This is a genomic window from Streptomyces sp. NPDC054794 (assembly GCF_053611585.1).
This window is the reverse complement of sequence record NZ_JBSHAQ010000033.1, coordinates 1-57,671: the sequence shown is the minus strand read 5'-3', so window position 1 is coordinate 57,671 and position 57,671 is coordinate 1. Positions and strand designations below refer to the sequence as shown.

Genomic DNA, 57,671 nt, shown 5'->3' with positions numbered 1-57,671 from the left:
CAGTCCTTCGCCCGGGTGGTCTCGCGCAGGTTGGACACCATCAGGTTGATGTTGTCCTTCAGCTCGGCGACCTCGCCGCGCGCCTCCACCGTGATGGAGCGGGACATGTCGCCCTGGGCCACCGCGGAGGCCACCTCGGCGATGGCGCGGACCTGGGTGGTCAGGTTCAGGGCGAGTTCGTTCACGTTCGTCGTCAGGCGCTTCCAGGTGCCGTACACGCCCTCCACCCGTGCCTGGCCGCCCAGTTGGCCCTCGGTGCCGACCTCGCGGGCCACTCGGGTCACCTCGTCGGCGAAGGAGGACAGCGTGTCCACCATCGTGTTGATGGTGGTCTTCAGCTCCAGGATCTCGCCGCGCGCGTCCACGTCGATCTTCTTCGACAGGTCGCCCTGCGCCACCGCCGTCGCCACCTGGGCGATGTTCCGCACCTGCGAAGTGAGGTTGTCCGCCATGTAGTTGACGTTGTCGGTCAGGTCCCGCCAGACCCCGGAGACCCCCTGCACCTGGGCCCGCCCGCCCAGCCGCCCGTCGGTGCCGACCTCGCGGGCCACGCGGGTCACCTCGTCGGCGAAGGCGCGCAGCTGCTCCACCATCGTGTTGACGGTGTCCTTGAGCTCCAGGATCTCGCCGCGGGCGTCGACCGTGATCTTCTTCGACAGGTCCCCGTTCGCGACGGCGGTCGTCACCTGCGCGATGTTGCGGACCTGGGAGGTCAGGTTCAACGCCATGAAGTTCACGTTGTCGGTGAGGTCCATCCACACCCCCGACACGCCCCGCACCTGCGCCTGCCCCCCCAGGTTGCCCTCGGTGCCGACTTCGCGGGCCACCCGGGTGACCTCGTCGGCGAAGGCGGAGAGCTGGTCGACCATGGTGTTGATGGTCGACTTCAGCTCCAGGATCTCGCCCTTCGCCTCCACCGTGATCTTCTTGCCGAGGTCGCCCTGGGCGACGGCGGTCGACACCAGGGCGATGTTCCGCACCTGTGAAGTCAGGTTGTCCGCCATGAAGTTGACGTTGTCGGTGAGGTCCTTCCAGACGCCCGACACTCCCCGCACCTGGGCGCGTCCGCCGAGGTTGCCCTCGGTGCCGACCTCGCGGGCCACCCGGGTGACCTCGTCGGCGAAGGCGGAGAGCTGGTCGACCATGGTGTTGACGGTCGACTTCAGCTCCAGGATCTCGCCCCGCGCGTCGACCGTGATCTTCTGGCTGAGGTCGCCGTTGGCCACCGCGGTCGTCACCTGGGCGATGTTGCGGACCTGCGAAGTCAGGTTCGACGCCATGAAGTTGACGTTGTCGGTGAGGTCCTTCCAGACGCCCGACACTCCCCGCACCTGGGCGCGACCGCCCAGCTGTCCCTCGGTGCCGACCTCGCGGGCCACCCGGGTCACCTCGTCGGCGAAGGCGGACAGCTGGTCCACCATCGTGTTGACGGTGAGCTTCAGCTCCAGCAGCTCACCGGTCGCCTCGACGGTGACCGTGCGCGTCAGGTCGCCGCGGGCCACCGCCGTGGTCACCAGCGCGATGTCGCGGACCTGCGCGGTCAGCCGGGCGGCCATCGTGTTGACCGCCTCGGTCACGTCCCGCCAGCTGCCCGACAGCCGCTGCACCTTGGCCCGCCCGCCGAGCCGCCCCTCGGTGCCGACCTCCCGGGCCACCCGGGTGACCTCACCGGTGAACAGGGACAACTGGTCGACCATCTTGTTCACGGCCCGGCCCAGCCGCCGCAGATCACCGCGCAACTGGCGGCTGCCGTCGTGCAGATCGACGCGCTGGGTCAGGTCGCCGCCGGCCACCGCGTCCAGTACGCGCGTGGCGTTGGCGGCCGGGGCCACCAGCGCGTCCAGTATCTGGTTGACGTCGCTGACCCGGGACGTCCAGGCGCCCTGCCCCGGGCTGGCCGACAGCCGCTCGTCGAGCCGGCCGTGCCGCACCAGGTCCCGCTTCACGCGCTGCACTTCCGTGTTGAAGTGCGTGCTGCGGTCGATGATCTGGTTGAAGAGCGCGGCGAGTTCGGCGACGATGCCGTGCCCCGACTCCGCCACCTTGGTGAAGTCGCCGTCCCGGGCCGCGGTCATCGCGGCGAGCAGAGGGCGCAGTTCGGATGCTCGTACTTGTTCAAGATTCTGTCCGACTTCGAGCACACGTGTTGCACTGTTCTCACTCATGGCGGCCCACTTCGGTAACTCGGTGCTTATGGGCGCAGCCAGTCTGTCACTCTGTCCGCATCGATCGAGGCGTATTCGTGCGAACTGCTCGGGGAGCTGGCAATGGGGGCCATACCCACGCAACGGGAGACCATTTCCCGGGGCCGTGATGCGCCCGCGCACCGCGGCGCGGGGGAGCGTACTGAGGTGCGCGCGACCCTGCACGGAAGCCCCCTCGCGCCGGGATCCGCCCGCGCGCTGGTCCGCGAGGCGTTCACCGGGTGGACGGACCTCGGCCTCGCGTACGCCCCCCGGCTCGCCGACGACACCATGGTCGCCGTCAGCGAACTCGTCACCAACGCGGTCGTGCACGCGGGCACCGACATCGAGCTGACCTGCCGGCTGGAGGAGGACACCGGGGCGGTCGTCGTCGAGGTCGCCGACCACCACCCCTCACGGCCACCCCGGGACCACGGCGCCGACGCGGCGCACGAGAGCGCGGAGTACGGCCGCGGCCTGCGCCTCGTCGCCACCCTCGCCGAGTCCTGGGGCGTCACCTACCGCAGCGGCGCCAAGACCGTGTGGGCGCGGCTGACCGCCGACGGGGGCGCGAACGGCGTCGCGCCGGGCGCGGACTCGCTGCGGGTCGCCGAACTCCTCGCCCCCGATCCGCAGCGCGCCGAGCGCGACCGGGACTGGCTGGGCCGGGGCGCGCTGTCCTTCCTCGCCGAGGCCTCCGACCTGCTCGCCGGACAGCTCGACGAGAGCCTGGTCGCCGCGCTCACCGGCCAGCTGATCGTGCCGCGGCTCGCCGACTGGTGCGCGGTGTGGCTGGAGGACGAGTCGACCGGGCGCTGGGGCGCACCCCGCTGGAGCGGAGCCGGAACCGGAGGCGGCGGTGGCGGCGGGTGGGGCGACAGTGCCGGCGCGGTCGGGCCGCGGCTGGCCCGGGTCTGGCACGCCAGCGAGAACCGCATCGAGGAACTGCGCCGGACCCTGGAGAAGGACCCGCCCCGGCCCCGGGACGGCGGGTTACGGTCCGGACCCGAGCCCTACCCCTGGCCCGGCGAGGCGCTCGGCCCGCAGGGCAGCGCCGGTACGGCACTCGCGTACCGGCTGATCGCGGGCGGCCGCCCGCTGGGCACACTGGTCATCGGGCGGTGCGGGCTGCTGCGTTTCCCCGACGAGATCACCGGGCTCGTCGAGGACCTCGGCCGCCGGGTGGCGCTGGCCATCGGCGCGGCCCGCCAGTACGCCCGCCAGGCCACCATCAGCGCCGTCCTGCAGCGCGGGCTGCTGCCCGGCGCGGTCGCCGAGATCCCGGGGCTGAGCAGCGCGCTCGTCTACGAGCCCTGCGACAAGGGCGGCCCGAGCGGCGACTTCTACGACCTCTTCCCGGCGGGCGACGGCCGCTGGTGCTTCGCCGTCGGTGACGTGCAGGGCAAGGGCCCCGAGGCCGCCGTGGTGATCGGCCTGGCCCGGCCCTGGCTGCGGCTGCTGGCCCGCGAGGGCTACCGGGTCGCCGACGTCCTCGACCGCCTCAACCAGCTCCTCCTCGACGACGCCACGGAGGCCGCGGACGCGGCGGCCCGCGCGCTGGTGGCCGCCGGCGGCCGTCCCGTGGCCCACGGCGACGGCCCGCAGACCCGTTTCCTCTCCCTCCTCTACGGTGAGCTGGCCCCCTTCGCGGGCGGCGTCCGCTGCACCCTGGCCTCCGCCGGACACCCGCTCCCGCTGCTCCTCGGGCCCGACGGCGAGGTCAGCACGGCCGCGCAGCCGCAGACGCTCCTCGGCGTCGTCGAGGACGCCACGTACACCAGCGAGACGATCGAGCTGCGGCCCGGCGACAGCCTGCTGTGCGTCACCGACGGTGTCACCGAGCGCCGCGACGGCATCCGCCAGTTCGACGACGGCGACGGGCTCGCGCAGGCGCTCGCCGGCTGCGTGGGACTGAGCGCCGAGCTGATCGCGGAGCGGATCCGGCGGCTGGTGCACGAGTTCGGCGGCGGCGCGCCGGAGGACGACCTGGCCCTGCTGGTGCTCCAGGCGGAGCAGTTGTCGCCCTCGACGTAGCTCCGGGCGAGGCGCTCCGGCCGGCGTCACGGGCACGCGCGCGTGGGCCGGTCGAGGAGGCACGCGCGCGTGGGTAGGGAGGACGGGCACGCGCGCGTGGGGCCAGGAAAACGGGCACCTGTGCCGGTGCTGGACAATGGAGGACATGCCCTCCGCACTTCCCGACGGCGAGCCCGTCCCCGCCGACGGCGCGCTGCCCGTATCCGCGCTCGCCGGGGCCGCCGACCGGCCCCTCGGCTTCTACCTGCACGTGCCGTACTGCGCGACCCGCTGCGGCTACTGCGACTTCAACACCTACACCGCCACCGAGCTGCGCGGCACGGGCGGCGTCCTCGCCTCCCGCGACAACTACGCGGACACGCTCATCGACGAGATCCGCCTGGCGCGCAAGGTGCTGGGCGACGATCCGCGCGAGGTCCGCACGGTGTTCGTCGGCGGCGGTACGCCCACGCTGCTGGCCGCCGGCGATCTCGTACGGATGCTGGGGGCGATCCGCGACGAGTTCGGCCTCGCGGCGGACGCGGAGGTCACGACGGAGGCGAACCCGGAGTCGGTGGATCCGGCGTACCTCACGACGTTGCGGGAGGGCGGCTTCAACCGGATCTCCTTCGGCATGCAGAGCGCGAAGCAGCACGTGCTGAGGATCCTCGACCGCACGCACACTCCCGGACGCCCCGAGGCGTGCGTGGCCGAGGCCCGTGCGGCGGGCTTCGAGCACGTGAACCTGGACCTGATCTACGGCACGCCGGGGGAGTCCGACGACGACTGGCGGGCCTCGCTGGACGCGGCGCTCGGCGCGGGCCCGGACCACGTCTCGGCGTACGCCCTGATCGTCGAGGAGGGCACGCAGCTGGCCCGCCGGATCCGCCGGGGCGAGGTCCCGATGACGGACGACGACGTCCACGCGGACCGGTACCTGATCGCCGAGGAGGCCCTCTCGGCGGCGGGCTTCGACTGGTACGAGGTCTCCAACTGGGCCACCTCGGAAGCGGGCCGCTGCCTGCACAACGAGCTGTACTGGCGGGGCGCGGACTGGTGGGGCGCGGGGCCGGGTGCCCACAGCCACGTCGGCGGCGTCCGCTGGTGGAACGTGAAGCACCCCGGGGCGTACGCGGCGGCGCTGGCGTCCGGGCGGACCCCGGGCGCGGGCCGCGAGCTCCTGTCGGACGAGGACCGCCGGGTGGAGCGCATCCTGCTGGAACTGCGGCTCCGCGAGGGCGCACCGCTGGACCTGCTGCGCGCGGAGGGCCTCGCGGCGTCCCGCCGCGCCCTGGCGGACGGCCTCCTCCAGGAGCGACCGTACGAGGAGGGACGCGCCGTGCTCACGCTGCGGGGGCGGCTGCTGGCGGACGCCGTGGTGCGGGACCTGGTGGATTGATCACCCCAGCGGGTGAATCGGTGCGAGGGCTCGGTTCGGTCCCCGCTCCGGTTCGTAGGGTGCCGCCGTGAACGACAGCCAGATGATCAAGTTCCTGGAGGAGTTCGAGCCGCCCGAGGGCGTCAGGGTCGAGCTCCTGCGGGGGGAGATCGTGATGTCGCGCAGTCCGGATCTGATGCACGGTCCTGGTCGAGGTCGTCTCCCCGACCGGCGTCGAGCGAGACTACGGGGTCAGGCGCTCGATCTGCGCCGCAGCGCAGGTACCCGCCTACTCGATCATCGACCCTTTCATGGCGCAGTGCGTACTTCTCACCGAGCCGACAGGCAGCGGCGACGACGCGGACTACCGGTGTCGGCGGATCACCGGGTTCGGCGACCGCACACCCTTGGAGCCCCTGGGGATCGAGGTCGAGACCAGCGAGTTCGGCATCTACGAGAACATCAGGCCGCACCGCTACCCGTGACGAAGTCGATCAGTTCCTCCACCCGCCCCAGCAGCTCGGGCTCCAGGTCCTTGTAGGAGCTCACCCGCGACAGGATCGCCTGCCACGCCGCCCCCGTGTTCTCCGGCCAGCCCAGGGCCCGGCACACGCCCGTCTTCCAGTCCCGGCCGTGCGGGACCCGCGGCCAACCCGGAATCCCCAGGGACGCCGGCTTCACCGCCTCCCAGATGTCGATGTACGGGTGGCCGACCACGAGCGCGTGTTCGCTGGTCACCGACTGGGCGATGCGCCATTCCTTCGTGCCCGGCACCAAGTGGTCCACGAGCACGCCCAGGCGTGCGTCCGGGCCCGGCGCGAAGGAGGACACGATCGACGGCAGGTCGTCGACGCCCTCCAGGTACTCCACCACCACGCCCTCGATGCGCAGGTCGTCGCCCCACACCTTCTCGACCAGCTCGGCGTCGTGCCGGCCCTCCACGTAGATGCGCCCGGCGCGGGCGACCCGCGCGCGTGCGCCGGGGACGGCGACCGAACCGGAAGCGGTGCGGGTGGCACGTACCGGAGCCGACGACGGCCGTACCAGCGTCACCACGCGGCCCTCCAGCAGGAAGCCCCGCGGCTCCAGCGGGAACACCCGGTGCTTGCCGAAGCGGTCCTCCAGGGTGACCGTGCCCGCCTCGCAGCGGATCACCGCGCCGCAGAATCCGGTCCCGGGCTCCTCCACCACCAGGCCGGGGTCCGCCGGGACCTCGGGCACCGGCTCGGGCTTCTTCCAGGGCGGGGTCAGGTCCGGCGAGTACTGGCGCATTCGGATGACGATAGGAGAAAGCGCCGGGCGCCGATCACGACACGCCGAAACGCGCCGCCAGCTCGTCGCGCTGCCGCCGCACGAACGCCGCGCCCACCACCGCTCCGTGACCGGGCACGTACAACGCGTCCTCGCCGCCCAGCGAGAGGAGGCGGTCCAGCGCGTCCGGCCACCGGGACGGCACGGCGTCGGGACCCGCCTGCGGCTCGCCGGACTCCTCGACCAGGTCGCCGCAGAACACCACCTCCGGGTCGCCCGGCACCAGCACCACGAGATCGTGGGCCGTGTGCCCCGGGCCGACGTTCGCCAGCAGCGCCTGACGGCCGCCGCCGAGGTCGAGCGTCCACTCGCCGCTGACGTGGTGGCGGGGCGCGACCAGCGCCTCCAGGGCCTCGTCCGCGAGCCGGGCGTCCAGGCCGTTGCCGACCGCGTCCCGGCGAAGTTCCTCGCGCTCGTGGGCGAACACCGAGTCGATCCCCACCGCCCCGAACACCTCGGCCCCCGCGAACGCCGCCGCCCCGAAGACATGGTCGAAGTGGGGATGCGTGAGCGCGAGATGGGTCACACGGCGGCCGGCCAGCTCCTGCGCCTGCGCACGCAACCGTGCGCCCTCCACAAGGCTCGACCCGGCGTCCACCACCAGCGCCGTGCCCTCCCCGAGGATCAGGCCCGCCGTGCAGTCCCAGCCCGGCAACCGGCACCGGCCGACCCCGCCGGCCACCCGCTCCCACCCCAGCTCTTCCCAAGTCACCGTCATACGGCGACGCTAGCGGTGACCACCCCGCCGGGCACGACGGCACCGCTCCGGCCTTGCCCGGGGCGTACCCCACCGCCGTACACTGGGCGGGGAATGCTGGCACTCGCACGCGCAGAGTGCCAGGCAAGGCGCCAAGGGGACAATTCGCTGGAGGTGTGCGCGGATGCTGAGTGAACGCAGGCTTCAGGTGTTGCGCGCCATCGTCCAGGACTATGTCGGCACCGAGGAGCCGGTCGGGTCGAAGGCGCTCACCGAGCGGCACAGCCTCGGCGTGTCCCCGGCGACCGTCCGCAACGACATGGCGGCCCTGGAGGACGAGGGGTACATCGCCCAGCCGCACACCAGCGCGGGGCGGATTCCCACCGACAAGGGCTACCGGCTGTTCGTCGACAAGCTCGCCGGCGTCAAGCCGATGAGCGCCCCCGAGCGGCGCGCGATCCAGAACTTCCTCGACGGGGCCGTCGACCTCGACGACGTCGTGGCGCGGACGGTGCGGCTGCTCGCGCAGCTCACCCGGCAGGTCGCCGTCGTGCAGTACCCCTCGCTGACCCGGTCCACCGTGCGGCACGTGGAGCTCCTGTCGCTCGCGCCCGCCCGGGTGATGCTCGTACTGATCACGGACACCGGCCGGGTCGAGCAGCGGATGGTCGACTGCCCGGCGCCCTTCGGGGAGGCGTCCCTGGCGGATCTGCGGGCGCGGCTCAACAGCCGGGTCGCGGGCCGCCGCTTCACGGACGTGCCGCGGCTGGTCGAGGACCTGCCGGAAGCCTTCGAGATCGAGGATCGCGGCACGGTCACGACGGTGCTCTCCACCCTCCTGGAGACGCTCGTCGAAGAGAACGAGGAGCGGCTGATGATCGGCGGCACCGCCAATCTCACCCGTTTCGGCCATGATTTTCCCCTCACCATCCGGCCAGTGCTCGAAGCGCTCGAGGAGCAGGTCGTGCTCCTCAAGTTGCTGGGCGAGGCGAAGGATTCGGGCATGACCGTGCGCATCGGTCACGAGATCGCCCACGAGGGACTCAACTCCACGTCCGTGGTGTCGGTCGGCTACGGTTCGGGCGGCGAGGCAGTCGCCAAGCTCGGCGTGGTCGGACCGACCCGCATGGATTACCCGGGAACGATGGGAGCGGTACGCGCAGTGGCACGGTACGTCGGACAGATCCTGGCGGAGTCGTAAGTGGCCACGGACTACTACGCCGTTCTCGGCGTGCGCCGCGACGCGTCGCAGGATGAGATCAAGAAGGCGTTCCGTCGGCTCGCGCGCGAGCTGCACCCGGACGTCAATCCGGATCCGAAGACCCAGGAGCGGTTCAAGGAGATCAACGCCGCTTACGAGGTGCTGTCGGACCCGCAGAAGAAGCAGGTCTACGACCTCGGCGGCGACCCGCTCTCGCAGGCCGGCGGCGCCGGCGCGGGCGGCTTCGGGGCCGGTGGCTTCGGCAACTTCTCCGACATCATGGACGCGTTCTTCGGCACGGCGTCGCAGCGCGGGCCGCGCTCGCGCACCCGCCGGGGCCAGGACGCCATGATCCGGATCGAGGTCGAACTCGACGAGGCGGCCTTCGGCACCACGAAGGACATCCAGGTCGACACGGCGGTCGTCTGCAACACCTGCAACGGTGAGGGCGCGGCGCCGGGCACCTCCGCCCAGACGTGCGACATGTGCCGCGGCCGCGGTGAGGTGTCGCAGGTGACCCGGTCCTTCCTGGGCCAGGTCATGACCTCGCGTCCCTGCCCTCAGTGCCAGGGCTTCGGCACGGTCGTGCCGACGCCGTGTCCTGAGTGCGCCGGCGACGGCCGCGTCCGCTCGCGTCGCACCCTGACGGTGAAGATCCCGGCCGGTGTCGACAACGGCACGCGCATCCAGCTGGCCGGCGAGGGCGAGGTCGGCCCCGGCGGCGGTCCCGCCGGTGACCTGTACGTCGAGATCCACGAGCTGCCGCACGCCATGTTCCAGCGGCGCGGTGACGACCTGCACTGCACGGTCACGATCCCGATGACGGCGGCGGCCCTCGGCACCAAGGTCCCGCTGGAGACCCTGGACGGGCTCGAAGAGGTCGACATCCGCCCGGGCACCCAGTCCGGCCAGTCGATCCCGCTGCACGGGCGGGGCGTCACGCACCTGCGCGGCGGCGGACGCGGTGACCTCATCGTCCACGTCGAGGTCCAGACCCCGAGCAAGCTCGACCCCGAGCAGGAACGCGTGCTCCGCGAGCTGGCCAAGCTGCGCGGCGAGGAGCGCCCGCAGGGCCAGTTCCAGCCGGGCCAGCAGGGTCTGTTCTCCCGGCTGAAGGACGCCTTCAACGGCCGCTGACGCGGGCGAGTACGGCCGCCGGGGGGTCCGGCGGCCGTCCACCGAGCCGACGGCCGCGGGGCGCCCGGAGGCCCGGCTTGCCGGTGGCGTATGCCATCGGACGGCCGGATTCGGACTTGTTCGGGGGACGTGACAACATGCGGTCATGTCCTCCGCACTGACCGATCTCTTCCCCCAGCCGATCGTGCAGGCCCCCATGGCGGGCGGTGTCTCCGTGCCGCAGCTCGCCGCCGCCGTGTCCGAGGCGGGCGGTCTCGGGTTCCTCGCCGCCGGGTACAAGACCGCCGACGGGATGTACCAGGAGATCAAGCAGCTGCGGGGGCTCACGAACCGCCCCTTCGGCGTGAACGTGTTCATGCCGCAGCCGGAGTACGCCGAGTCCGGCGCCGTGGAGCTCTACGCCAACCAGCTGGCCGGCGAGGCCGCCTGGTACGAGACCGAGCTCGGCGACCCGGACAGCGGCCGCGACGACGGCTACGACGCCAAGCTCGCGGTCCTGCTCGACAACCCGGTGCCGGTGGTCTCCTTCCACTTCGGCGTGCCGACCCGCGACGCGCTGGACTCCCTGCGCCGCGTCGGCACCCTCACCCTGGTCACCGCGACCACCGCCGAGGAGGCCCTCGCGGTGCAGCGGGCCGGCGCCGACGTGGTGATCGCGCAGGGCGTGGAGGCCGGCGGTCACCAGGGCACCCACCGGGACATCAAGGAGAGCGACGGCTCCGGCACCGGACTGCTCTCCCTCATCGCCCAGATCCGCGAGACCGTGGACATCCCGGTCGTCGCCGCCGGCGGCATCATGCGCGGCAGCCAGATCGCCGCGGTCCTCGCGGCGGGCGCGAGCGCGGCCCAGCTCGGCACCGCGTTCCTCGCCACCCCCGAGTCCGGCGCGAACGTGCTGCACAAGCAGGCGCTGACCAACCCCCTGTTCGCCCGCACGGAGCTGACCCGCGCGTTCTCCGGCCGCCCGGCCCGCGGCCTGGTCAACCGCTTCCTGCGCGAGCACGGCCCGTACGCCCCCGCCGCCTACCCCGAGGTCCACCACCTGACCTCGCCGCTGCGCAAGGCCGCAGCCAAGGCCGGTGACGCGCAGGGCATGGCCCTGTGGGCGGGCCAGGGCCACCGGATGGCCCGCGAGCTGCCGGCCGGGCAGCTGGTGGAGATCCTGGCGGCCGAACTCGCCGAGGCCCGGACAGCGTTGTCGGCCTCTCCCGTGACCGGTGGTGATCCGCGATGACGGCGCCCGTCTTCGTCGTCGAGCACTTCCGCGCCGGCGGCGGCGGGCAGTACGTCCTCGACGGGCCCGAGGGGCGGCACGCGGTCTCCGTGAAGCGGCTCCAGCCCGGGGAGGAGGTCGTCCTCACCGACGGCGCCGGGCGTTACGCGGTGTGCGACGTGATCGGCACCGAGGGCAAGGACCGGCTGATCGTGCACATGAGCACGGTGGACGAGGAGCCGGAGGGGTCCCCGCGGATCACCGTCGTCCAGGCCCTGCCCAAGGGCGACCGCGGCGAGGTGGCCGTCGAGACCATGACCGAGGTCGGTGTCGACGCGATCGTGCCGTGGCAGGCCGCGCGCTGCATCACCCAGTGGAAGGGCGACCGCGGTCTGAAGGCGCTCGGCAAGTGGCGGGCCACCGCCCGCGAGGCCGGCAAGCAGTCCCGCCGGGTCCGCTTCCCCGAGATCGCGGACGCGGCGACGACCAAGCAGGTTGCCGCACTTCTCGCCAAAGCCGACTTCGCCGCCGTCCTCCACTCCGACTTCGAGTACGGCTCCGCGCCCCTCGCCACCGCCGAACTCCCCACCGATGGCGAGATCGTGTTGGTCGTCGGTCCTGAAGGCGGCGTCTCCCGTGACGAGTTGGCGCTGTTTCACGATGCGGGTGCCAAGGTGTACGTCCTGGGGGCTACCGTGCTGCGTACATCGACCGCCGGGACCGCGGCGGCGGCCCTCCTCCTGGGCCGTACCGGACGCTGGTCCTGACCCCCTGGGGGAAGACACCGTGGAACTCGCACAGGTCCGGCTGCTCGTCACCGACTTCGCCGCCTGCTACCACTTCTACGCCGAAGTCCTCGGCCTCAAGCCCCAGTCCGGGGCGACCGAGGGTCCCTACGAGAAGTTCAGCCCGCACATAGGCTCCGCGGGAATCGCGCTGCAGGACCGCACGGTCATGGCCGAGGTCCTCGGCGAACTGGGCGACACGGCGACCGGCCACCGCTCCCTGGTGGTGCTGCGCGTGGACGACCTCGACACCTACTGCGCGGAGATCACCTCCCGCGGCGCCACCCTGATCCACGGCCCGGCCCCCATGAGCGAGCGCATGCTCGTCGCCCACCTCAAGGACCCCGAGGGCAACCTCGTGGAGCTCCAGGAGTGGCTGCTGCTGCGCACCTGACGGCGACGCGCCCCGGCCGACCTCGCCGCACCTCCGGTCGAGCCACGGTCGGCCGGGGCCGCAGGGCCACTCAAGGGTGAAGTGGTCGAACAGGTGAGTGGCCATATGCCCTCTACCGCCCCGCCGGTCTCGGTGGCAGGCTGCCGTGCATGGGGGCATCGAGGTGGATTTCGCGTCGGCCCCGCGGGACGCGGGCGGCGGCAGTGGCAGGGCTCGTGGTGCTCGCCGTGGGCGGTGTCGTGGCGTGCGAGCCGGGTGATCTGAACACGGCGACGGTGGCGTACACCACCGACCTGACGGCGACGGCCGAGCTCAAACGGCAGCACGTCGACGTGAACTGGCTCAGCTGCACCGGCCATTACGGCAACAAGGGCCACACGCCCGGGAAGACCGCCTCGCCGTCCGAGAGCACGGTCGTCTCGGTCGACTGCCAGGGCCAGACGAAGGACGGCCGCAAGATCACCGTCACCGGCAAGGTCACCAAGGCCGTCGACGGTGCCTGCGTACGCGGCGACCTGGTCGCCAAGGTCGGCGGCAAACAGTGGTTCCACGTCAAGGGCCTCGGCAACTGCAAGGCCAGGCCCGGGCCGACGTACAAGCCACCGGTCACCTACCGGCCCTCGCACGGCCGGCAGCCCGGCCCCACCGTCACGGTCACCCGGACGATCTGGTGCAAGGGCGACCCGACCTGCTGGCCGGTGGAAGGCAAGTGATCCGAAACCGGGTTCACGGACTTCGTACGGTGCTTATGGTGAGCGGGTGACTGAGTCGACAGCGACGGGTTCGGCAGGATCCTCTGCGTATCTCGGGTATCTCCGGTTCCCGCACCCGCACGGCGACCTGGTCGCCTTCACCGCCGAGGACGACGTGTGGCTCGCGCCCCTCGACGGTGGCCGGGCCTGGCGGGTCAGCGCCGACAACGTGCCGGTGAGTCACCCGCGCATCTCGCCCGACGGCAGCACCCTCGCCTGGACCTCCACCCGCGACGGCGCACCCGAGGTCCACATCGCGCCGGTCGCCGGTGGCCCCGCCAAGCGGCTGACCCACTGGGGCAGTTGGAAGACCCACGTGTGCGGCTGGACCCCTGACGGACAGGTCCTCGCGCTCAGCACCCAGGGCCAGCCCAGCCTGCGCCGCACCTGGCTGCGCGCCGTCCCGCTCGACGGCGGACCGGCCACCACCCTGCCGTACGGGCCGGTCGGCGACGTCGCCTTCGGGCCGCACACCGTCCTGCTCTCGGCGCCGATGGGCCGCGAGGCCGCCTGGTGGAAGCGCTACCGGGGCGGTACGGCGGGCAAGTTGTGGATCGACCGTTCCGCCGAAGGCGAAGAAGGCGTCGGCGAGTTCGTACGGCTGCACGAAGGGCTGGACGGGAACATCGAGTGCCCGCTGTGGGTGGCGACGGGGGTCCCCCCTGTTCGAGCGGAGCAGGGAACCTCGGAGAGGATCGCGTTCCTCTCCGACCACGAGGGCACCGGCGCGCTCTACTCCTCCCTCGCCGACGGCTCCGACCTGCGCCGGCACACACCGCTCGACGGCTTCTACGCCCGCTACGCCGCCACCGACGGCAGCCGGGTCGTCTACTCCAGCGCCGGCGAACTGTGGCTCCTCGACGACCTGGAGGGCGCCGAGCCCAGGCGGCTCGACGTGCGGCTCGGCGGGCCGCGCGTGGACCTGCAGCCCTACCCGGTGGACGCCGCCCGCTGGTTCGGGGCCGCGTCCCCCGACCACGGCGCGCGCGGCAGCGCCGTCTCCGTGCGCGGCGCCGTCCACTGGGTCACCCACCGCTCCGGCCCCGCCCGCGCCCTGGCCGCGCGGCCCGGCGTACGCGCCCGGCTGCCGCGCGCCTTCCGTACGGAGGGCGAGGACTGGGTGGCGTGGGTGACCGACGCCGAGGGCGACGACGCCCTGGAGTTCGCCCCCGCCACCGGACCGGCCCCGGGCGCGACCCCGCGCCGGCTCGCCGCGGGGCGGCTCGGCCGGGTCCTCGAACTGGCCATGGCCCCCGACGGCAGCCGGGCCGCCGTCGCCGCGCACGACGGGCGGCTGCTGCTGGTCGAGCGGGAGAGCGGCGAGGTCCGCGAGGTCGACCGCAGCGAGGACGGAGAGGTGTCCGGGCTGGCCTTCTCGCCCGACTCGGCCTGGCTCGCCTGGTCGCACCCCGGCCCGCGCCCCCTCTCCCAGATCCGGCTCGCCCACACCACCGATCTGTCGGTCACCGAGGCGACCCCGCTGCGCTTCCAGGACTACGCGCCCGCGTTCACCCTCGACGGCAAGCACCTCGTCTTCCTGTCGACCCGCTCCTTCGACCCGGTCTACGACGAGCACGTCTTCGACCTGGCGTTCGTGGTCGGCGACCGGCCGCACCTGATCACGCTGGCGGCGACCACGCCGTCCCCGTTCGGCCCGCAGCGGCACGGCCGGCCCTTCGAGGCACCGGACAAGGACGAGACCCCGGACAGCGAGGGCACCCCCACCACCCGCGTCGACCTCGAAGGGCTCGCCGACCGCATCGTCCCCTTCCCGGTCGAGGCCGCCCGCTACTCCAACCTGCGCGCGGCCAAGGACGGCGTGCTGTGGCTGCGCCACCCGGTGCAGGGGGTCCTCGGCGCCTCCCGGGCCACCCCCGAGGACCCCGACCCCAAGACCGAGCTGGAGCGCTACGACCTCGCCCAGCGGCGGGTCGAGCACCTCGCCGCCGACGCCGACCACTTCGAGGTCAGCGGCGACGGCAAACGCGTCCTGCTGTGGACCGACGGCCGGCTCCGGGTGGTCCCCAGCGACCGGCGGGCCGGCCACGAGGACGACGGCGACACCTGCGTCACCGTCGACCTCGCCCGGGTCCGGCAGACCGTCGACCCGGCCGCCGAGTGGCGGCAGATGTACGACGAGGCCGGGCGCATCATGCGCGACCACTTCTGGCGGCCCGACCTGAGCGGGGTCGACTGGGACGGCGTCCTCGACCGCTACCGCCCGCTGCTCGCGCGCATCGCCACCCACGACGACCTCGTCGACCTGCTGTGGGAGGTGCAGGGCGAACTCGGCACCTCGCACGCCTACGTCCAGCCGTCGGGCGGCTCCGGCGGCCTGCGCCAGGGTCTGCTCGGCGCCGACATCTCCCGGCACCCGGACGGCAGTTGGCGCATCGACCGGATCCTGCCCTCGGAGACCTCCGACCCGCAGGCCCGCGCCCCGCTGGCCGCGCCCGGAGTCGCCGTGCGCGCCGGGGACGCGATCGTCGCCGTCGGCGGCCACCCCGTCGACCCGGTGACCGGCCCCGGACCGCTGCTCGTCGGTACGGCGGGACAGCCGGTCGAGCTCACCATCTCGCCGTCGGGCGGCGGCGATCCGCGGCACGCGGTCGTGGTCCCCATCGCCGACGAGGAGCCGCTGCGCTACCACGACTGGGTCGCCGGCCGGCGTGCCTACGTCCACGAGCGCTCCGGGGGCCGGCTCGGCTATCTGCACGTGCCCGACATGCAGGCCCCCGGCTGGGCCCAGATCCACCGCGACCTGCGCGTCGAGGTGGCCCGCGAGGGACTGGTCGTCGACGTCCGGGAGAACCGGGGCGGCAACACCTCCCAGCTGATCGTGGAGAAGCTGGCCCGGCGCATCGTCGGCTGGGTCCTGCCGCGCGGCATGCGGCCCCGCAGCTACCCGCAGGACGCGCCCCGGGGCCCCGTCGTCGCCGTCGCCAACGAGTTCTCCGGCTCCGACGGCGACATCGTCAACGCGGCGATCAAGGCCCTCGGTATCGGCCCGGTGGTCGGCACCCGCACCTGGGGCGGCGTCATCGGCATCGACAGCCGCTACCACCTGGTCGACGGCACCCTGATCACCCAGCCCAAGTACGCCTTCTGGCTGGAGGGTTACGGCTGGGACGTGGAAAACCGCGGCGTGGACCCGGACGTGGAGGTGGTCCACCGCCCCCAGGACTGGGCAGCGAACAGGGACCCCCAACTGGACGAGGCGATCAGAATCGCACTGGAGTCACTGGAGGAGCGCCCACCAAAAACCCCGCCGGCTTTGCCAACTTAAGGGGCGCGGGGCCGTATCGATGCGCGGCTCCGCCGCGTGGGCGCGACCAGCCACAACGCACCCGCATCCGGCAACGCTACGATGCCCCCCGGTACCAAGACCGCCCAACCCCCGGAGGGACCATGGCAGGGGAGCCGCAGGACGACTGTCTGTTCTGCAAGATCGTCACGGGTGAGGTTCCGGCGACGATCGTCCGTGAGACGGAGACGACCGTCGCCTTCCGGGACATCAACCCCCAGGCGCCCACCCACGTCCTGGTGATCCCCCGGGTGCACTACAAGGACGCGGCCGCACTCGCCGCCGCCGAACCGGGCATCGCCGCCGACATACTGCGCGAGGCCAAGGCGGTCGCCGACGAGGACAAGCTGGAGAGCTACCGCATCGTCTTCAACACCGGCACCGGCGCAGGCCAGACCGTCTGGCACACCCACGCGCACATCCTCGGCGGCCGCGGCCTGCAGTGGCCCCCCGGATAAGTCGCCGTGTCCGTCCGTGAACTCGTGGTGCTCGGCACCGCCAGCCAGGTCCCGACCCGGCACCGCAACCACAACGGCTACCTGCTGAGGTGGGACGGCGAGGGCATCCTCTTCGACCCCGGCGAGGGCACACAGCGCCAGATGCTGCGCGCCGGGGTCGCCGCGCACGACCTGAACCGGATCTGCGTCACGCACTTCCACGGCGACCACTCCCTCGGCCTGGCCGGGGTGATCCAGCGCATCAACCTCGACCAGGTGCCGCACGAGGTCACCGCGCACTACCCGCGCTCCGGGCAGCGCTTCTTCGACCGGCTGCGGCATGCGACCGCCTACCGCGAGACGGTCGAGCTCACCCAGGTGCCGGTGGACGCCGACGGCGACCTGGCGGTGACCCCGTCGTACACCCTGCAGGCGCGCAAGCTGTCCCACCCGGTCGAGTCGTACGGCTACCGGCTCGTCGAGCCCGACGGGCGCCGCATGCTGCCCGAGCGGCTCGCCGCGTACGGGATCAAGGGGCCGGACGTCGGACGGATCCAGCGCGAGGGCGTCCTCGGGGACGTGCGCCTCGACGACGTCAGCGAGACGCGGCGCGGACAGCGGTTCGCGTTCGTGATGGACACACGGCTGTGCGACGGGGTGTACGCGCTCGCCGAGGGCTGCGACCTGCTCGTCATCGAGTCCACCTTCCTCGACGAGGACCTGGAACTGGCCGTGGACCACGGACACCTGACGGCGGGCCAGGCGGCCGGCGTGGCCCGGGACGCGGGCGTGCGCCACCTCGTGCTCACCCACTTCAGCCAGCGCTACTCCGAGCCGGAGGAGTTCGAACGGCAGGCGCGCGCGGCCGGCTTCGAGGGGGAGCTGACCGTGGCGCACGATCTTCTGCGAGTGCCGGTTCCGAAGCGCGAATAAATCCCGTTTACGATGCTTTGATGCCTCTCCCCAAAGCAGAACTGCACCTCCACATCGAGGGCACCCTGGAACCCGAGCTGGCGTTCCGGCTCGCCGAGCGCCACGGCGTCAGGCTCCCGTACGCGGACACCGACGAGCTGCGCAAGGCGTACGACTTCGAGGACCTCCAGTCCTTCCTGAACCTGTACTACGAGCTCATGGCCGTGCTGCGCACCGAGGAGGACTTCGCCGACCTGGCCGACGCCTACCTGGCCCGGGCCGCCGCACAGGGCGTGCGGCACGCGGAGATCTTCTTCGACCCGCAGGCGCACATCGCCCGGGGCGTGCCGATGGGCACGGTCGTCGACGGGCTGTGGCGGGCGCTCGGCCGCAGCGAGGAGAACCACGGTGTCTCCACCCGGCTGATCATGTGCTTCCTGCGGGACGAGTCCGCCGACTCGGCGCTGGAGACCCTGGAGGCGGCCCGGCCGTACCTCGACCGGATCACCGGCGTCGGTCTCGACTCGGCCGAGGTCGGCCATCCGCCGGCGAAGTTCCGCGAGGTGTACGAGGCCGCCGCCGCGCTCGGTCTGCGGCGCGTGGCGCACGCGGGCGAGGAGGGGCCGCCGGCCTACATCACCGAGGCCCTGGACCTGCTCGGCGTCGAGCGCGTGGACCACGGCCTGCGCTGCATGGAGGACCCGGCGCTGGTCGAGCGGCTGGTGCGGGAGCGGATCCCGCTGACCCTGTGCCCGCTCTCCAACGTCCGGCTGCGCGCCGTCGACGTGCTGGCCGAGCACCCGCTGCGCGCCATGGTCGAGGCCGGGCTGCTGTGCACGGTCAACTCCGACGACCCGGCCTACTTCGGCGGCTACGTCGCCGACAACTACCACGCCGTGCGCGACGCCCTCGGGCTGACCAAGGAGCAGATGCGCGAGCTGGCCCGCAACTCCTTCCTCGCCTCCTTCCTGGAGGACGACGAGGAGCGGCGGGCCCGCTATCTGGCCGAGGTCGAGGCGTACGAGTTCTCGTAGGCCGTGTCGTAGGCGTGCCGGGCGGGTGCGGCCCGCGTCTCCAGCGGGATCTCCACGACCGGGTGCGGCCGCCGTCCCGCGCGCAGGGCGACGGCGGTCAACGGCACCGAGATCGCCAGCAGCCCCGCGGCGAGGACCGCGCCCATGACCGGGAAGCCCGCCTGCGCGGACAGCACGCTCCCGGTCAACGGGCCGGCCGCCGTGCCCAGCGACGCGGCGGAGCCGACCAGTACCGCCCAGCGGCCGCGCGGGTCCAGGGAGGCGGCGAGGCCGATCACGTACGACAGCACGATCGGGTAGAGCAGGTTCCAGGCGATCTCGCCCAGGGCGAAGCCCCTCAGGTCGGTGGCGCAGGCGCTGACCGCGATACAGACCGCGATGAGCGTCGTACCCGCGCCGATGGGCAGCGCCCGGCCGATGCGCGGCCCGAGGGCGCCCGCCCCGACGGTCCCGAGCAGCCCGGCGCCGAGCGCGACCGCGAAGACCGCGCCGACGGCCGCCTCGGTGAGGTGTGCCTGGACGAGTCCGATGCGGCCGCTGACGCCCCACAGGGCGTTCTGGGCCAGGGACCAGCAGGGCATCGCGGCGGCGAGGACGAGGCCCAGGCGCCGGTGGGGGAGGCCGTTCGCCGTGGGCCGGTCCGCAGGGGTGCGGACGGGGGCGGTACGGGCGGAGAGTCGGCCGGTGAGCGGCCAGACGGCGAGCGCGGTGAGCGCGAGCGCGGCCAGGGGCTGTCCGTGGCCCGCGCCGAGGTGCGGGATCGTCAGATAGATGGCGCCCGCGAGCGCGGAGACGCCGAGCAGGCCGAGGGTGGAGGCGCGGTGCGGGTCGGGCCGGCCGGCGATGCCGGTGGCGGCGACCGCGGTGACCGTGCCCGAGCCGAACCCGCCGAGGACCGCGCCCGCGACGACAGCCGGTACGAGGCTGGTGAGGGCGGCGCCGCCGTAGCCGAGGACGGCCAGTGCGAGACCGGCGCGGGCGAGTGTGCGGGCCCCGACGCGGTCGACCCTCGATGCCAGCAGGAAGCCCGCCGCGGCCGAACTCAGCAGCAGCGCGCTGCCGATGGCGCCCGCCTGGGTGGCGGAGAGGGGGAGTCCCGCGTCGAGTCTGCCGACGGTGGTGGGGAGCAGGTAGGGGGCGAGGTACCCGGCCGTGAAAAGGGCGAGGAGCGGCCAGGGAGGAGTGGTGCGGGGGGCGGACACGGGCGTTCCTGGGGCATGCGAAAGGAGCGGCTCAGAAAGGGGGGAGGGGCGACGACCGTCGATGGACAGGAACGCGCGAGCAAGTTGTATCAAGCAGGTGGTTTACGGAAGAAGCGGGAGAGGTGTGATCTGGAGCACCTTTTGTTTGGGGTGGGAGAGGTCGGGTAACTGGTCGCGCCTTGGCCGGTGCACCGTTGACGCCGACCGTTCCCCTACCTAACCTCTGTTCTCATACGTGGATGACGTCTACATGGGGAGATGGCGCCGGTGGCCGGTGACGCGCGGACGGAGACCGTGGTGCGCGGACTGCGGGAGGGGATGGCGCGCGGCGTGCTCTCCTTCCCGCTGACCGCCTTCCACGACGACGGCACCCTCGACCCCGACGGCTCGCGCGCCCATGTCGCCGACCGGCTCGCCACCGCCCCCGGCGCCGTCTTCCCGGCCTGCGGCACCGGAGAGTTCTTCTCGCTGGACGAGGACGAGTACCGGCGGGTCGTCGGGATCGCCGTCGAGGAGGCGGCCGGCCGGGTGCCCGTGGTGGCCGGCACCGGATACGGCTGGGCGCAGGCCGCCCGGTTCGCCCGGATCGCCGAGGAGGCCGGCGCCGACGCCCTGCTCGTCCTGCCGCACTACCTCGTCGCCGCCCCGCAAGGCGGCCTGGTCGCCCAGCTGGAGCAACTGGCCGCCCGCACCCGGCTGCCGCTCGTCGCCTACCAGCGCGGCCAAGTGGCCTACGGCGTGGAGGCGTTCCGGCGGATCACCGAGATCCCCGGGGTCGTCGGCCTCAAGGACGGCCACAGCGACCTCGACCGCCTCCAGCGGCTCACCCTCGCCGCACCCGATGACTTCCTTTTCTTCAACGGCGCCGCCACCGCCGAGATCCAGGCCCGCGCCTACGCCGCCGTCGGCGTCCCCGCCTACTCCTCGGCCGTCCACGCCTTCGCCCCCGAGATCGCGGACGCCTTCTTCGCCGCCCTGCGGGACGGCGACCACGGCACGGCCGACACGCTGCTGCGCGAGTTCTACGTGCCCTTCGTCGAACTCCGCGACCGCGCCCCCGGATACGCGGTGTCCCTGGTGAAGGCGGCGGCCCGGCTGCGCGGCTGCCGGGTCGGCCCCGTCCGCGCCCCGCTCGCCGACCCGTCCGCCGCCGACCTCGCCGACCTCAAGTCCCTGCTCGCCGCCGGGCTCGACCTCGTAGGAGCCGCCCTGTGACCCGCGACCTGACCATCGCCGAGGTACGGCTGACGCCCATCCTGGTCGCCGACCCGCCGCTGCTGAACACGCAGGGCGTGCACCAGCCGTACACCCCCCGGCTGATCGTGGAGGTGGTGACGGCCGACGGGATCACCGGGGTCGGCGAGACGTACGGCGACACCAAGTACCTGGAACTGGCCCGCCCGCTGGCCGACCGGCTGATCGGCCGTCGGGTCACGGACATGAACGGCTTGTTCACTCTTGACCTCGCCGTGGACGAGTCCCGGGTCGAGGACGCCGTCGACGTCGGCGGACTGCGCGGGGTGCAGACCGCCGACAAACTGCGGCTGTCCGTCCTGTCCGCCGTCGAGGTCGCCTGCCTGGACGCCCAGGGCAAGGCGCTCGGCCTGCCCGTGCACGCGCTGCTCGGCGGCAAGGTGCGCGACGCGGTCGAGTACAGCGCCTACCTCTTCTACAAGTGGGCGGCCCACCCCGAGGGAGTGCCGGCCGAGGCGGACGACTGGGGCGCCGCCCTCGACCCGGCCGGAGTGGTCGCCCAGGCACGCCGCTTCAAGGAGCTCTACGGCTTCGCCTCCTTCAAGCTCAAGGGCGGTGTCTTCCCGCCCGACGAGGAGATCGCCGCCGTACGCGCCCTGGCGGAGGCGTTCCCGGGTCACCCCCTGCGTCTGGACCCCAACGGCGCCTGGTCCGTGGCGACCTCGCTGAGGGTGGCGAAGGAGCTGGCGGACGTCCTCGAATACCTGGAGGACCCGGCGCTCGGTACCCCGGCGATGGCCGAGGTGTCCGCGGGCACCGACGTCCCGCTCGCCACCAACATGTGCGTGACGACGTTCGCCGAGATCGAGGAGGCGTTCGCCCGCGACGCCGTTCAGGTGGTTCTCTCCGACCACCACTACTGGGGCGGGCTGCGCAACACCCAGCACCTGGCCGCTCTCTGCGCCACCTTCGGCGTCGGGATCTCCATGCACTCCAACACCCACCTGGGGATCAGCCTCGCCGCGATGACCCACGTCGCCTCGACCGTCCCGGGCCTGCGGCACGCCTGCGACTCCCACTACCCCTGGCAGTCGGAGGACGTCCTGACCGAGCGGCTCGCCTTCTCCGGCGGGCGGATCGCCGTGTCCGACGCGCCGGGACTGGGCGTGGAGCTGGACCGCGAGAAGCTGGCCGCGCTGCACCGCCGTTGGGCCGAGGACGACGGAACACTGCGCGACCGGGACGACGCCGCCGCGATGCGGGTGGCCGAGCCCGGCTGGGTCACCCCGGCCGTGCCCCGCTGGTAGGAGGCCGCCGCCACGACCGCCGCCGCTCCCCGCGATCTGGTGCACACTGGCCAGATCCGCACCACCGCAGGGAGCGCACCGTGACCGCGTCCAACGCGTTTGCCGGAGAGGAACCGGAGTACCGGGAATTCACTGTCGAGGCCCCGCACTGCCCGGCCCATGTCGACCCCCTCGCCGCCCTGCGCGTGCCCGACGACCCGCCCTGGGACGTCTACCTCACGGGAACCGTCTTCCTGGACATCATCTTCACCGGGCTCGACTCGGCCCCCGTGCGCGGAACGGAGTCCTGGGCCCGGGGGATGGGCTCCAGCCCCGGCGGGGTCGCCAACATGGCCACGGCACTGGCCCGCCTCGGCCTGAAGACGTCCCTTGCCGCCGCCTTCGGCGACGACCACTACGGCGAGTACTGCTGGGACGCGCTCGCCCAGGGCGAGGGCATCGACCTCGCCCTGTCGCGCACGGTCCCGGGCTGGCACTCCCCGGTCACCGTCTCCATGGCCTACGAGGGCGAGCGCACGATGGTCTCGCACGGCCACGAGCCGCCCCCGGAGGAGCCCGCGCCGGACTGCCCGCCCCGCGCGCGTGCCGCCGTCGCCTCCCTCACGCCCGGCAGCAGCGCCCCGTGGGTCGCCCAGGCCGCGAGGAAGGGCACCCGCGTCTTCGCCGACGTGGGCTGGGACGAGACCGGCGCCTGGGACCTGGCCGGGCTGCCCGACCTCAAGCACTGCGAGGCCTTCCTGCCCAACGCCGAGGAGGCCAGGCGCTACACCGGCGCCGACTGCCCCCGCGAGGCGGCCCATGCCCTGACCGCACACGTACCGGTGGCGGTGGTGACGCTCGGCTCCGAGGGCGCGTACGCGGTCGACCGCCGCACCGGGGAGGCCGCCGAGGTGCCCGCGATCGCCGTGGAGGCCCTCGACCCGACCGGCGCCGGCGACGTCTTCGTGGCCGGCTTCGTCACCGGCACCCTGGCCGGCTGGCCGCTCGCCGACCGCCTCGCCTTCGCGGGCCTGACGGCGGCCCTGTCCGTCCAGGAGTTCGGCGGGTCGCTGTCGGCGCCCGGCTGGTCGGAGATCGGCGCCTGGTGGCGCAAGGTGCGCTCGGTGCCGGGGCAGGATCCGGCGGCACTGGAGCGGTACGCGTTCCTGGCCGACCTGGTGCCGCCGAAGGAGCAGGTGCGGCCGTGGCCGCTGCGGCGGGCGGTCCCGACGATCGGATTCCGGCGCTCGGCGTGAGGGCCTCTTCCAGGGCATGGAAAAGTCCTACGGCGTTGTCAGTCCCCCGTCGTACCCTTGGAATCGCGAGGCCGCCCTCAGCTATGCGGCCGTGACGAGGAGGAACCGCAGGCCTTAAGCGCCGGCCCATGACTCAGACACCCACAGCTCAGACCCCCGCGCAGGGGCAGGCGAGAGCACAGTTCACGGTCCCCGCCCAGCATCCGATGGTCACCGTGCTGGGATCCGGCGACTCCCTCCTGCGCGTGATCGAGAAGGCCTTCCCCGGGGCCGACATACATGTCCGGGGCAATGAGATCAGCGCGGTCGGCGACGCCGGCGAAGTCGCCCTCATCCAGCGCCTGTTCGACGAGATGATGCTGGTGCTCCGCACCGGGCAGCCGATGACGGAGGACGCAGTGGAACGCTCGATCGCGATGCTGCGGGCGAGCGAGAACGGGGAGGGCCCGGAGGAGACCCCGGCCCAGGTGCTCACGCAGAACATCCTGTCCTCGCGCGGCCGCACGATCCGCCCCAAGACGCTCAACCAGAAGCGGTACGTCGACGCGATCGACAAGCACACGATCGTCTTCGGCATCGGCCCCGCCGGGACCGGCAAGACCTACCTCGCCATGGCCAAGGCGGTGCAGGCCCTGCAGTCCAAGCAGGTCAACCGCATCATCCTGACCCGCCCCGCGGTCGAGGCCGGCGAGCGGCTGGGCTTCCTGCCCGGCACGCTCTACGAGAAGATCGACCCCTACCTGCGCCCGCTGTACGACGCGCTGCACGACATGCTCGACCCGGACTCGATCCCGCGCCTGATGGCGGCCGGGACGATCGAGGTCGCGCCGCTCGCCTACATGCGCGGACGCACCCTCAACGACGCCTTCATCATCCTTGACGAGGCCCAGAACACGAGCCCCGAGCAGATGAAGATGTTCCTCACCCGACTCGGCTTCGACTCGAAGATCGTGATCACCGGTGACGTGACGCAGGTCGACCTGCCGAACGGCACCAAGAGCGGTCTGCGGCAGGTGCAGGACATCCTGGAGGGCCTGGAGGACGTCCACTTCTCCCGGCTGTCCTCCCACGATGTCGTACGGCACAAGCTGGTGGGCCGTATCGTCGACGCGTACGAGTTGTACGACAGCGAGCACGGCACCGAGAACGGCACCCACAAGGGCGGCCGGGGCAGGTCCGGGCACAAGGGGAAGTAGAGACACGGCAGCACCATGTCGATCGACGTCAACAACGAGTCCGGAACCGAGGTCGATGAGCAGGCGATCCTCGACATCGCCCGCTACGCGCTCGCGCGGATGCGCATCCACCCGCTCTCCGAGCTCTCGGTGATCGTCGTGGACGCCGACGCCATGGAGCAGCTGCACATCCAGTGGATGGACCTGCCCGGCCCGACCGATGTCATGTCCTTCCCGATGGACGAGCTGCGGCCGCCGTCCAAGGACGAGGAGGAGCCCCCGCAGGGCCTCCTCGGCGACATCGTGCTCTGCCCGGAGGTCGCCGCCAAGCAGGGCACCGAGGCACCCACGCAGCACTCCATGGACGAGGAGCTCCAGCTGCTCACCGTCCATGGCGTGCTGCACCTGCTCGGCTACGACCACGAGGAGCCGGACGAGAAGGCCGAGATGTTCGGCCTCCAGGCGGCCATCGTGGACGGCTGGCGTGCGGAGAAGGGCCTGACCGGCCCGTCCCCGGCGCCCACGGTCTCGTAAGCGGGTCGTATGAGTCCGCAGATCGTCCTCGGCGCGATCGCGCTGGTCGTCGTCGCCTGGCTGGCCGCCTGCGCGGAGGCCGGCATCGCGCGCGTCTCCAGCTTCCGCGCCGAGGAGGCGGTGAAGTCCGGGCGGCGCGGCAGCGCCCGGCTCGCCCAGGTCGCCGCCGACCCGACCCGCTATCTCAACGTGGCGCTGCTGGTCCGCGTCACCTGCGAGATGGCGGCCGCGGCCCTGGTGACCTACGCCTGTCTCCAGGCGATCGCCGTGACCTGGCAGGCCCTGCTCGCCGCGATCGGCGTCATGGTCCTCGTGTCGTACGTCGCCGTCGGCGTCTCCCCGCGCACCATCGGCCGCCAGCACCCGCTGAACACGGCGACGGCCGCCGCCTATGTGCTGCTGCCGCTGGCCCGGATCATGGGCCCGATCCCGTCGCTGCTGATCCTCATCGGCAACGCGCTCACCCCGGGCAAGGGCTTCCGCCGCGGCCCCTTCGCCTCCGAGGCGGAGCTGCGCGCGCTGGTCGACCTGGCCGAGCAGGAGTCGCTGATCGAGGACGAGGAGCGCCGCATGGTGCACTCGGTCTTCGAGCTCGGCGACACCCTGGTCCGTGAGGTCATGGTCCCGCGCACCGACCTGGTCGTCATCGAGCGGTACAAGACCATCCGCCAGGCCCTCACCCTCGCCCTGCGCTCCGGCTTCTCGCGCATCCCGGTCACCGGCGAGAGCGAGGACGACATCGTCGGGATCGTGTATCTGAAGGACCTGGTCCGCAAGACCCACATCAGCCGCGACGCCGAGAACGACCTGGTGTCCACGGCCATGCGACCCGCCTTCTTCGTACCCGACACCAAGAACGCCGGCGATCTGCTGCGCGAGATGCAGAAGGAACGCAACCACGTCGCCGTCGTGATCGACGAGTACGGCGGCACCGCCGGCATCGTCACCATCGAGGACATCCTCGAAGAGATCGTCGGCGAGATCACCGACGAGTACGACCGCGAACTCCCGCCCGTCGAGGAGCTCGGCGACGACTGCTACCGGGTCACCGCTCGCCTCGACATCACCGACCTCGGCGAGCTGTACGGCCTGGAGGAGTACGACGACGAGGACGTGGAGACCGTCGGCGGACTGCTCGCCAAGGCACTGGGCCGGGTGCCCATCGCCGGCGCGTCCGCCGAGGTCGAACTGCCCGACGGCCGCAGGCTGCGGCTGACGGCGGAGGCCGCCGCCGGCCGCCGGAACAAGATCGTGACCGTGCTGGTGGAGCCGGTGGGCAAGGCGGAGCCCCCCGAGGAGGCGGATCCGCAGTGACCCCGGAGCAACTGCGTTCCTGCTGCCTGTCCTTCAACGCGGTGGTGGAGGACTTCCCGTTCCGCCCCGAGACGTCCGTCTTCAAGGTGCTGGGCAAGCTCTTCGCCCTGACCACCCTGGACGCCCGCCCGCTGACGGTGAACCTCAAGTGCGACCCGGAGGACGCGATCCGGCTGCGCACCGAGTACGAGGGTCTGATCATCCCCGGCTACCACATGAACAAGCGGCACTGGAACACCGTCACGGTCGACGGCGAACTCCCGGACCGCCTGGTCCGGGAGCTCATCGAGGACTCGTACGACCTGGTCGTCGCCGGGCTACCGCGCGCCGACCGGCTCCGCCTCGACCGCCCCTGACCGGGAGCGCAGCCCGAGACCGACGAACACCGCCGCGGCCAGCACGATCGCCGCGTCCAGGGCCAGCACGACGTGCACGCCGGACAGCAGGTCGCCGGAGGTGGTGGCGAGGACGCCGAGCAGCGGGATGCCGACCGTGATGCCGACCTGCTGCGTCGAGGTGACCAGACCGGTCGCCAGACCCTGCTCCTCGTCCGGGACGCCGGAGGTGACCGTCAGGCCGTACGAGATGATCGCGCCCAGGTGGCACATGCTGGCCAGCGAGATGGCGGCCGTCGCGAGCCACACCGACCAGGGGTGCGCGTTCAGGCCGAGCAGTGCGGCGACCAGGACTCCCTGACCGGCCAGCGAGCCGACCAGCGTGCGGCGGGCGCCGAAGCGGCCGATGACCTTCGGGGCCCGGACCCCCGCGACCGCCGACAGCGCGCCCTGCACACCGAAGACCAGGCCGGTCCGGAAGGCCGACAGACCGAGGGTCTCCTGGAGGTACAGGGTCAGGACGAAGACCACCGTCGACATCATCGAGAAGGTGACCAGACCGCCCAGGTTGCCCCAGGCCACCGTGCGGCGGCGCAGCATCGGGAGCGAGACCAGCGGGGACGGCGAGCGGGACTCGACGGCGACGAAGGCGGCGAGCAGCAGGACGCCCACGACCAGCGCGGTCAGGACGTCCGCACGGCCGAAGCCCTGCTCGGCGGCGGTGGACAGGGCGTAGATCAGCGACAGCAGACCGCCGGTGACGGTGACCGCGCCGGGCACGTCCAGCCGCGGACGCTCCGGGGTGCGCGACTCGGGCAGCAGCCCCGGCGCCAGCGGGAGCACGACCAGCGCGCAGACGGTCAGCAGCCCCATCGTGGAGCGCCAGCCCAGGCCGTCGGTGAGCAGACCGCCCGCGACCATGCCGACCGTGAAGCCCAGCGACAGCACCGTGCCCGAGACGCCCAGGGCGCGGTCACGGGCCGGTCCCTCCGGGAAGGTCGTGGTGAGCAGCGACATGCCCGTCGGCACGATCGCCGCCGCGCCCAGGCCCTGCAACGCCCGTCCGGCCAGGAAGGACGCCGGGTCCCAGGCGAACGTGGCGAGCAGCGAGGCCGCGCCGAACAGGGCCAGCCCGGACAGGAACAGCCGCCGGCGGCCGTACAGGTCGCCGACGCGGCCGAACAGGAGCAGGAAGCCGCCCGAGGGCAGCGCGAAGGAGGTGACCGCCCACTGGAGGGCGGACCGGCTCATGCCGAGGTCCTCGCCGAGGTCGGGCAGGGCCACGTTCAGGACGGAGAAGTCCAGGGCGACCATGAACTGGGCCGCGCACAGGACGAAGAGGACGAGCCGGTCGCGCGTCGACAGCCGGGGGGTGTCGAGCGGTTCGCGCAGGTCTCGATGCGGAGTTGTGGGTGAGGAGGTGGTGTCGATCGCCATGCCACGAGCTTGTGGCCGCCGGAACAATCGTGGGGAGTCGGAACTTATGGTGGTGGTGGCACCACCAGACAGTACGAGGGGGATCCGTACGTGCCCGAGGACGCGTTCAAGAGCGCCGCGCTGAAGAGTCATCGGCGGCGCGAGCTACGGGAGTTCCTGATGAGCCGGCGGGCCCGGGTGAGCCCGGCCGAGGCGGGGCTGCCGGTCGGCGGCGCCCGGCGGCGCACGCCCGGACTGCGCCGCGAGGAGGTCGCCGTGCTCGCCGGGGTGGGCGCCTCCTGGTACCAGTGGCTGGAGCAGGGGCGGGACATCTCCGTCTCCCCGCAGGTCCTGGACGCCGTCGCGCGCGTGCTGCGGCTCAGCGACGCCGAGCGCCGGCACCTGTACGCGCTGGCCGGGCTGAACCCGCCCGCGCCCGAAGTCGCCGCGGAGAAGCGGGACATGTGCGACGGGCTGCGGCGGGTGATCGACACCTGGATGCCGTATCCGGCGCACATCATGGACCTGTACTACAACTGCGTGATGTACAACGACGCCGCGGCGATGGTGCTCGGCATGCGGCCCGACATCACGCAGAACTGTCTGGTCGACTTCTTCACCGACCCGTTGTACCGGTCCCGCAGCAAGAGCTGGGAGGGCAACGCCCGGACCGTCGTGGCGCAGTTCCGGGCGGCCTGTGCCGCCCGCCCCGACGACGAGGGGTTCCAGGCGGTGCTCGCCGAAGTGCGGGCGGCCAGCGAGGAGTTCGGCGCGCTGTGGGAGGAGCGGGACATCGAGGACGCGGGCCAGATCCGCAAGGAGCTCGACCATCCCGTGGTCGGCCTGCTGGTCGTCGAGTCGACGCTGATGAAGGTGCCGGCCCGGCCCGACCTGGCGATCGTGCTGCACACCCCGCTGGACGAGGCGAACACCGCCGCGAAGCTGGAGTGGCTGGCCTCTCCGGAGGGCAGGCGCGGGGCGTTGTACCCCGTGGCGGGGTGAGCGGCGCTCGCCTTCGTATGCTCGCCTCATGACCGACAGCAACGCGCTTGACCCCGAGGACCGCAAGATCGTCACCCTGGCCCGTTCGGCCCGGGCCCGCAACGCCGTGCCCGAGGGCGCGGCCGTACGGGACGAGACCGGCCGGACGTATGTCGCCGGGACCGTCGCCCTCGACTCCCTGAAGCTCTCCGCCCTGCAGACGGCGGTGGCGATGGCGGTGGCGTCCGGGGCGAAGTCGCTGGAGGCGGCGGCCCTCGTCACCGAAGCGGAGGGCGCTTCCGCGGCTGACCTGGCCGCCGTCCGGGACCTCGGCGGCGCCGGGACCCCGGTGCTGGTGGCGGGGCCGGACGGCACGGTGAGGACCACGGTCCAGGCCGGCTGACTCCCTTACCGGAGCGGGCCGTCCGACGCCGCAGCGGAGTAGTCCGGAATTCATCCTTGCCGTCGCTTGCCTCTCGCGCATCAATGGGAACGTAAGTTCCGACGGGCCGTCAGGTCCGAGCCTCTCAGTGTGCCCGCACCCACCTGAGACAGGCATCCCGTCCATCCCCACATGGCATTCCCCCACGGGAAGGGAGCCGGATTCCCCATGAGAGGCAAGCGCTTAGGAACCGGTGCGGCAGTGACGGTCGGGGCCCTCGCGGTCACCGGCCTCGCGTTCGCACCCACCGCGGTCGCCGTCACCCCCCAGTCGGCGACCATCACCGCGGACTGCGGTGTCTTCGGCGGCGGTGCGGCCACGCTCACCGCCACCCAGAGCGGCACCTCGGCCACCATCACCCTCACGTCCAGCGCGGTCACCGCACCGCTCGCCGTGTCGGCCGACTCGATCACGTCCAAACTCACCCTGGTGAAGGCCGGCGGCGGCACCACCGTCTTCAGCGGGAAGAAGAACCCGGCCATGGCGGCCGGGAGCCCGGTCAGCGTCGGCCCGCTCAGCGGCACCGTGGCCTCCGGTGACAGCCTGGAGGCGCACGGCGGTTCGCTGCAGATGACCGTCTTCGGCATCACGATCACCTGCACGGCCACGGCGAACCAGTCGCCGGGTCCGTTCGTCTTCGACTGAGCGATCCGTTCCGGATGCCGCAGAAACTGATGAACCGTCAGCTTTCTGCGGCATCTCCATTGACTTCTCACGGGACCTGCACATCAATGGCCCCCTGTCGGCGCAGACGAGCCGCTGCGCCCACATCCCTCAGGAGGGGGCCCATGGGTGAGACACCCCGAAGAGACCGTCGGTGGCGCTGGGCAGCACTGCTCGGCGCGACCGCGCTCGCGGTCACCGCGGGCGGCGCGCTGGCCTGCCCGGCCGGCGCCGCGGGCGCGAACGCCGCAGGCACGAACGTCGACTTCGGCACACATTGCATCCCGCCCGCCGTCGCGGGCATTCCGCCGATCGACGGCACCACCACCGCGAGCGTCTCGGTGGACAACACCAGCCCCAAGGTCGGCGACACCGTCACCGTGACCTACACGGTGGTCACGCCCGCCGCCAGCAACCCCACCGACATCGCCCTGCCGGCCGATATCATGACCCCGACCGGCAAGGTCGCCCTCGGCGGGGCGCAGACCGGTTCCGTCACGGTCGCCGGTCCGAAGAAGAACACCCCGGTGCCGGGCAAGGGCACCTTCCCGTCCTTCTCCATGACCGGGACGTTCACCGTCACCACGCCCGGCGCGATCACCCTCTCGCCCGGCGACTACAACATCCACACCAGCTACATCCTGGAACTGGACACCCCCTGCACGGTCATCACACCGCCCGCCCCGGTGTCGGAGACCGTCACGGCGACCTCCGGCACGCCCACCAACACCCGTGCCATCTCGCTGAGTTCGGCCTCCGGGAACCCCGGTGCCGGCGTCACCGTCAGCGGCAGCAACTTCACGCCGGGCGCCACGGTCACCCTGGCCGGCCGCTCCGGTGACACCCTGACGGCGGACAAGGCGACCGCGACCGCGAACGCCCAGGGCTCCTTCAGCGGCACGATCACCGTCAACGACAAGACGACGACCGGGATCGTGGCGTACGAGGGCAGCTCATGGAACCCGGACAAGGGGGCCGGCCCGGCCGCCTACGTCGTGAACGACACCACGCCCGTGCCCGACGGCAGTCAGAAGCTGACCACCACCGTCAAGGCGGGGACGCTGTCCATGTCCCAGGTCGGGGACGCCGTCGCGCTGTCGGCGGTCGACTTCGGCAAGGGCGGCGCCTCCACGGGCACCCTGAAGACGGTGACGGTGAAGGACTTCCGCGGCGGGCCCGCGGGCTGGTCCCTGACCGGCAAGGTCACCGACTTCACCGGCCCCGGCGCCAAGATCGACGCCGGCAGGCTGAGCTGGACCCCCGCCTGCGTCACCAAGGCGGGCAGCCCGAGCACCTGCAAGGCCGGTTCCGCTGGAGCGGTGGGCGGTTCGGGAGCGACCCTGGCGTCGACCCCCGACTCCACGCTCACCGGCGGTGAGTTCACCGTGGACGCCGGACTGTCGCTGGACGTACCGGCGTTCACGCCTCCGGGCTCGTACTCCGGCGTCCTCACCCTGACGCTCACCTGATCCACCCTCGCTCGGTGGCCGGGCGCCCGACCGCACCGGGGCCGCACCCGCCCGTCCCGCCGTCCCGACTCCGCCCGTGGGGGGTCCGCACCCATGCGCAAGCCGTACGTCCTCCTCCTGTGCCTCGTCAGCCTGTCTCTCGGGGCCTTCGGATTCCTCGGGGCCACAGCCCTTCCCGCACAAGCCGCCGACAACGGCAGCTGGTCCGTCTACCCCGTCTCCTCCCAGGTCGCGGCCCGGCCCTACTTCTACCTCTCCGCCGACCCCGGGCAGACGATCACCGACAAGGTGGTCGTCGCCAACAAGACCGCGAAGCCGCTGTCCTTTCGCCTCTACGCGGCCGACGCCTACAACACCGCGCGCGACGGAGGCTTCGCCGTGCGGACGGTCAAGGAGCGGATGCGGGGCGTCGGGGCGTGGGCGAAGCCCGCGAAGTCCAAGGTCACCGTGCCGGGCCACAGGACGGTCACCGTGCCCTTCACCCTGCACGTCCCGCGGGATGCCGAACCGGGCGACCATCCGGGTGCGATCGTGGCGCTCGACGAGCGGGTCGATCCCGGCACCGGTTCCCTCGCGCTCGGGGTGCGGCGGGCCGTCGGCGCCCGGGTGTACCTCCGGGTGAGCGGGCCCACGCTGCCCGCGATCTCCGTCGAGAACGTGCACCTCAGCCACCACCAGCCGCTCGTCCCCGGCCTCGGCGACAGCACGGCCACGATCTCCTACACGCTGCACAACACGGGCAACGTCACCCTCGACCCGAAGGTGGAGCTCCGCGCGCGGGGCCTGTTCGGCCGTACGCTCCTGGCCCGCGAGCTGACCCGGATCCCCTCCGAGCTGCTGCCCGGGCAGCGGGTACGGCTCACCGAGCCCTGGCGGGGCTCGCCCCAGTTCGACTGGGGGGACGTCACGCTGACCGCGAGCGCCACCGGGACCCACGAGTCGGCGAGCGCCTCGTTCTTCGCGCTGCCGTGGCTGGTGGTGGCGCTGGTCTTCGCCGCCGGGGTGGTGGGCGGGGTGCTCCTGGTCAGAGCGCGTCGGGGCCGCGCTCGCCCGTCCGTACCCGTACGACCGTCTCGACGGGCACGGCCCACACTTTCCCGTCCCCGATCTTCCCCGTCTGCGCGGCCTTGACGATCGCGTCGATGACGTCCTCCGCGGCGGCGTCCTCGACGACGACCTCGATCCGGACCTTGGGCACCAGGTCGACCCGGTACTCCGCGCCCCGGTACACCTCGGTGTGGCCGCGCTGGCGCCCGTACCCGCTGGCCTCGGTGACGGTCAGGCCGTGCACGCCGAGCTCCTGGAGGGCGGTCTTGACCTCGTCGAGCCGGTACGGCTTGACGATCGCGGTGATGAGCTTCATGCCTGGGTGTCGACCTTCTGGGCGGTGGGGACGAGGGAGTGGGCGACCGGGGCGCCGTGGCCCAGGACCCCGTGATCGTAGGCCGTCTCCGCGTGCACCGTAAGGTCCAGTCCGGTGTGCTCCTGCTCCTCGCCGGCGCGCAGGCCCAGGGTCTTGTCGAGCAGCTTGCCGATGCCGTACGTGACACCGAAGGCGTACGCCGCCACGGCCACGATCGCGACCAGCTGCTTGCCGAGCTGGGTGACGCCACCGCCGTAGAGGAGGCCCTCCGCGCCGCCGGTCATCGCCTTCTCGGCGAACAGGCCGATCAGAAGGGTGCCGATGATGCCGCCGACCAGGTGAACGCCGACGACGTCCAGGGAGTCGTCGTAGTTCAGCCGGAACTTCCAGCTCACGGCGTACGAGCAGACGACGCCGGCGGCGAGGCCGACGACCAGGGCGCCGAGCAGGGAGACGGAGCCGCAGGAGGGCGTGATGGCCACCAGACCGGCCACCGCGCCGGAGGCCGCGCCCAGGGTGGTGGGGTGCCCGTCGCGCTTCTGCTCGACGAAGAGCCAGCCGAGCAGACCGGTGCAGCCGGCGGCGAGGGTGTTGAGGAACGCGGCGGCCGCGAGGCCATTGGCGCCGAGGGCCGAGCCGGCGTTGAAACCGAACCAGCCGAACCAGAGCAGACCCGCGCCCAGCATCACCATCGGCAGGTTGTGCGGGCGCATGGCGTCCTTCTTGAACCCCAGCCGTGGCCCGATGACCAGGCACAACGCCAGTCCGGAGGCGCCGGAGGCGATCTCCACGGGCAGGCCGCCGGCGAAGTCCAGGGCGCCGAGCCGGTCGAGGATCCAACCACCCGGGCCCCAGACCCAGTGGGCGACCGGAACGTATACCAGCAGGGCCCACACGGGTACGAACACCAGCCACGCCCCGAATTTCACCCGGTCCGCGACCGCGCCACTGATCAGCGCGGCCGTGATGATCGCGAAGGTGAGCTGGAAGGTGGCGAAGAGGAGGGTGGGGACGGTGCCCTGGACGCTGTCCGGGCCGAGGCCGCTCATCCCGGCCTGGTCGAGTCCGCCGATCAGCCCCGCCGCGCTGTCGTGCCCGAAGGCGAGGGAGTAGCCCACCGCCAGCCAGACCACCGTGACCAGGGCGATCGACACGAAGCTCATCATCAGCATGTTCAGGACGCTCTTCGTGCGGACCATGCCGCCGTAGAACAGGGCCAGGCCCGGGGTCATCAGCAGGACGAGGGCGGTGGCGGCGAGCATCCAGGCGGTGTCGCCGGTGTCTGCGTGAGCTGCGGCGAAGGTCACGGGCGTCTCCAACGGTGTGGGGGCTCGTCAGAGATTCCTGGGCGCGCGTTTCCGGTCGCGTACAGGTGTGTTTCCGTGACGTTTCGTTGCGTGCGGGTTACCGGAACCTCACGGTGCGGCGGGGCTTCGTGGATCAGGGAGAATGGGCGCCATGAGCGTTCGTACCCAGTCATCCGAGCAGTCGGCCGAGGCCGTCCACCGCGCCGGCTTCGCCTGCTTCGTGGGCCGTCCCAACGCGGGCAAGTCCACCCTCACGAACGCACTGGTCGGTCAGAAGGTGGCGATCACCGCGAACCAGCCGCAGACGACGCGGCACACGGTGCGCGGCATCGTGCACCGGCCCGACGCCCAGCTGATCCTGGTGGACACCCCCGGTCTGCACAAGCCGCGCACCCTGCTCGGCGAGCGCCTCAACGACGTGGTCCGCACCACGTGGGCCGAGGTCGACGTGATCGGCTTCTGCCTTCCGGCGAACGAGAAGATCGGCCCCGGTGACCGCTTCATCGCCAAGGAGCTGGCCGGGATCCGGAAGACCCCGAAGATCGCCATCGTCACCAAGACCGACCTGGTGGACTCCAAGGCCCTCGCCGAGCAGCTGATCGCGATCGACCAGCTCGGCAAGGAGCTGGGCTTCGAGTGGGCGGAGATCGTGCCGGTGTCGGCGGTCGGCGACAAGCAGGTGGGCCTGCTGGCCGACCTGCTCGTCCCGCTGCTGCCGGAGGGCCCGGCGCTCTACCCCGAGGGCGACCTCACGGACGAGCCCGAGCAGGTCATGATCGCGGAACTGATCCGCGAGGCGGCGCTGGAGGGCGTCCGCGACGAGCTCCCGCACTCCATCGCGGTGGTCGTCGAGGAGATGCTCCCCCGCGAGGACCGCCCCGCCGACAAGCCCCTCCTCGACATCCACGCCAACCTCTACATCGAGCGCCCCAGCCAGAAGGGCATCATCATCGGCCCCAAGGGCAAGCGCCTGAAGGAGGTCGGCATCAAGTCCCGCAAGCACATCGAGGCCCTCCTCGGCACGCCCGTCTTCCTGGACCTCCATGTGAAGGTCGCCAAGGACTGGCAGCGGGACCCGAAGCAGCTGCGGCGGCTCGGGTTCTAGTCCGGCCGCCGGACGGGCCCCGCCGCCTCATATCGGGTACGCCGTGTGGATGTTGCCGTCGCGGATGATGACTTCCACGACGCTGGTCTCCTTCCCGCTGCCGTTGATGCCGACGGGGCTGCCGTAGTCGAAGCGGTGGATGTGTGTGTCCTGGCCGGCCCGGGCGCGGGGGTTGGGCTGGGCGGGCGTGCCGTCGATGCCCTCCCTGAGGCGCTTGCCCAGAACGAAGTTGTCGCCGTCCCAGAAGAAGTCCTCGTGGAACTCGCCGGGCAGACTCGGTTCGGGACCGGTGGGGTCGGCCATCTCCCGGACCCGGTCCTGCGCGCCGGGTCCGTGCTGGCCCTCGATGTGGGCCTCCCGCTCCGATGTGATCCCGTGACTGCCCGAGCCCGAGCAGCTCACCAGCCCCCATGGGTCGGTCCAGCGCAGCGGGTCGCGGACATAGGCGTGGTGGTTCGGCGCGGGGGCCAGACCCAGCGGGTCGGGGCTGATGTATCGGGCGTTGTCGGGGTCGTAGTAGCGGCGGAAGTTGTAGCGCAGGCCGGTCTCGTCGTCGTGATACTGGCCCGGGAAGCGCAGCGGGCAATCGGCCGGGCCGGCCGCGCCCCCGACGGGTGTGCCCCACAGGGTGGTGCGGGACCGCCAGGCGATCCGGCCCTCCTCGTCGACCAGCTCGGTCGGGGTGCCCACCAGGTCGGTCACGATGGCGTAGAAACGGCGGTCGACCTCGTCCTGGTCGACCTGGAGCAGTGCCCGGTCGGTGCCGGGTGCCCACTCCCAGGTCCTGGTGGGGCTACCCGAGCCGGACTGCTCCGCCAGATGCGAGCCGTCCCAGACGAAGACGGTCTCCTCGGCCGGCAGACCGTCCTCGCCGGGTGACCGCTTGGCGACCCGCCGCCCGAGACCGTCGTAGACGTACGTCCAGTGGCGCCCGTCCGGGGTGGTCACGTGGGTGAGCCGGTCGTCGGCGTCCCAGGTGTACGTCCACTCGCGCCTGCCGCCGGACAGGAGTTTGCGCGACTGGCGCACCAGACGCCCCTGGGCGTCGTGGACGTACGTGATGTGGCCGGCCCGGCGCACGAGCGTGCCGTCGTGGATGCGTTCGCCCTGGGGGCCCTCGGGAGTGTCGGCCCGGCTGACGTTCCCGGCAGCGTCGTACGCGTAGCGCTCCGACCATCCGGTTGCCGAGACCGTCTCCACCCGGCCGAGGCGGTCGTGCGTGAACCGGCGGGTGCCGTAGGTCTGGTCGTCGACCGCGCTCAGGCCGCCGTCCGGCCCGTAGGCGTACGAGCGGCGCAGCAGCGGTTCGGCGGCGGGGGCCGCCTCCGCGGGGGCGAGCTGGGCGACCGTCTGGCCGGTCAGCCGGTGACCGGCGTCCCACTCCTGGGAGAGCACCGCCGTCTCGCCGAACCGCCGCTCGGTCTCGTGCCCGGACGATCCGTAGCCGAAGGCCAGCGTGTTGCCGTCGAGCCGGACCTCGGTGGGACGGTTGTTCGCGTCCCACCGCCACCCGCTCACGGCGCCCGACGGGGTGCGCCGCTCCACCCGCCGGCCCAGTACGTCGTACGTCGAGTGCAGGGCGCTGCCGTTGCACTCCTCGGTGACGACACGGCCCGCCGCGTCGCGGGTGAACGTCACAACCGTGTCCGGGGTGACGGCCGCCGTCAGCTGGCCGACGGGGTCGTAGGCGAAGCCGGCGACCACGTCCCCGGAACGTCGCTCCACGATCCGGCCGCACGCGTCCCGCACGTAGACGGTGGTCTCGCCCGCGCCGTTGGTCCGTGCGGTCAGCCGCCCTGCCGCGTCGTAGGTGTAGCCGACGGTACGGCCGTTGAAGTCGGTCTCGCTCACCAGTCGCCCCGCCGGGTCGTACGCGTACGACCAGGTCGCCCCCGACGCGCTCGTCACCGAGGCCAGCCGCAGCTCGGTGTCGTACACGAACCGCATGGTCGAGCCGTCCGCCTCGGTGCGGGCGCTGAGGAGGTCGAAGTGGGTGAAGGCGTGGGTGACGGAGCGGCCGTCCGGCCCGCTGTAGTGGACCGTGTTCCCCTCGCCGTCGTAGGTCCAGCGTTCGGTGGCCCCGCCGGGCATCGTCCGCTCGGCGGGGCGGTTCTCCACGGTCCAGCTGGTCCGGGTGGTCGCGCCGGTGGCGTCGACGGAGGCGACGATGCGCCCCAGCGAGTCGCGGACGACACGGGTGGTACCACCCAGCGGTGCGGTGATCGCGTCGGGCAGGCCCAGGGGGCCGGACTCCACGTGGTGCACCGCCCCCAGCGCGTTGGTGACACTGCGCAGCTCGCCGCGGGAGTCGTACGCGTACCTGGTCACCGCGCCCGCCGGATCCACGGTCGCGGTCGGCCGGCCCTGCTCGTCGTAGGCGTAGCCGCGTCTGGCACCGGTCGGCAGAGTGATCCACAGGGGCCGGTCGGAGGAGTCGTACTCCGCGGTGGTGACCGAGCCGTCGGGCCGGATCACGGCCGTGAGGTTGCCACGCTCGTCGTAGTGGAAGCGGGAGGTGTTGCCGAGCGGGTCCGTGCGGGACAGCATCCGGTCGTGGGCGTCCCACTCGGCACGGGAGGTGTTGCCCAGCGGGTCGGTCTGGGCGACGAGCTGCAGGCGCTCGTTGTACCGGTAGACGGTCGTGTGGCCCAGCGAGTCCGTGTAGCGCGTCTCACGGGCTTCGGGGTTGTAGGCGACGGTGCAGGAGAGGAAGCCGTCGGCACCCTCGCCGCGTATGCACCGGTCCTGGTCGTCGTAGGTGAAGCGGTACCAGGATCCGTTGCGGTCGGTCCAGGAGGTGACGCGCCCCTGGGGGTCGTACGTGAGGCGCAGCGGAAGGCCGCTGGAGTTGTGGACCTCGGTGAGATGGCCGTCCTCGCCGTACCCGTAGCGCAGCAGCGTCGTCCCCTCGGACCCGCCCTCGGCGTCGGGCAGCCGCAGCCCGACGACGCGGCCGTCGGAGGTGTCGACGTGCAGATGGCGGCCGGCCGAGTCGCGGACGGCGACCGGAGCGCCGGTCTCGTCGCGGTCGAAGTCGACGCGCCGTCCCTCCCTGTCGGTGATCGCGGCCAGGGGCAGGGTGAACGACTCGTGCGTGGGTGCCGGGCGGAGTGGTGGTGCGAAGTGACGGGTGCGGCCGGTGGCCGGGTCGCTGATGCGCAGCGGCGCTCCGGGCGCGCCGTCCCAGTCCAGCGGCCAGCGCGGGCCCGCCAGAGGCATGACGGAGGTGCCCGGAGTGGGTACGGGGTAGACGAGGATCATGCCGTCCTCGGCCGCGAAGACGGCGCCGTCGGCGTCGAGTTCGAGACGCTCGTCCAGTGTGGCGGCCCAGGTGGGTCCGTACCAGCGGCCCCAGTGGTAGGACGACACGTGCGTGCGCCGCAGCACGAACGGGATGAGACCGGGCAACTCGACGTCCGTCTCCTCCATGAGCATCTCGCCCGTGACCATGTCGATCGGGTCGCCGTTCTTGCAGCGACCCTTGGTCGGCTTGCACTTCTCCAGAAGGTTGTCGGCGCCCTTGCGCAGCCCCTTGCCGAGCCCCTTGGCCATGCCCTTGAGGCCCATCTTGCCCAGGCCCTTCATGCCCTTGGCGAGCTTGCCGAGGCTGGTGATGCCCTTGCCGCCGGGTATGCAGTCCATGGCAGCGAAGGCCACGTCCAGCAGACCGGCCTGGCCTTTTGAGTATTTGTAGAGCGTGTCGGCGAGCACGACGAGGGCCGCGATCAGCACGATCGCGCCGAGGATCGGCCCGCCGATGATCATCGCGATGATGCCGACGACCGCGACGACGACCTTGCAGACGGCGACGATCGTGTCCCAGTTGTCCTCGAACCAGTCGCCGATGTCCTCCCACCACGACCGGTTCTGGATCCCCGCGTCCGACGCCTCGTCGATCTTCGTCTTCGCCTCGCGCGCCGCCTCGTCGCGCATCTTGCGCGCGTCCTCGGCCATCTTCTTGGCCGCGTCGAGCGCGTTCTGCGCGGTGGTGACGTCCGTCTGCGCCTTGGTGTGGGCCGACTTGGCGTTCTGCGCGTCCCGGGTCGCGGCCCGGACCTTCGCCTCGTCGGGCTTGTCGGCGTCGCTCTTGCTGCCGGTCGGGTCGTCCTTGTACTTGTCGGCTTCCTTGTTGGCCCGCGTCACCCACGAATCGGCCGACGAGAGCCGGGACTTGGCCGAGGTGAGGTCGTCCTTGGCCTCCTTCGCCTTGGCCAACGCCTTGTCCGCAAGCGACTGCGCCCGCTCCAGCTTCGGCCAGTAGTCGGTGAGCGCGTCGCCGCACATCTCGTACGACGTCTTCAGCTTCTTCAGGTTCTTCGGGACATCACCGAACTGGTCCTTGAAGACCTCCGCGGACTTGCCCGCCCACTCCAGCAGCGTGTCCTCGCCCGCCATGCCCTTGACCAGACGCAACGCCTCGGACACGTCGTGGGCGAAGTCGTGCAACTGCTTCGCCAGCGAACGCACGCGCTGCGGATCACCCGGAGTCGGGTCCTTGTCCAGGTCCAGCGGATCCCAGTTCGCCGGCCGATGCCCCACCATGTCCCTGCAACCCCCGTCGCCTTGGCTCACACATTGCCCGTATGCCTCGGCAAAGTTACTTGATCCTGTGTTCGTAGACTTCGGGTGTGAGCGACTACCACATGACGCCCGGCGGCGGAGATTCCCCGCGGCCGCTCTGGGAACGGCCGGAGCCGGAGCTGGTGCAACTGGCCGAGCACCGCCCCTCCGAGTTGTACGAAGCGGCGGAGCGGCTGTGCCGCGGGACGGCCGGTGCCGCGCTCCGGGGCGCCTGGGTGGTGCGCGCCGTCGGGCGGATCGCCGAGGTGCTCGCCGCGACGCCGTCGCGGGAGTGCGCCCGGTTCGCCGCGGACATCGTGGGCCGGTTGCTGCCCCTGACGGGCGAGCGGGACGGGGCGAGCGTCCGGCTGCTGCGCGCGGTGGCCGAGAAGCTGGCCACGTCGCAGCAACCGCGGGATCTGGAGCCCCTGTTCGGTGTGCTGCCCGACAGTCCGGTCGACCCGGAGGTCGAGGTACGGGCCTGTCTGCTCGGTGAGTTGTCGCTGCTGGGCGCGGGACGTGTCCGGCCCGCGCCGGACGCGTACGCGGAGCGGCTGCGGGAGCTGGGACACCCGTTGGCCCGGTTGCCCAGGACCAGGTTGGACATCGAGCACCGGTTCGGCGTCCGCGTTCGCGGGCTGGGGCCGGTCAAGACGACGGCCCAGCTCCGCACGCGCTTCCCGGAGGTGCCGTCCTCGGAGTCCGGCGCGGCGGCCGGGCGGACAGCGGCTCAGGCACCCGACGACGACCGTGCCCGGGCCGCCGCGCGACCCTTCACCGCCGGTGGCTGGTCCCGGACCCCCGAGGCACGCTTCTTCCTCCTGCCGCACCCGCTCGACCCGGACGACTTCGGCTTCTCCTTCCTCCGGGAACTGCCCCTGGCCAGTCTGGCGGGCGAGGGCACGCGCACCGGGGGCTCCGTGGCCTGCCGGACGACCCCCGACGATGTGCTGGGCGAGCTGTTCTCGGCCGCCCGCAACGGCGGGGTGAACGGCGGCGCGCAGGGCGGCGCCTACGCGCGGCTGTACGCGTGGGAGAGCTTCTACGCCCTGCTGAGGCTGCCCGCCGACGTTCCGTTCCTGGATGCCGTGCGGTACGGCATCGACCACCGGTGGCTGCGCTTCATGGCGTTCACGCCCTGGTTCCACCACGACACCGCGGACCTGGCCTTCGCGGTCCTCGACCCCTCCGGCACCAGGGTCGCGGTCCTGACGGCGACCGACACCGACGCGGCCTGAGACGGCGTCAAGGGGTCGGCATCCGGTGCTCCGGGCCCGCCCCTAGGCTGGCCGCATGGGCTTCTTCGACAGACTGACCGGCACCAAGTACCCGCAAAGCGGGGTGCCTTCGCTGCCGTCCACGGAGCTCCGGGCCGCGCTGCTCGCGCTCAATGGCCCGGATGTGCCGTGGGTCGTGCGGCACGCCACCGCCGAGGAGGGCGGTGACCTGGTGGCGGAGTGGCGGGTGCCGGAACTGCGCCTTAGGCTCCGCACCAGGATGCTCCTCGTCCCGGCCGACCGCGAGGTGCGCACCCTCCAGGAGCAGTGGGAGGCGCGGTCGGGCGAGCGCAGCTACGGGCGCGGTCCGGCCACCACGGTCTCCCGCGGGTGGAGGTACGAGCGGGGTGAAGACGGCCGTCGGCACAGGGTCGAGACGTTCCGCTTCGACTCGCGACAGATGCGGGATCCCCTGCGGGACACGGTCCTCGGAGCGGGGTGGACCTGGCGGGGAAGGCTGTTCCGGATGTGAGGGCCTCTCAGTCGACCCCCCGTATCCGGCCCACCAGCCCCGCCCCCACCAGCCCGATCACCGCCGCCACCAGGTACAGCACCCGGTATCCGCCGAGATACGTGACGATCGGCGCGGCGAGCGCGGGCGCCGCCACCTGCGGCAGGGCGTTGGCCACGTTGATGACGCCCAGGTCCTTGCCCCGGTCCGTCGCCTTGGGCAGCACGTCCGTCATCAACGCGAAGTCGACCGAGGTGAACACGCCGAAACCGATCCCCAGCACCGCCGCCGCGACGATCGCCCCCGGCCAGGTCTGCCAGGCCGACAGGAGCGCCGTGGCGACCGCCATCAGCGCCCCGGACCAGAGCACGAACGGCTTGCGCCGCCCCGTACGGTCCGACCAGACCCCGCCCACCACGACCGTCGCCAGCAGGGTCAGACCGTTGACCGCCGTCAAGATCAGCACGCCCTCGTCGGGGTCGTGGTAGTACAGCCGGTCCCGCAGGTAGTACAGGAGGTACAGCAGCACCAGGGAATTGCTCAGGTTGATCAGGAACCGGGTCAGCCAGGCCCAGCCGAGGTCGGGGTACCGGCGCGGGCTCAGCCAGAAGCCCGCGAGGAAGGTCCGCCAGGACCACGGCGGCCTCTCCCGCGGCGCGAGGCGCGGGTCCCCGTACCGCAGTACGTACGGCAGCACGCCCACCACCGTGAACACGGCGCACGCCGCATACCCGGCCGCGATGCCGCCCGCCGCCGTCGCCAGCCCGGTCCCGCCGACCACGCCGAGGATCTGGGCCGCGCCCAACCAGCCGCCCACCGCCCCGCGTTGGAGCCGCGGCACCTGGTCGGGCACCGCCGCCGTCACCGCCGCGAAGGCCGCGTTGAGCGTCAGCTGGACCAGGCACCAGCCCAGCGTCATCGTGCCCATGCCGCCCGCGCCGGCGAGCAGCAACAGCGCCAGCGCGCCGCCCGCCGACCCGGCCACGATCCACGGCGTGCGGCGGCCCCACCGGGCCGTCGTCCGGTCGGACAGCGCGCCGAAGAGCGGGTTGGCGACCAGCGAGACGACCGCGCCGACGCCGGTCACCCACGCCAGCAGCGTCTCCTTGGACATGCCGGAGCCGGGAGCGAAGTCCTTCGCCTGGGAGGCGAGCAGGATCTGCAGCGGGCCGAACCAGCCCACCCAGATCGCCCCGTTGGCGAGCGAGAGCGCCGCCGTCCAGCCCCGGCCGACCCGCTCGACCGGCTCGGCCAGCGCGCTCGACGGACCCACCGTCGTCATCTCTGGGCCCGCAGCAGCTCCTGGAGCCAGCCGTACGACGCCTTCGGGGTCCGCTCCAGCGTCCCGTAGTCCACGTGCACGAGACCGAACCGCCGTGCGTACCCCTCCGCCCACTCGAAGTTGTCGAGCAGCGACCAGACGAAGTAGCCGCGGACGTCCACCCCGGACTCCAACGCCTCGTGCAGCGCCCGCACATGCCCGTCCAGGTAGGCGATCCGGTCCTGGTCGTCGATGCCCTCGTACGAGCAGCCGTTCTCGGTGATGACGACCGGCGGCAGCCGTTCGCCGTAGCGGTCCTTGAAGCCGGTCAGCAGCTCCGTGAGCCCTTCGGGGACGACCGGCCAGCCGAAGTCGGTGACCGGGCGGTCCTCGATCTCCTGGACGGAGAAGGGGAGTTCGGCCGGGATGGTCAGTCCGCCGAACTCGCTGTCCGCGCCCTGCGGCGCGCCGACCTTGGTCGGGGCGTAGTAGTTGATGCCGTACCAGTCGACGGGCTCGGCGATGACCAACAGGTCGGACTCGACGTCGCCCGGCATCAACTCGCCGAGCCCGTCCGGGTATTCACCCAGGATGACCGGCTCGGCGAACAGGCGGTTCAGCAGCAGGTCGTAGAAGCCGGCCGCCTCCAGGTCGGCCTGCTCCCGCGAGGCGGGCCAGGTCGGGCCGTGGGAGTTGGCGATGCCGATGTCCCTCGCCCCGGCCGCGCGCAGGGCGCGGACCGCCAGACCGTGGGCCAGCAGCTGGTGGTGGGCCACCGGCAGGGCGTCGAAGAGGAGCCGCTTGCCCGGGGCGTGCGCGCCGAGGGCATGGCCCAGCAGGGTGTGCTCGGCGGGCTCGTTGAGGGTGATCCACTTGGTGACGCGGTCGCCGAGGCGCTCCGCGACCAGCGACACGTAGTCGGCGAACCGTGTCGCCGTGTCCCGCTCCAGCCAGTCCAGCTCCACCGGCAGGTCCCAGTGGAAGAGGGTCGGGACGGGGCGGACGCCGGCCGCGCACAGCTCGTCCACCAGCCGGTCGTAGAAGTCGAGGCCGCCTGGGGAGTTCACGCGCGGCCAGGAGATGGAGAAGCGGTACGCGTCCACGCCCAGGCCGGCCAGGAGCGCCACGTCCTCGCGGTAGCGGTGGTAGTGGTCGCAGGCCACCGCCGCCGTCGAGCCGTCCTTCACCCGCCCTGGCTCGGCCGTGAACGCGTCCCACACGGACGGCTCGCGCTCGTCCACCGCCCCCTCGATCTGATGGGCCGAGGTCGAGACGCCCCACAGGAAGCCGGCCGGGAACTGAGGTATCGGGTTCGTCGCCATGGCCCGGATCATCCGTACCGGCGGTAACAGAAGTCAACGCCCGGGCGCGAACTGCTGGTTGCTTGCCCCTTGCTCCGCTGGGGCTAAGGCCTGTCGCCACATTCCCGTCTGCCCCGCGACGCCTGGCACGCTCCCCCAAGCTCTTCGAGCAGGGGGGACCCCCACTCGCCGCACCGGGCGAAAGCCCAAGTACGTCCAGTACGAGGACTTCCGCCCGGCACGCCAAGAGCATGCTCCCCCGAGCTCTCGGCTGCGCTCGAGCAGGGGGGACCCCCATGACGCCGCAGGGCCGCCCTTCGGGCGACGACGGGAATGTGACGACAGGCCCTAGGCCCCCTCCTTCAGGACCCGCGAGATCAGCTGCCGCTGCTCCTCGGTCAGCCGGGGGTCCGCCGCGTACACGGTCCTCCCGTCCACCGTGATCTCGTAGCCGAAGCCGTCCGGTACTCCGACGGGCCGTGTGCTGCGGCCGGCGGCGACCGCCTTCTCGGCCAGGGCCTGCCACTCGTGGGCATCGGGCCGCCCCGAGGTGTCCACCTCGGCGTACCGCTCGATGCCCGCGAATCCACCCGTGCGCCTCACCTGAATACGCATGGGTCTCTGTCTAGTACGGAACTAGAGCGTGCGCACCCCGACCTGCTCCCAGGCCTTGAGGACGGCCTGGAGCTCCTCGCCCTCGCCGTAGCGGGCCCGCGCCGCCTTGACGGTCAGCGTGGCGAAGTCCGCGAAGACGGCCCGCTGCTGCAGTTCGCCGCCGGTCAGCACGTCGTACCAGACCTGCCCGGCCCGCTCCCAGGCGTTGCCGCCGAGGGCGGTGGCGGCCAGGTAGAAGGCGTGGTTGGGGATGCCGGAGTTGATGTGCACGCCGCCGTTGTCCCGGCCGGTGTGGACGAAGTCGTCCATCGTCGCGGGCTGCGGGTCCTTGCCGAGGACGTCGTCGTCGTAGGCCGTGCCCGGGGCCTTCATGGAGCGCAGCGCGGTGCCGGTGACGCGCGGGGCGAGCAGGCCCGCGCCGATCAGCCAGTCGGCCTCGGCGGCGGTCTGGCCCAGCGAGTACTGCTTGATCAGCGAGCCGAAGACGTCGGAGAGCGACTCGTTGAGCGCGCCCGACTGCCCGAAGTAGGTGAGGTTCGCCGTGTACTGGGTGACGCCGTGGGTCAGCTCGTGGCCGATGACGTCGATCGGGATGGTGAAGTCGAGGAAGATCTCGTTGTCCCCGTCGCCGAACACCATCTGCTCGCCGTTCCAGAAGGCGTTGTTGTACTCCTTGTCGTAGTGGACGCTGGCGTCCAGGGGCAGGCCGCTGCCGTCGATCGAGTCCCGCTGGTAGGCGTTCAGATAGAGCTCGAAGGTGGCGCCGAGACCGTCGTGGGCGCGGTTGACGGTGACGTCCTTGACCGGGTCCTCGCCCTCGGCGCGGACCTTCTTGCCGGGCAGCTCCGTGTGGTGCCGGCAGTCGTAGATGGTGCGGTGCGGCTGGTTGGGCGCCGCGGCGGCGGGCGGGGCGACGCTGGGCGCGCCGATGACGGTGGTCAGCCGGCGGTGGGTGCGCTCGTAGGCGTCGCGCTCCAGGGTGCGGCGGGCGGGTCCGGCGAGCGCGGGGTCCTCGTGCTGGGCGAGCTTGTCGAGAACGTGCGGCGGAACGATGGTGCAGAAGACGGGCTCAAAGCCCCCGTTGGTCGTCATGCCCGGCACCCTTGCACTGCGTTACGTCGATGTCACTACCCGCAACCATGATTGGTGAAATACGCGGACATGTATCCCCTGACTTCACCCCCGAGTGGTATGGCGCACCTTTTATCCTATTTGCCCGGCGGGTCCCGCATACTGATACGGACCCGCGTGTCCGGCGCGGCTCGGCTAGGCTGCGGAGCATCATGCGTTTCGGGCTGCTTCTCCTTAGCTGCCGCGGCGAGGGCCTGTAGTCAAGGCCGACTCCCTCCCCGCGGAGCTTGGTGTTGCGTCGTCGGCCGTCCTTCCGGACACCGGACACACCGGACTTCTAGAGGAGCCCACGCAATCATGGCGAACCGCCAGCAGCCCAGTTCCATGCCGATCCACAAGTACGGCCGGTACGAGCAGGTCGACATCCCGGACCGCTCCTGGCCCCAGAAGCGGATCACCGCCGCCCCGCGTTGGCTCTCCACCGATCTGCGCGACGGCAACCAGGCCCTGATCGACCCCATGTCGCCCGAGCGCAAGCGCCGGATGTTCGACCAGCTGGTCAAGATGGGCTACAAGGAGATCGAGGTCGGCTTCCCGGCCTCCGGTCAGACCGACTTCGACTTCGTGCGCTCGATCATCGAGGAAGAGGGCGCGATCCCGGACGACGTCACGATCTCCGTACTGACCCAGGCCCGCGAGGACCTGATCGAGCGCACGGTGGAGTCGCTGAAGGGTGCCAGGCGCGCCACCGTCCACCTGTACAACGCCACCGCCCCGGTCTTCCGCCGGGTCGTCTTCCGCGGCTCCAAGGACGACATCAAGCAGATCGCCGTCGACGGCACCCGCCTGGTGATGGAGTACGCCGAGAAGCTGCTGGGCCCCGAAACCGAGTTCGGCTACCAGTACTCGCCGGAGATCTTCACCGACACCGAGCTGGACTTCGCGCTGGAGGTCTGCGAGGCGGTCATGGACGTCTGGCAGCCCGGCCCGGGCCGCGAGATCATCCTGAACCTGCCCGCCACGGTCGAGCGCTCCACCCCCTCCACCCACGCCGACCGCTTCGAGTGGATGGGCCGCAACCTGTCCCGCCGCGAGCACGTCTGCCTGTCCATCCACCCGCACAACGACCGCGGCACGGCCGTCGCCGCCGCCGAGCTGGCCCTGATGGCCGGCGCCGACCGCGTCGAGGGCTGCCTGTTCGGCCAGGGCGAGCGCACCGGCAACGTCGACCTGGTCACCCTGGGCATGAACCTGTTCTCCCAGGGCGTCGACCCGCAGATCGACTTCTCCGACATCGACGAGATCCGTCGTACGTGGGAGTACTGCAACCAGATGGAGGTCCACCCGCGCCACCCGTACGTGGGCGACCTGGTCTACACGTCCTTCTCCGGCTCCCACCAGGACGCCATCAAGAAGGGCTTCGACGCCATGGAGGCCGACGCCGTGGCCAAGGGCGTCACCGTCGACGACATCGAGTGGGCCGTCCCGTACCTGCCGATCGACCCGAAGGACGTCGGCCGCTCCTACGAGGCCGTCATCCGGGTCAACTCGCAGTCCGGCAAGGGCGGTATCGCCTATGTCCTGAAGAACGACCACAAGCTGGAACTGCCGCGCCGGATGCAGATCGAGTTCGCGAAGCTCATCCAGGCCAAGACGGACGCCGAGGGCGGCGAGGTCACGGCGGGCGACATCTGGTCGGTCTTCCAGGACGAGTACCTGCCGAACCCGGACAACGCGTGGGGCCGCATCCAGGTCCGCACCGGCCAGTCGACCACCGACACGGACGGCGTCGACACGCTGACCGTCGAGGCCACCGTCGACGGCGAGGACACCGTCCTGTCCGGCACCGGCAACGGCCCGATCTCCGCCTTCTTCGACGCTCTGCAGTCCATCGGCATCGACGTACGCCTGCTTGACTACCAGGAGCACACGATGAGCGAGGGCGCCTCCGCGCAGGCCGCCTCGTACATCGAGTGCGCGATCGACGGCAAGGTTCTGTGGGGAATCGGCATCGACGCGAACACGACGCGTGCGTCGCTCAAGGCGGTCGTGTCCGCCGTCAACCGCGCGACCCGCTGATACCTCTGACCGGCACTTTCGGAACTCCGGCCGCCCTGTACGGCGGCCGGAGTTCCGTCGGTTATCGGCCATCCTGACGGGCAGGTCACGGAAAGGTCTCCTCCGGGGTACTGACTCCACCTCAACAATGTGGCTAACATCACGCCAGCGCGGCGATGTTGCCGCGGCCTTAGGAGGTGCGACGTGCTGCCAGTACGGGGACGAGACGGCCGTGCCACCAGGCCTGTGCGCATCATGGGCACCCGCACCGCGTGGACGCCCGTCGGCGACGGCGAGTTCTTCTGCCCGGGTTGCGGGGGCGACCGCAACTACCAGCGGCTCACCGGGCGCCGCCGCTTCACCCTGCTGGGCGTGCCCGTGCTGCCGCGCGGCGCGACCGGACCCGTCGTGGAGTGTGCGGCCTGCCGCCACCACTTCGGCACCGACGTCCTCGACCATCCGACCACCTCCCGCTTCTCCGCGATGCTCCGCGACGCCGTGCACACCGTCGCCCTGGCCGTGCTGGCGGCCGGCGGCACCTGCTCGCGCACGTCGCTGGAGGCCGCCGCGGGCGCGGTCCGCGGGGCCGGCTTCCCGGACTGCACCGAGGACCAGCTCGCCGCACTGGTGGACGCGTTGGCCGCGGACACCGGCCGGGTCTTCGACCAGCCCTGCGGCGCGAGCCTGGCCATAGAGCTGCACGAGTCCCTCGACCCGCTGGCCCCGCACCTGGCCGGACCCGGCCGTGAGTCGATCCTCCTCCAGGCCGCCCGCATCGCCCTCGCCGACGGCCCCTACACCCCCGCCGAACGCGAGGTCCTCATCACCATCGGCGCCGCCCTCACCATCTGCTCGGACGACGTGACCCGGCTGCTGGCGGCCGCGCGTACGCCGTCCTGATACTCCCCGGGGAGTAGTCGGGCCGCCCGGCCACCCGGCGGAGTACCCCCGAACTCGCCCTCCCGCGCGACGATTCGCGCCCGCCGCGGCGGAAGTCTGGAGACCGTACCCAGACATCCGCTCCGGAGGGAGGGCCCGTTTCCATGGGGGCCGCAGAAACGAGACGTACCCGACGGCGGGCCATTCCGTGGCTGCTGCTCGCGCTGTGGATCGGCGTGCTCGCACTCGCCTCGCCGTACGCCTCGAAACTCGCCGACGCGCAGCGCAATCAGGTCACCGACTACCTGCCGGCGAGCGCCGACTCCACTCAGGTCGCGAAGATCCAGCACGAGCTGCCGGGCGGTGAGAGCACCGAACTGGTCGTCGTCTACCACCGCGACGGCGGGCTCACCGCCGCCGACCGGGCCGCGGCGGGGGAGCGGCTCGCGACGATCGCCCGGCAGCACCGGCTGACGGGCACACCGCGCGGCGTCCCGTCCCGGGACGGCACCACCCTCATGTACCCGGTCGCCAGCAATGAGCCCGGGACCGACGAGAAGAAGCGCGACGCCCTCGTCGACGACGTCCGCCGGATCGCCCGGGACCCCGGGGACTCCGCGGACGCCAAGGGCACAGCCGGGCTGACGGTCGAGGTCGGCGGCCCCGCCGCGCTGTCCACCGACGCCTCCGAGGTCTACGCCGGACTCGACGGACCGCTGCTCTACACGACCGTGGCCGTCGTCGCCGTACTGCTCGTCCTCATCTACCGCAGCCCGCTGCTGTGGCTGGTCCCGCTGGTCGTCGCCGGCAGCGCCGACTTCCTGTCCATGGGCGTGGCCTACGGCCTCAACCAGGCCTTCGGCACGACCATCTCGGGCCAGAGCCAGGGCGTGATGACCATCCTCGTCTTCGGCGCCGGCACCGACTACGCCCTGCTGCTCGTCTCCCGGTACCGGGAGGAGCTGCGGCGCCACGAGCGGCCGTACGACGCGATGCGCGCCGCGCTGCGCGGCTGCGGGCCCGCCGTGCTCGCCTCCTCCGGCACGGTGGCCGCCGGACTGCTGTGCCTGCTCGCCGCCGACCTCAACTCCAGCCGCGGGATGGGCCCGCTGGGCACCGTCGGCGTGCTGTGCGCCCTCGCCACCATGCTGACCCTCCTGCCGGCCGTCCTCGTCCTGCTCGGCCGCCGGGTGTTCTGGCCGCTGGTGCCCGCGTACGGCAGCACGCCCAAGGCCCGCCGGTCACTGTTCGCCGCGATGGGCACCTCCGCCGGGCGCCGCCCGCGCACCGTGCTCGCCGCCGGTGCCGTCCTGCTCGGCGCGCTCGCGCTCGGCGCCCTGAACCTGCCCGGCGCGCTCAAGCAGCAGGACACCTTCGTCGACCGGCCCGAGTCCGTGGCCGCCATCGAGACCCTCGCGCGGGCCTACCCCGAGCGGTCCGCCCAGCCCATCGACGTCATCACCCCGGCGGACCGGGCCGACGCCACCCTGGCCACGGTCCGCGGCACCCACGGCGTCGTGAGCGCGCAGCGGGGCCGCACCGGCGGGGGCTGGACCGAGGTCTCCGTGATCACCGCAGCGCCACCCCAGTCCGCGGCCGAGACCGCCACCATCAAGGAGCTCCGGCACACGCTCAAGGGCTCCTACGTCGGCGGCCCCAGCGCCCAGCAGCTCGACCTGAAGGACACCGACGCCCGCGACCGGCTGGTCGTCGTGCCGATCGTCCTCCTCTCCGTCCTGCTGATCCTGGTCGCCCTGCTGCGCTCCCTGGTCGCGCCGCTGATCCTGGTGGCCGCGGTGGTCGCGGTGTGGGGCGCGGCGCTCGGCATCGGCGGGCTGGTGTTCGGACCGCTGCTCGGCCTGCACGGCACGGATCCCGGCCTCGGGCTGCTGTCCTTCGTCTTCCTGGTCGCCCTCGGCGTCGACTACGGCATCTTCCTCATGCACCGCATGCGGGAGGAGTCCCTGCGCCTTGCGGAGCCGGAGGCTCAGGCGCCCCGGAGGCGGAGCATCAAAGAGCACGGCGCCGAACCGGCCGCCGCCGCGCTCACCGCGCTGCGCACCACCGGCGGGGTGATCGCCTCCGCGGGACTCGTCCTCGCGGCCACCTTCGCGGTCCTCGTCACCATGGGTCTGGTCCCGCTCGTCGAGCTCGGCTTCGTCATCGCGGTCGGTGTGCTGCTGGACACCTTCCTCGTCCGGACCTATCTGGTGACCAGCGCGAGCGTGGCGCTGGGCCGGGCGGTGTGGTGGCCGGGCCGGCTGTCGCGGGCACCGGAGCCGGTGGCGCCGCGACCCGCGCCGGAGCCGGTGAGCTGACGTACCGGGCGCCCCTGCCCGACGCGGGGGCGCCCGCCTACCGGAAGATGAACCTCGTGCAGGCAATCCTCATCGACAGTCGGCCCGGCCCCGGCACCCGGATCCGCGCGGCCCTCGGGTTCGCGCCCCGCGACACCCTGCGGCAGGACGCGGCCCTCGCGGCCGGCCTCGCCGTCGTCGCGTCCGTCCTCGCGGCCGCCGGCCTCGGCAGCGGGCGGGATCCGGACGCGCTCGGCTGGACCCTGCTGCTCACGGCCCATGTGCCGCTGGTGTGGCGGCGGCGGGCGCCGATGGCGGTGCTGTGCGTCGCGCTCGCGCCGATCGTCACGTACCACGAACTCGACTTCAACCACTCCGCGCCCACCGCCGCCTCGATGGCCGCGCTCTACACCGTGGCGGAGACCCGGAACCTGCGGCGCACCCTGCTGATCGGGGCCGGCGTCATCGGGCTCATGGTGATCCTGAAGATCGACGACGGCATGGCCGGGGTCGCTCAGAGCATGCGTATCACCGGCTGGGTCATCGCCATGCTCGTCATCGGCGGCTACATCCGCGTCCACCGGGAGAACGTGGCCGCCGCCGTGGAGCGGGCCGAGCGCGCCGAGCGCACCCGCGAGGAGGAGGCCCGCCGCCGGGTGGCCGAGGAGCGCCTGCGCATCGCCCGCGACCTGCACGACCTCCTCGCCCACAGCATCACCCTGATCGGCGTCCGGACCTCGGTCGCCGCGCACGTCCTCGCCGCCGACCCCGCACGACTGGACCGCGAGGCCGTCGCCCAGGCCCTCGACGACATCGCCGAGACCTGCCGCACGGCCCGCGGTGAGATCCGTACGACCCTGGAGGTCCTGCGCGACGAGGAGCACGGCTCGCCGGACAACCGGGGCCCCCTGCCCGGCCTGCACGGTCTGCCCGACCTCGCGGCGGCCGCGCGGGCGGCGGGGCCGGCCGTGGAGCTGACGGTACGGGCCGAGGAGGTGCCGCCCGCCGTCGGCGCGGCCGCCTACCGCATCGTGCAGGAGGCGCTCACCAACGCGGTCCGGCACGGCGGGCGGGCCGACCTGTCCGTACGGGTCAGCGTCGCCGAGCGGGACGGCGCGCTGCGCGTCGAGGTCACCGACGACGGCGCGGGCGCCGCGGACGGCACCCCCGGCTTCGGACTGGTCGGCATGCGGGAGCGGGCCCGCAGCGTGGGCGGCACGCTGGAGGCCGGGCCCTCGGCGCGGGGCGTGGGCTTCGAGGTGACGGCGGAACTGCCGCTGGAGGGAGCGCGGTGAGCCCCGTCCGTGTGCTGCTCGCCGACGACCAGACCCTCGTACGGGCCGCCTTCGCCATGCTCGTCGAATCGGCGCCGGACATGGAGGTCGTCGGTCAGGCCGGCACCGGCCGCGAGGCCCTGCGGCTGGCCCGCCAGGAGCGCCCCGACCTCGTCGTCATGGACATCCGCATGCCCGACCTCGACGGCATCGAGGCCACCCGGCTCATCGCCGCCGACGAGGAGCTGGCCGGGGTGCGGGTGCTGGTCCTCACCACCTACGACACCGACGAGAACATCGTCGAGGCGCTGCGCGCGGGCGCGTCGGGCTTCCTGGTCAAGGACACCCGTCCGGTGGAACTTCTCGACGCGATCCGGACGGTGGCGGCGGGCGACTCCCTGCTCTCCCCGGGCCCGACGGCCCGCCTCATCACCCGCTTCCTGCGCAGCCCCTCCGCGCCGACGGCGGGCGGCCCCGAATGTCTCTCCGACCGGGAGCGCGAGGTCCTCACCCTGGTCGCACGGGGTCTGAACAACACGGAGATCGCCGACGCCCTGGGCCTGAGCCCGCTGACGGCCAAGACCCACGTCAGCCGGATCATGGGCAAGCTGGGGGCCCGGGACCGGGCGCAGTTGGTCATCGTGGCGTATGAGTCGGGGATGGTGACGCCGGGAAGCATGTAACGGTGACCCAATTGAGCCGCACTCTCATCGCCGTCACCGCGCTCCTCACCCCGCTCACCGTCACCCAGGCCGCCGCCACCGAGGCCGCCACCCCCGGTTGCGCGTCCTCCGTGCCGTACGTCTCCGGTGAGGGCGGCTACGACACGTACCGCATCCCCGCCACCGTCACCACCCCGGGCGGAGTCGTCCTCGCCTTCGCCGAGGGCCGGCACAACGGCGCGGGGGACACCGGCGACATAGACGTGGTGCTCAGGCGGTCCGCCGACGGCGGCTGCACCTGGGGGCCGATGGGCGTGGTCGCCGCCGGGGACGGGGACACCCGGGGCAACCCGGCGCCGGTGGTCGATCCGCGCAGCGGCGACGTCGTGCTGCTCACCTCGTACAACAGCGGGGCCGTGACGGAGGCGCAGATCATGCGCGGCGAGGTCACGCCCGAGCAGAGTCGCCGGGTGTTCGTGCAGCGCAGCCGGGACGGCGGCCGCCACTTCACGCCCCCGCGGGACATCACGGCCGAGGTGAAGCCGGCCCGCTGGCGCTGGTACGCCACCGGTCCCGGGCACGCCCTCGCCCTGACCCGGGGCCCGCACCGGGGCCGCCTGGTCGTGCCCGCCAACCACTCGGCCGCCCCGCCCCCGGGCTCCCCGGACACCGGCCAGGAGTCCCGGTACTACGGCGCCCACGCCCTCTACAGCGACGACGGGGGCCGCACCTGGCGGCTGGGCTTCGTCGACGACTCGTACGACGGCGTGAACAACTCCAACGAGAGCACCGCCGCCCAGCTCCCGGACGGCAGGCTCTACTTCAACTCCCGCGACCAGAACGGCAGCAGCCCGGGCAACCGCCTCGACAGCTACTCCTTCGACGGCGCGCGGACCCTCGACCGCCCCTACACCGTCCAGCCCACCCTGAACGACGTCCCGGTGGTCGAGGGCTCCGTCCTGCAACTGCGCGGCGGCACGGCCCCGCTGCTGTTCTCCGGGCCGTCCGTGCCCAGCGCCCGCCAGTCGATGGCGATCTGGCGCAGCACGGACGGCGGGGCGACCTTCACCAAGGAGCTGACCCTGTCCCAGCAGCGGGCCGCCTACTCCGACCTCGTGCAGCTGGGCCACGACACCGTCGGGATCCTGTACGAGACGGGAGTGTCGGGTACGTACGAGACGATCGAGTTCCGGCGGCTGCGGGGACTGGGTGCCCCGCGTCAGAGCAGTCCCGCGCCCGCCAGGAACTTCTCGACCTTCTCCAGCTCGGCTCCCGACAGCGGCACCTGAGGCTCCGCCGTCACCGGGCAGTCGATGATGCCGCGCAGGTGCAGCGCCGCCTTGAAGGCGCCGAGGGCCGAGGAGCTGCCGCCCATCCGGGCGGGGTCGCCGGCGGTCACCATGCCGAACAGCGCGCACAGCCGCTCCTGCTCGGCCCGGGCGCCGTCCCAGTCGCCCGCCCGGCACAGGCGGTAGAGGCGGACGTAGCCGTGCGGGTCGACGTTGGCCAGGCCCGGCACGGCCCCGTCCGCGCCCAGCGCGAGGGCCGCGTCGACGACGAGCTCCGAGCCGGTGAGCACGCTGAAACCGGTCGTGTCCGGGCGGGCCGCGGCCTGGGTGACGACCTCCCGGAACCCGGCCAGGTCGCCGCTGGAGTCCTTCAGGCCCGCCAGCACACCGTCGGCGGCCAGCTCCAGGACGAGGTCGGCGGGGAGCTTGCTGTGCACGGCGACCGGGATGTCGTACGCGATGGCCGGGACAGGGCTGCCCGCCGCGACCAGCCGGAAGTGGCGGGCGATCTCGGCGGGGTGGGTGCGGGTGTAGAAGGGGGCGGTGACGACGACCGCGTCCGCGCCGGCCGCCGTGACCTGCGCGACGTGGTCCAGCACCCGGGGGGTCGTCATGTCGATGACCCCGGCCAGGATCGGCAGCCGGCCGTCCAGGTGGGCGGCCACCGACTCGACCACCAGCCTGCGCTGCCGGTCCGTCAGATACGCGGCCTCCGAGGTCGAGCCGAGCAGGAACAGCCCCTGCACCCCGGCCTCCGCCAGGTGGTCGACCAGCCTGAGCAGCGAGGGGACGTCCACCTCGCGGTCCGGTGTCAGGGGCGTGCAGACGGGCGGTACGACACCGGTCAGCGGGGTGGGAAGAGTCATCAAGGCTCCCTGGGAAGACTCTGGCGCACGAGGTCGCGGGTCGACTGGTCCTCCCCCACAGGATGATGACAACGGTAGCGATGTCCCGGGCGCGACGCGGCCGAAAAGTCCGGCATGACCGAAACGCAGTGGTCGTCCGCCTTCCAACAGCGGGTCCGGAAGGGGCAGCCGCTCGGCGGACGGGTCGCCGACGGCACCGGGCCGGTCAGCGGGATCGGGTCGATCGGGTCGAGCAGACCGGGAGTGGCGGAGAACAGGGCCCGGGTGTACGGGTGCCGGGCCTGGTCGGTGACGCGGCCGGCCGGGGTCTCCTCGACGATCCGGCCGAGGTACATGGTGATCACGCGGTCGCTCATCCGCCGTACCGTCTGGATGTCGTGCGAGACGAAGACCAGGGCCAGGCCGAGACGTTCCTTCAGGTCCAGGAGGAGGTTGAGGATCTGGGCCCGCACCGAGACGTCGAGCGCGCTCGTGGGCTCGTCCGCGACCACCAGGTCGGGGTCCAGGGCCAGCGCGCGGGCGATGGCGACGCGCTGGCGCTGGCCGCCGGAGAGCTGGCCGGGCAGGGCGTCGGCGAGCGCCCGGGGCAGACCCACCAGGCCCATCAGCTCACGGACGCGTTCCTCGCGTCCCGTCCTCGTGCCCCGGTCGTGGACGTCCAGCGGGTCCCGCAGGATCCGCCGCACGGGCAGCCGGCGGTTCAGGGCCGTCGACGGGTCCTGGAAGATCATGCCGGCGCCGGCCCCGACGGCCGTCCGGCGCTCGGCGGGGGACATCGACCACAGGTCCCGGCCCTGGAAGGCGACCGCCCCGGAAGTCGGACGCTGGATGCCCACCAGCACCTTGGCCAGCGTCGACTTCCCGCAGCCCGACTCGCCCACCACACCCACCGTCTCACCGGGCGCGACGGCGAGGTCGGCGCCGGTCAGGGCGTACACCCGGTCCCGGGTGAACACCCCGCCGCTACGGGCCTTGTGGACGACATGGGCGTCCGACACCTGCACGACCGCGTTCACGTCACGGCCTCGCTCTCCGTCGTCACCGGATCGACCGCCGGATGGTGGCAGGCCGCCGTGTGCGTGGGCGTGCCCGTCAGGTCCGGCGCGGTGGTGTGGCACACCTCGCTCGCCAGCGGGCAGCGGTCCGCGAACCGGCAGCCCGCCGGGAAGTCGGCGGGCGACGGGACGACGCCCTTGATCTGCGTCATCCGCTCGGCCGCCGACTCCAGGGACAGCACGCTGCCGAGCAGCCCGCGCGTGTAGTGGTGGGCCGGTGCCGCCACCAGGTCGGCGGTCACACCCGTCTCCACGATCTGCCCGCCGTACATCACGACCACCCGGTCGGTGACGTCCGCGACCAGCGCCAGATCGTGCGAGACCAGGATCAGCGCGAAGCCCAGTTCCTCCCGCAGCCGCAGCAGCAGCTCTATGACCTGCGCCTGCACGGTCACGTCCAGCGCGGTCGTCGGCTCGTCGGCGACGATCAGCTTCGGGTCGCGGGACAGCGCCATGGCGATCAGCACGCGCTGGCGCTGGCCGCCGGAGAGCTCGTGCGGGTAGCTGCGCAGGGTGCGCTCGGGGTCGAGGCCGACCATCGTCAGCAGCTCCCGGGCGGAGCGCCTGCCGCCGCGCCGCACCAGCTGCCCCAGCTGGGCGCGGATGGTCATCGCCGGGTTCAGCGAGGACAGCGCGTCCTGGTACACCATCGCCATCTCGTGGCCGAGGAGCCGGCGCCGTACCCGCATCGGCTCGGCGAGCAGATCCCGCTGGTGGAACCGGATCTGGCCGCCGACCCGCGCGCCCTTGGGCTCCAGCCCCATGATCGTGAGGGCGGTCAGCGACTTGCCGCAGCCCGACTCGCCCACCAGGCCCAGCACCTCGCCGGGCCGCACCTCGAAGCTGATGCCGTCGACGATGTCCACGCCCCGGTGGCGCCCGGCGAAGCCGATGGCGAGGTTCTCCACCGCCAGTACCGGCTTGGCGCCCCGGGGGGCCAGCGGGCCGGGCCGGGGGACCAG

49 protein-coding genes (1 of these 49 running past the window's edge) are annotated in these 57,671 nt (G+C 72.2%); 34 read left to right on the top strand and 15 right to left on the bottom strand.

The genetic code is table 11. The features are described 5' to 3' along the window. Window positions 1-2,165: the 5' portion of a HAMP domain-containing protein gene (locus ACWGKT_RS30295; RefSeq protein WP_453276189.1), read on the bottom strand. Its footprint begins 1,951 nt before the window's first position; 2,165 of the gene's 4,116 nt are visible here — the first part of the coding sequence; the start codon lies at window positions 2,163-2,165; its stop codon lies off the left edge, out of view. Between the two features lie 102 nt (window positions 2,166-2,267). Between ACWGKT_RS30295 and ACWGKT_RS30290 the strand changes: the two genes are divergently transcribed. The 3 genes from ACWGKT_RS30290 (at window position 2,268) to ACWGKT_RS30280 (ending at window position 6,059) form a co-directional block, all read left to right on the top strand. After that, on the top strand, window positions 2,268-4,217 hold the full coding sequence (locus ACWGKT_RS30290) for a SpoIIE family protein phosphatase (RefSeq protein WP_453276188.1): 1,950 nt from the start codon (window positions 2,268-2,270) through the stop codon (window positions 4,215-4,217). Between the two features lie 145 nt (window positions 4,218-4,362). Continuing rightward, window positions 4,363-5,595 carry a radical SAM family heme chaperone HemW gene (gene hemW, locus ACWGKT_RS30285; protein ID WP_453276187.1) on the top strand — a complete coding sequence of 411 codons (1,233 nt, stop codon included), beginning with the start codon at window positions 4,363-4,365 and terminating at the stop codon, window positions 5,593-5,595. Between the two features lie 185 nt (window positions 5,596-5,780). Next, a complete protein-coding gene (locus ACWGKT_RS30280) occupies window positions 5,781-6,059 on the top strand; it encodes a Uma2 family endonuclease (RefSeq protein WP_453276211.1) in 279 nt (92 codons plus the stop codon). Here ACWGKT_RS30280 and ACWGKT_RS30275 read toward each other — a convergent pair. Both ACWGKT_RS30275 and ACWGKT_RS30270 read right to left on the bottom strand, forming a co-directional pair. Then, entirely contained in the window at window positions 6,037-6,846 is an 810-nt protein-coding gene (locus tag ACWGKT_RS30275) for a DUF3097 domain-containing protein (RefSeq protein ID WP_453276186.1), read from the bottom strand. The genes ACWGKT_RS30280 and ACWGKT_RS30275 overlap by 23 nt on opposite strands. A gap of 34 nt (window positions 6,847-6,880) precedes the next feature. Then, a complete protein-coding gene (locus ACWGKT_RS30270; RefSeq protein ID WP_356145413.1) occupies window positions 6,881-7,603 on the bottom strand; it encodes an MBL fold metallo-hydrolase in 723 nt (240 codons plus the stop codon). A gap of 163 nt (window positions 7,604-7,766) precedes the next feature. On the opposite strand from ACWGKT_RS30270, the gene hrcA reads away from it, so the two are divergent. From hrcA to ACWGKT_RS30220, 10 genes are all read left to right on the top strand, one after another. Beyond that, a complete protein-coding gene (gene hrcA, locus ACWGKT_RS30265; protein WP_235452306.1) occupies window positions 7,767-8,783 on the top strand; it encodes a heat-inducible transcriptional repressor HrcA in 1,017 nt (338 codons plus the stop codon). Further along, window positions 8,784-9,920: a molecular chaperone DnaJ gene (dnaJ, locus tag ACWGKT_RS30260; protein WP_453276185.1), complete on the top strand. Its 1,137-nt coding sequence runs from the start codon at window positions 8,784-8,786 to the stop codon at window positions 9,918-9,920. A 145-nt stretch (window positions 9,921-10,065) separates the two neighbouring features. After that, window positions 10,066-11,154, top strand: a complete 1,089-nt coding sequence (locus ACWGKT_RS30255; RefSeq protein ID WP_356145409.1) for a nitronate monooxygenase — start codon at window positions 10,066-10,068, stop codon at window positions 11,152-11,154. Further along, window positions 11,151-11,900, top strand: coding sequence for a 16S rRNA (uracil(1498)-N(3))-methyltransferase (locus ACWGKT_RS30250; protein ID WP_453276184.1), 750 nt, complete (start codon window positions 11,151-11,153; stop codon window positions 11,898-11,900). Before ACWGKT_RS30255 ends, ACWGKT_RS30250 begins: the two co-directional genes overlap by 4 nt. 19 nt (window positions 11,901-11,919) lie before the next feature. Then, entirely contained in the window at window positions 11,920-12,312 is a 393-nt protein-coding gene (locus tag ACWGKT_RS30245; protein ID WP_235452302.1) for a VOC family protein, read from the top strand. A gap of 203 nt (window positions 12,313-12,515) precedes the next feature. Further along, entirely contained in the window at window positions 12,516-13,025 is a 510-nt protein-coding gene (locus ACWGKT_RS30240; RefSeq protein ID WP_453276183.1) for a hypothetical protein, read from the top strand. A gap of 127 nt (window positions 13,026-13,152) precedes the next feature. Next, window positions 13,153-16,350 carry a S41 family peptidase gene (locus ACWGKT_RS30235; RefSeq protein WP_356145524.1) on the top strand — a complete coding sequence of 1,066 codons (3,198 nt, stop codon included), beginning with the start codon at window positions 13,153-13,155 and terminating at the stop codon, window positions 16,348-16,350. 122 nt (window positions 16,351-16,472) lie between these two features. After that, window positions 16,473-16,826, top strand: a complete 354-nt coding sequence (locus ACWGKT_RS30230) for a histidine triad nucleotide-binding protein (RefSeq protein ID WP_453276182.1) — start codon at window positions 16,473-16,475, stop codon at window positions 16,824-16,826. A gap of 6 nt (window positions 16,827-16,832) precedes the next feature. Continuing rightward, window positions 16,833-17,738, top strand: a complete 906-nt coding sequence (locus ACWGKT_RS30225) for a ribonuclease Z (protein WP_356145403.1) — start codon at window positions 16,833-16,835, stop codon at window positions 17,736-17,738. Between the two features lie 20 nt (window positions 17,739-17,758). Further along, entirely contained in the window at window positions 17,759-18,751 is a 993-nt protein-coding gene (locus ACWGKT_RS30220) for an adenosine deaminase (protein WP_453276181.1), read from the top strand. Here ACWGKT_RS30220 and ACWGKT_RS30215 read toward each other — a convergent pair. Next, a complete protein-coding gene (locus tag ACWGKT_RS30215) occupies window positions 18,715-19,953 on the bottom strand; it encodes an MFS transporter (protein WP_453276180.1) in 1,239 nt (412 codons plus the stop codon). The two genes, ACWGKT_RS30220 and ACWGKT_RS30215, sit on opposite strands and share 37 nt — an antisense overlap. Before the next feature lie 258 nt (window positions 19,954-20,211). On the opposite strand from ACWGKT_RS30215, the gene ACWGKT_RS30210 reads away from it, so the two are divergent. From ACWGKT_RS30210 to ACWGKT_RS30180, 7 genes are all read left to right on the top strand, one after another. Beyond that, entirely contained in the window at window positions 20,212-21,168 is a 957-nt protein-coding gene (locus ACWGKT_RS30210; protein WP_453276179.1) for a 5-dehydro-4-deoxyglucarate dehydratase, read from the top strand. Further along, window positions 21,165-22,454, top strand: a complete 1,290-nt coding sequence (locus ACWGKT_RS30205) for a glucarate dehydratase family protein (protein WP_453276178.1) — start codon at window positions 21,165-21,167, stop codon at window positions 22,452-22,454. The genes ACWGKT_RS30210 and ACWGKT_RS30205 overlap by 4 nt, the downstream gene beginning before the upstream one ends. Window positions 22,455-22,534: 80 nt before the next feature. After that, on the top strand, window positions 22,535-23,689 hold the full coding sequence (locus ACWGKT_RS30200) for a carbohydrate kinase family protein (RefSeq protein WP_453276177.1): 1,155 nt from the start codon (window positions 22,535-22,537) through the stop codon (window positions 23,687-23,689). A 128-nt stretch (window positions 23,690-23,817) separates the two neighbouring features. Beyond that, window positions 23,818-24,885: a PhoH family protein gene (locus ACWGKT_RS30195; RefSeq protein WP_356145393.1), complete on the top strand. Its 1,068-nt coding sequence runs from the start codon at window positions 23,818-23,820 to the stop codon at window positions 24,883-24,885. 15 nt (window positions 24,886-24,900) lie between these two features. Next, window positions 24,901-25,398: an rRNA maturation RNase YbeY gene (ybeY, locus tag ACWGKT_RS30190; protein ID WP_453276176.1), complete on the top strand. Its 498-nt coding sequence runs from the start codon at window positions 24,901-24,903 to the stop codon at window positions 25,396-25,398. A 9-nt stretch (window positions 25,399-25,407) separates the two neighbouring features. Beyond that, on the top strand, window positions 25,408-26,712 hold the full coding sequence (locus tag ACWGKT_RS30185) for a hemolysin family protein (RefSeq protein WP_453276175.1): 1,305 nt from the start codon (window positions 25,408-25,410) through the stop codon (window positions 26,710-26,712). Beyond that, window positions 26,709-27,068: an MmcQ/YjbR family DNA-binding protein gene (locus tag ACWGKT_RS30180; protein ID WP_356145387.1), complete on the top strand. Its 360-nt coding sequence runs from the start codon at window positions 26,709-26,711 to the stop codon at window positions 27,066-27,068. The genes ACWGKT_RS30185 and ACWGKT_RS30180 overlap by 4 nt, the downstream gene beginning before the upstream one ends. Here the strand turns inward: ACWGKT_RS30180 and ACWGKT_RS30175 are convergent. Further along, window positions 27,030-28,484 carry an MFS transporter gene (locus tag ACWGKT_RS30175; protein ID WP_453276174.1) on the bottom strand — a complete coding sequence of 485 codons (1,455 nt, stop codon included), beginning with the start codon at window positions 28,482-28,484 and terminating at the stop codon, window positions 27,030-27,032. The two genes, ACWGKT_RS30180 and ACWGKT_RS30175, sit on opposite strands and share 39 nt — an antisense overlap. Window positions 28,485-28,643: 159 nt before the next feature. Here ACWGKT_RS30175 and ACWGKT_RS30170 point away from each other — a divergent pair, with 159 nt between their 5' ends. From ACWGKT_RS30170 to ACWGKT_RS30150, 5 genes are all read left to right on the top strand, one after another. After that, window positions 28,644-29,465 carry a helix-turn-helix transcriptional regulator gene (locus ACWGKT_RS30170; RefSeq protein ID WP_453276210.1) on the top strand — a complete coding sequence of 274 codons (822 nt, stop codon included), beginning with the start codon at window positions 28,644-28,646 and terminating at the stop codon, window positions 29,463-29,465. A gap of 28 nt (window positions 29,466-29,493) precedes the next feature. Next, on the top strand, window positions 29,494-29,847 hold the full coding sequence (locus tag ACWGKT_RS30165; protein ID WP_453276173.1) for a cytidine deaminase: 354 nt from the start codon (window positions 29,494-29,496) through the stop codon (window positions 29,845-29,847). 207 nt (window positions 29,848-30,054) lie between these two features. Then, a complete protein-coding gene (locus ACWGKT_RS30160) occupies window positions 30,055-30,531 on the top strand; it encodes a hypothetical protein (RefSeq protein ID WP_453276172.1) in 477 nt (158 codons plus the stop codon). A 143-nt stretch (window positions 30,532-30,674) separates the two neighbouring features. Beyond that, window positions 30,675-32,018 (top strand): beta-xylosidase, encoded by a 1,344-nt coding sequence (locus tag ACWGKT_RS30155; RefSeq protein ID WP_453276171.1) that lies wholly within the window; start codon window positions 30,675-30,677, stop codon window positions 32,016-32,018. A gap of 93 nt (window positions 32,019-32,111) precedes the next feature. Next, a complete protein-coding gene (locus ACWGKT_RS30150) occupies window positions 32,112-33,149 on the top strand; it encodes a WxL protein peptidoglycan domain-containing protein (protein ID WP_453276170.1) in 1,038 nt (345 codons plus the stop codon). On the opposite strand, the gene ACWGKT_RS30145 is transcribed toward ACWGKT_RS30150, so the two are convergent. Next, window positions 33,043-33,381, bottom strand: a complete 339-nt coding sequence (locus ACWGKT_RS30145) for a P-II family nitrogen regulator (protein WP_235452279.1) — start codon at window positions 33,379-33,381, stop codon at window positions 33,043-33,045. The genes ACWGKT_RS30150 and ACWGKT_RS30145 overlap by 107 nt on opposite strands. Beyond that, window positions 33,378-34,688 (bottom strand): ammonium transporter, encoded by a 1,311-nt coding sequence (locus tag ACWGKT_RS30140; RefSeq protein ID WP_453276169.1) that lies wholly within the window; start codon window positions 34,686-34,688, stop codon window positions 33,378-33,380. The genes ACWGKT_RS30145 and ACWGKT_RS30140 overlap by 4 nt, the downstream gene beginning before the upstream one ends. A 142-nt stretch (window positions 34,689-34,830) precedes the next feature. Between ACWGKT_RS30140 and era the strand changes: the two genes are divergently transcribed. Further along, window positions 34,831-35,793, top strand: a complete 963-nt coding sequence (era, locus tag ACWGKT_RS30135; protein ID WP_235452277.1) for a GTPase Era — start codon at window positions 34,831-34,833, stop codon at window positions 35,791-35,793. Between the two features lie 27 nt (window positions 35,794-35,820). On the opposite strand, the gene ACWGKT_RS30130 is transcribed toward era, so the two are convergent. Then, the gene (locus ACWGKT_RS30130) at window positions 35,821-40,335 is read right to left on the bottom strand and encodes a DUF6531 domain-containing protein (RefSeq protein ID WP_453276168.1); all 4,515 of its coding nucleotides are present in this window, start codon (window positions 40,333-40,335) and stop codon (window positions 35,821-35,823) included. Between the two features lie 86 nt (window positions 40,336-40,421). Between ACWGKT_RS30130 and ACWGKT_RS30125 the strand changes: the two genes are divergently transcribed. Both ACWGKT_RS30125 and ACWGKT_RS30120 read left to right on the top strand, forming a co-directional pair. Beyond that, complete coding sequence (locus ACWGKT_RS30125) at window positions 40,422-41,591, top strand: DUF6183 family protein (protein WP_453276167.1); 1,170 nt, start codon at window positions 40,422-40,424, stop codon at window positions 41,589-41,591. A 55-nt stretch (window positions 41,592-41,646) separates the two neighbouring features. Then, window positions 41,647-42,102, top strand: coding sequence for a hypothetical protein (locus tag ACWGKT_RS30120; protein WP_453276166.1), 456 nt, complete (start codon window positions 41,647-41,649; stop codon window positions 42,100-42,102). 7 nt (window positions 42,103-42,109) lie between these two features. On the opposite strand, the gene ACWGKT_RS30115 is transcribed toward ACWGKT_RS30120, so the two are convergent. The 4 genes from ACWGKT_RS30115 to ACWGKT_RS30100 form a co-directional block, all read right to left on the bottom strand. Continuing rightward, the gene (locus tag ACWGKT_RS30115) at window positions 42,110-43,363 is read right to left on the bottom strand and encodes an MFS transporter (RefSeq protein ID WP_453276165.1); all 1,254 of its coding nucleotides are present in this window, start codon (window positions 43,361-43,363) and stop codon (window positions 42,110-42,112) included. Next, complete coding sequence (locus tag ACWGKT_RS30110) at window positions 43,360-44,676, bottom strand: GH1 family beta-glucosidase (protein ID WP_453276164.1); 1,317 nt, start codon at window positions 44,674-44,676, stop codon at window positions 43,360-43,362. The genes ACWGKT_RS30115 and ACWGKT_RS30110 overlap by 4 nt, the downstream gene beginning before the upstream one ends. A gap of 315 nt (window positions 44,677-44,991) precedes the next feature. Then, window positions 44,992-45,258, bottom strand: coding sequence for a protealysin inhibitor emfourin (locus tag ACWGKT_RS30105; protein ID WP_356150473.1), 267 nt, complete (start codon window positions 45,256-45,258; stop codon window positions 44,992-44,994). 21 nt (window positions 45,259-45,279) lie between these two features. Beyond that, the gene (locus tag ACWGKT_RS30100) at window positions 45,280-46,350 is read right to left on the bottom strand and encodes a M4 family metallopeptidase (protein ID WP_453276163.1); all 1,071 of its coding nucleotides are present in this window, start codon (window positions 46,348-46,350) and stop codon (window positions 45,280-45,282) included. A 336-nt stretch (window positions 46,351-46,686) separates the two neighbouring features. Between ACWGKT_RS30100 and leuA the strand changes: the two genes are divergently transcribed. The 6 genes from leuA (at window position 46,687) to ACWGKT_RS30070 (ending at window position 54,788) form a co-directional block, all read left to right on the top strand. Next, window positions 46,687-48,408 carry a 2-isopropylmalate synthase gene (leuA, locus tag ACWGKT_RS30095; RefSeq protein WP_453276162.1) on the top strand — a complete coding sequence of 574 codons (1,722 nt, stop codon included), beginning with the start codon at window positions 46,687-46,689 and terminating at the stop codon, window positions 48,406-48,408. A gap of 183 nt (window positions 48,409-48,591) precedes the next feature. Further along, window positions 48,592-49,287 carry a tellurite resistance TerB family protein gene (locus ACWGKT_RS30090; RefSeq protein WP_235452264.1) on the top strand — a complete coding sequence of 232 codons (696 nt, stop codon included), beginning with the start codon at window positions 48,592-48,594 and terminating at the stop codon, window positions 49,285-49,287. 143 nt (window positions 49,288-49,430) lie between these two features. Continuing rightward, entirely contained in the window at window positions 49,431-51,584 is a 2,154-nt protein-coding gene (locus tag ACWGKT_RS30085; protein WP_453276161.1) for an MMPL family transporter, read from the top strand. 47 nt (window positions 51,585-51,631) lie between these two features. Next, a complete protein-coding gene (locus ACWGKT_RS30080) occupies window positions 51,632-52,858 on the top strand; it encodes a sensor histidine kinase (RefSeq protein ID WP_453276209.1) in 1,227 nt (408 codons plus the stop codon). Further along, window positions 52,855-53,520, top strand: coding sequence for a response regulator transcription factor (locus ACWGKT_RS30075; RefSeq protein ID WP_356150485.1), 666 nt, complete (start codon window positions 52,855-52,857; stop codon window positions 53,518-53,520). The genes ACWGKT_RS30080 and ACWGKT_RS30075 overlap by 4 nt, the downstream gene beginning before the upstream one ends. A 2-nt stretch (window positions 53,521-53,522) precedes the next feature. After that, entirely contained in the window at window positions 53,523-54,788 is a 1,266-nt protein-coding gene (locus tag ACWGKT_RS30070) for a sialidase family protein (protein ID WP_453276160.1), read from the top strand. Here ACWGKT_RS30070 and ACWGKT_RS30065 read toward each other — a convergent pair. The 3 genes from ACWGKT_RS30065 to ACWGKT_RS30055 all read right to left on the bottom strand — a co-directional run. Beyond that, window positions 54,719-55,654 (bottom strand): dihydrodipicolinate synthase family protein, encoded by a 936-nt coding sequence (locus ACWGKT_RS30065; protein ID WP_453276159.1) that lies wholly within the window; start codon window positions 55,652-55,654, stop codon window positions 54,719-54,721. The genes ACWGKT_RS30070 and ACWGKT_RS30065 overlap by 70 nt on opposite strands. Continuing rightward, on the bottom strand, window positions 55,654-56,670 hold the full coding sequence (locus ACWGKT_RS30060; protein ID WP_453276158.1) for an oligopeptide/dipeptide ABC transporter ATP-binding protein: 1,017 nt from the start codon (window positions 56,668-56,670) through the stop codon (window positions 55,654-55,656). Before ACWGKT_RS30060 ends, ACWGKT_RS30065 begins: the two co-directional genes overlap by 1 nt. After that, on the bottom strand, window positions 56,667-57,671 hold a 1,005-nt coding region (locus tag ACWGKT_RS30055), incomplete at its 5' end, for an ABC transporter ATP-binding protein (RefSeq protein WP_453276157.1). The genes ACWGKT_RS30055 and ACWGKT_RS30060, both read right to left, overlap by 4 nt.

Bases quoted from the DNA above. Each gene is read 5' to 3' on its own strand.
- ACWGKT_RS30290 (WP_453276188.1), top strand. From the start codon at position 2,268: ATGGGGGCCATACCCACGCAACGGGAGACCATTTCCCGGGGCCGTGAT.
- hemW (WP_453276187.1), top strand. From the start codon at position 4,363: ATGCCCTCCGCACTTCCCGACGGCGAGCCCGTCCCCGCCGACGGCGCG.
- ACWGKT_RS30275 (WP_453276186.1), bottom strand. From the start codon at position 6,846: ATGCGCCAGTACTCGCCGGACCTGACCCCGCCCTGGAAGAAGCCCGAG.
- ACWGKT_RS30270 (WP_356145413.1), bottom strand. From the start codon at position 7,603: ATGACGGTGACTTGGGAAGAGCTGGGGTGGGAGCGGGTGGCCGGCGGG.
- hrcA (WP_235452306.1), top strand. From the start codon at position 7,767: ATGCTGAGTGAACGCAGGCTTCAGGTGTTGCGCGCCATCGTCCAGGAC.
- ACWGKT_RS30255 (WP_356145409.1), top strand. From the start codon at position 10,066: ATGTCCTCCGCACTGACCGATCTCTTCCCCCAGCCGATCGTGCAGGCC.
- ACWGKT_RS30250 (WP_453276184.1), top strand. From the start codon at position 11,151: ATGACGGCGCCCGTCTTCGTCGTCGAGCACTTCCGCGCCGGCGGCGGC.
- ACWGKT_RS30230 (WP_453276182.1), top strand. From the start codon at position 16,473: ATGGCAGGGGAGCCGCAGGACGACTGTCTGTTCTGCAAGATCGTCACG.
- ACWGKT_RS30220 (WP_453276181.1), top strand. From the start codon at position 17,759: ATGCCTCTCCCCAAAGCAGAACTGCACCTCCACATCGAGGGCACCCTG.
- ACWGKT_RS30210 (WP_453276179.1), top strand. From the start codon at position 20,212: ATGGCGCCGGTGGCCGGTGACGCGCGGACGGAGACCGTGGTGCGCGGA.
- ACWGKT_RS30195 (WP_356145393.1), top strand. From the start codon at position 23,818: ATGACTCAGACACCCACAGCTCAGACCCCCGCGCAGGGGCAGGCGAGA.
- ybeY (WP_453276176.1), top strand. From the start codon at position 24,901: ATGTCGATCGACGTCAACAACGAGTCCGGAACCGAGGTCGATGAGCAG.
- ACWGKT_RS30185 (WP_453276175.1), top strand. From the start codon at position 25,408: ATGAGTCCGCAGATCGTCCTCGGCGCGATCGCGCTGGTCGTCGTCGCC.
- ACWGKT_RS30175 (WP_453276174.1), bottom strand. From the start codon at position 28,484: ATGGCGATCGACACCACCTCCTCACCCACAACTCCGCATCGAGACCTG.
- ACWGKT_RS30170 (WP_453276210.1), top strand. From the start codon at position 28,644: ATGAGCCGGCGGGCCCGGGTGAGCCCGGCCGAGGCGGGGCTGCCGGTC.
- ACWGKT_RS30165 (WP_453276173.1), top strand. From the start codon at position 29,494: ATGACCGACAGCAACGCGCTTGACCCCGAGGACCGCAAGATCGTCACC.
- ACWGKT_RS30160 (WP_453276172.1), top strand. From the start codon at position 30,055: ATGAGAGGCAAGCGCTTAGGAACCGGTGCGGCAGTGACGGTCGGGGCC.
- ACWGKT_RS30155 (WP_453276171.1), top strand. From the start codon at position 30,675: ATGGGTGAGACACCCCGAAGAGACCGTCGGTGGCGCTGGGCAGCACTG.
- ACWGKT_RS30150 (WP_453276170.1), top strand. From the start codon at position 32,112: ATGCGCAAGCCGTACGTCCTCCTCCTGTGCCTCGTCAGCCTGTCTCTC.
- ACWGKT_RS30145 (WP_235452279.1), bottom strand. From the start codon at position 33,381: ATGAAGCTCATCACCGCGATCGTCAAGCCGTACCGGCTCGACGAGGTC.
- era (WP_235452277.1), top strand. From the start codon at position 34,831: ATGGGCGCCATGAGCGTTCGTACCCAGTCATCCGAGCAGTCGGCCGAG.
- ACWGKT_RS30130 (WP_453276168.1), bottom strand. From the start codon at position 40,335: ATGGTGGGGCATCGGCCGGCGAACTGGGATCCGCTGGACCTGGACAAG.
- ACWGKT_RS30120 (WP_453276166.1), top strand. From the start codon at position 41,647: ATGGGCTTCTTCGACAGACTGACCGGCACCAAGTACCCGCAAAGCGGG.
- ACWGKT_RS30115 (WP_453276165.1), bottom strand. From the start codon at position 43,363: ATGACGACGGTGGGTCCGTCGAGCGCGCTGGCCGAGCCGGTCGAGCGG.
- ACWGKT_RS30110 (WP_453276164.1), bottom strand. From the start codon at position 44,676: ATGATCCGGGCCATGGCGACGAACCCGATACCTCAGTTCCCGGCCGGC.
- ACWGKT_RS30105 (WP_356150473.1), bottom strand. From the start codon at position 45,258: ATGCGTATTCAGGTGAGGCGCACGGGTGGATTCGCGGGCATCGAGCGG.
- ACWGKT_RS30100 (WP_453276163.1), bottom strand. From the start codon at position 46,350: ATGACGACCAACGGGGGCTTTGAGCCCGTCTTCTGCACCATCGTTCCG.
- leuA (WP_453276162.1), top strand. From the start codon at position 46,687: ATGGCGAACCGCCAGCAGCCCAGTTCCATGCCGATCCACAAGTACGGC.
- ACWGKT_RS30085 (WP_453276161.1), top strand. From the start codon at position 49,431: ATGGGGGCCGCAGAAACGAGACGTACCCGACGGCGGGCCATTCCGTGG.
- ACWGKT_RS30080 (WP_453276209.1), top strand. From the start codon at position 51,632: ATGAACCTCGTGCAGGCAATCCTCATCGACAGTCGGCCCGGCCCCGGC.
- ACWGKT_RS30065 (WP_453276159.1), bottom strand. From the start codon at position 55,654: ATGACTCTTCCCACCCCGCTGACCGGTGTCGTACCGCCCGTCTGCACG.